This window comes from Bacillus sp. Y3, assembly GCF_008123875.1.
In the GTDB taxonomy this organism is placed as follows: Bacteria; Bacillota; Bacilli; order Bacillales; family Bacillaceae; genus Bacillus; species Bacillus altitudinis.
In genome coordinates this window covers 57,672-114,328 of the sequence record NZ_VSSC01000004.1, presented here as the reverse complement: position 1 = coordinate 114,328, position 56,657 = coordinate 57,672, and the positions used below count along the sequence as shown (strand labels likewise).

Sequence of the window (56,657 nt, the reverse complement as noted above, 5' to 3'; positions counted from 1 at the left end):
GGCTCTTCTGCGGCATTCTTAGCTTATATGATTGAAGGGGGCGAAGCGTTTAACAGCGGAAAAGGGAAGAAAGAAGATGTAAAAGTCAAGGCTGTTAATGATCAAACGCTAGAGGTCAAGCTAGCATACCCGCAGAAATCTTTCTTAAATATGACGGCAAACCCTGCCTTTTTCCCAGTGAATGAGAAGGTAGCGGAAAAGGACCCGAACTGGGCCAAGGATGCGAAAACCTTTGTCGGCAATGGACCGTTTAAGCTGACAGAGTGGAAGCATGATGAAAGCTTTACAATGGAAAAAAGTGACACGTATTGGGACAAGCAAACGGTCAAGCTAGATCAAGTGAAATGGCTCATGATCAGTGACCGAAACACAGATTACCAAATGTATCAATCAGGAGATTTAGATACGGCCTTCGTTCCGGCAGAACAAAGTGAAGACCTGTTAAAAAGCAAAGATGTGCAAATTGAAGATCAAGCAGGGCTGTTTTTTTATCGTCTAAATGTCAACATGGAGCCTTTTCAAAATAAGAACATTCGCAAAGCCTTTCAAATGGCGATCAATCCTCAAGATATTGTAGAGTATGTGACGAAAAATGAAGAGAAGCCAGCACGTGCCTTCGTTTCACCAGGAATTTTAGATTCAAAGGGTGAAGATTTCAGAGAAGCTGGCGGCGACCTTGTCAAACATGATACGAGTGAAGCCGTAAAACTATTAGAAAAAGGGTTGAAAGAAGAGAACTATTCAAAGCTGCCGCCCGTCACATTAACATATAGTACAAAGCCTGAAAATAAGAAAAAAGCAGAAGCCATTCAGCAGCAATTAAAAGAAGCGCTAGGGATAGACGTGAAGCTTGCCAACATGGAAGCAAATGTGTTTGCAGAAGATCAAAAGGCACTCAAATTCCAATTCTCACAAAGTTCATTTCTAGCTGACTATGCAGACCCAATCAATTTCTTAGAGAGCTTCCAAACAGGAAATGCGATGAACCGGACAGGTTGGTCAAATGATACGTATGATCAGCTGATCAAAAAGGCGAGTCAAGAAGCAGATGAACAAAAGAGAAATCGTATGCTGCATGATGCCGAGGCACTTCTGATGGAAGAAGCACCGATCATTCCCATTCATTTTTATAACCAAGTCTATTTACAAAAAGAAGGCGTAAAGGGCATTGTCCGTCATCCTGTTGGTTACATTGATTTGAAATGGGCACAGGTAGATGGAGAGTAAATGAAAAAATGAGAGAACGGGACGCTTTGAAAAAAGCGTCTGTTCCTTTATTCGTTCATGTTATGAAGAAGATGCCCATAGATTGAAAGAAACGAAGAGAAAGAGGGGATTGGCATGAACCATCTGCCAGTGGCACTTCAAACAGGAGATACAGTGGGAATCATTGCACCAGCAAGCCCGCCTGATGAGCTGAAATTAGCAAGAGGTATTTCTTTTTTAGAAAGCTTAGGGCTAAAGGTGAAAAAGGGGAAGTATATCGACTCCCGGTATGGTTATTTAGCAGGTCATGATCATGAACGAGTGGAAGATATTCATCACATGTTTCAAGATCCTGACGTGAAGGCAGTGATTTGTGCTTGCGGAGGATACGGAACAGGAAGAATTGCAGAAGCCATTGATTATGATCTCATTCGCCGGAACCCAAAAATCTTTTGGGGATACAGTGATATTACGTTTTTACATACAGCGATTCAGCAGCAGACGGGTCTTGTGACCTTTCATGGTCCAATGCTCTCCTCTGATGTGGGACTTGAGGAGGTTCATCCGTATACAAAAGATACCTTTTTACAGCTATTCACTCCGAAAGCCTTTTCGTATACGAACCACCTGTCACCTCTTCACACTTTTTATCATGGCACGGCTTCAGGCGAAATCACCGGAGGAAATCTTGCCCTTATCGTCACGACACTTGGTACACCTTTTGAAATTGATACAAAGGGGAAGCTTTTATTGATAGAAGATATTGACGAAGAACCATATAAAATCGATCGAATGATGCAGCACTTAGCATCTGCAGGAAAATTACATGATGCGGCGGGATTTATCATTGGTGATTTTCATCAATGTGAGCCGAAAAAGAAAGAGCAGTCCTTAACGCTCGATCAGTTATGGGAGAAGTATATTGTCCCGCAACAGAAACCTGCACTTGGCGGCTTTCGGATCGGTCATTCATCTCCAAATTTCGCCATTCCAATCGGCGTGCAGGCTACATTAGATGCTACAGGGAAAAAACTGCATATTTCCCCAGGTGTTGCAGCGAAAGAGGCGATCAAATGAAAATCGTAGATGTTCGCACATGCAGAACGAGTGTACCGCTAAAGAAGCCTTTCAAAACAGCATTAAGAACGGTGTATGATGCCGCATCTCTTATTGTGATCATCACCTATGATCAAGGTGATGTCAGCTATGGAGAGGCAGTGCCGACATCGGTCATTACAGGTGAAACACTGGAAAGCATCGACTATGCTATTTGCGCTGTGATGAGGCCGATCTTGATTGGGGCCTCATTGTCACAATATGAACAAATCTTTTCAGCGATCGACCGTGTACTTGTAGGAAACACAAGTGCAAAGGCTGCAATAGATATGGCGATTTACGATGGTTTAGCGAAGCAGGCTGGCCTGCCGCTTTATCAATATCTTGGTGGTTATCGTGATCAGCTGGAAACGGATTACACGGTTAGTGTCAACCGTCCGCTAGAAATGGCAGAGGATGCGAAGCAATATGCAGCTGAAGGTTTTCGTACCTTAAAGATCAAAGTGGGAAAAGATGATATAGATACGGATATTCAGCGGATCAAGCGGATTCGAGAAAAAGTCGGGCCGGATATTCAAATCAGGCTTGACGCCAACCAAGGCTGGACGTGGAAGGAAGCGATTGTGGCCATTCGAAAAATGGAGGCACTCGATATTGAACTAGTCGAGCAGCCAGTGCCTAAAGAAGACATCGAGGCTCTGCGCCGGGTGACGGAAGCAACAGACACATTGATTATGGCAGATGAAAGTATTTTTAGCCTCCATGATGCCATCAAGGTGTTAGAAACGAGAAGCTGTGATCTCATCAACTTAAAATTAATGAAAACAGGCGGTATCAAAAAAGCGCTGAAAATCAATAGTTTAGCAGAAGCATACGGCGTCAAGTGCATGGTTGGCAGTATGATCGAGTCAAAACTAGGGATTACCGCAGCCGCTCATCTTGCTGCAAGCCAGCCGAATATTACCCGTTATGATTTTGATGCGCCGCTTATGCTCAAAGAGGACTTAATAGACGGAGGAATTGTCTATCAAGGAAAAGATATTCTCTTTCCGCCGCATCATGGATTAGGCATTCAAGGAGTGAAAGGGGTCTTATGATGTTATATGAATCAAAGGTTCCAGTCGCAAATATATGGACAGCACCGCAGTCGCCGAGAGATATGGATCGACACGTTCTTCAAAGTTCCGTCCAGATCAAAGAATGGATTGATCAGCAAACATATGAACAGAAATTGGCCTTATGTGAAGAAAACCTTACTCAAACCCAAGTACTGCTTGGCGAACGAGTCATTGGGCTGGAGGAAACAGATGGCTGGATGAAAGTTGTCATCCCGCAGCAGGCAAGCCGTAAACACCCGCAAGGCTACCCAGGTTATATCCCTGTAGAGCAATTAAATGAAGTATCAGAGAGTGAACCACCTGCTAGTCCCTTGATTGTTTGTCAGAAAAAAGCGGTTTTATATCAAAACGGAACACCGGATATGGAGGTTAGTTTTTTAACAGAACTAGCACCTGTTGAAGAAATGAGCGATTCCTTTGATGTTCTGACTCCAGTAGGAAGAAGAGAAATCAAAAAAGAAGATGTGCGCCGCGCTTCATCACCTTCTTCTATGAGCGGTAAGGATGCCTTAGCCATAGGAAAACAATTTATTGGACTGTCGTATTTGTGGGGCGGCATGAGCAGCTATGGCTACGACTGTTCGGGTTTTGTTTACAGCATGTACAAAGCGTGTGGATGTTTATTACCGAGAGACGCAAGTGACCAAGCAGTTCAAGGAACTCCAGTCGCATCAAATCATTTGGCGCCAGGTGATCTCATGTTTTTTGCCAATGACAATGGGAAGGGAGCAGTTCGCCATGTAGGGATGTATGCTGGAGATGGCATGATGCTTCACTCGCCTAAAACGGGCAGACAGATTGAACTTCTTTCTCTTTCTGGTACTTCATATGAACAGGAATGGGCAGGAACAAGGCGGTATTTGAAAGCTGAGAGGGGGAGATGTGATGGGAAGTGAACCACTTCTGCAAGTCAACAACTTAAAAAAGCATTTTCATCTATCGAAAGGAAGAACGTTAAAAGCATTAGATGGTGTCACCTTTCAGCTGAAACAAGGCGAAACCTTTGGTCTTGTTGGTGAGTCAGGCTGCGGTAAATCTACACTTGGAAAAGTGCTCATGCGGCTTTATGACCCGACAGAAGGTGAAGCTTTGTATGAAGGGAAAAGTCTCCATCACTTATCGAACCGAGAATCATTTGATTTCAATAGACAAATTCAAATGGTGTTTCAAGATCCGTATTCTTCTTTAAATCCTAGGCTCTCTGTAAAAGATATTATGCTGGAACCGATGGAGATCCACCAATTGTATGGCAGTCAAAAGAAAAGGCTCGCACGTGTGAAGGAACTGCTTGAAGCGGTGGGGCTAAGTCATGATTTTGCTACACGCTATCCTCACGAATTCAGCGGAGGACAGAGGCAAAGAATAGGGATTGCTAGAGCACTAGCCTTATCGCCAAAGTTTATTGTGGCAGACGAGCCGATTTCTGCACTAGATGTATCCGTTCAAGCTCAGGTCGTGAATTTGCTGAAAAAACTGCAAAAGGAAGAAGGATTGACGTTTTTATTTATTGCCCATGATTTATCGATGGTCAAATATATTAGCGATCGAATCGGTGTCATGTACTTAGGACATCTCGTGGAAATGACTAGCAGTGATGCTTTATATAAAACACCGCTTCATCCATATACACAAGCATTGCTGTCTGCTATCCCGATTCCAGATCCTGATGTGGAAGATAAACGCAAGCGCTTTATTTTAAAGGGAGAAATTCCAAGTCCAGTGAATCCGCCAAGCGGCTGCGTATTTCGGACAAGATGTCCTGCTGCAATGGATGTATGTGCGGACAAAAAGCCAGTATTACAAGCAGTCGAAGAAGGACATGAAGTGGCCTGTCATTTATATGATAGGAAATAGATAGAGGGAAGAAGACAAGCGTTTAAAAAGCCAGCGAGTAAACAAGCTGGCTTTTTGGCTTTTATGAACGCCTAATAGGTAATGTACAGCATCTAAAAGAGCCGCCGGATTTAATGATTTCTGAAAAATCCACTTCAATGACGGTGTAGCCGCGTGCTGTTAATGCAGCATTTGTTTCTTGGTTGATTGGTAAGCTGATGACTTTTTTCTGACCAATGGACAAAACATTTGGTCCAAGTGTGAACTGCTCTTGCTCACTTATTTCAATGAGATCATAATGCTTTTTGAGCATATGAAGATCCTTTTCCGTAAAAGCTTCAGGGTAAATCAAGATCTCATGAGAAGAAAGAATATTCATCACACAATCAAGATGCAAAATGTGAGAAGGAAGATGAATAGGAATGATGTCGTGATTCGGCAGTTCTTTTTTGAGCTGCTGGATGGCGGCTAGATTTGTTCTTTTACTGATCCCCACAAATACACGGGTTTGGTCTATAAGCACATCGCCGCCTTCAATCGTTCCATCATCCAGCGTGATGGTTGTCCATCCTTTTGTCTGTGCCCATTCTTTTAAGGAATGTTCTTCTCCTTGTCTGACAGGGGCTGCCATGTTTGAAACAAATAAAGTCTGTCCAATTGTAAATCCAATATCCCGAGTGAAGACTTGTTCAGGGAAACGTTCATTTGCAGGAAGAAGGACAGGCCGGACATGATGGTTTTTCAGCGTTTGGATGAATTGCTTATGCTGCGTGAGGGCTTTGATTTGAGAAATATTTTCTCTTGCAAAATACTTTTGGGTTTCATTGATGATCTGTTTAATTTCCATATAAATTGGACTGCATAAGAGGACTTCTTGTAAATCATCGTATTCACTCATACATTGCGGCGTTTTGTACACTTTCTCTGATTTCATAGAATCCATCAAAGGGCCTCCTTGTTTATCGATAGTTATATTATTCCTCCTTCTAGTAAATGTTGAAACATTTCCGAAAGAAAATCTCTCATGAGAGACTAAAGCAAAAAGTTTAGACAAACCTAATAGAATAGTGTTTAATAAAAGTCGTTCCGCATCAACGAAAACAGCAAGAAGGAGCTATGACGATGAGTGAAGAAAATTTCAAATACTGCAAGGAATCAAAAGTTGTGAAAACCAGCAGGGTATTCCCCCTCGATACGAATAACCACCAAACGTTATTTGGCGGGAAATTAATGAGTTATATAGATGACATTGCTTCCATCTCGGCAGCAAGACACAGCCGTAGTGAAACAGTCACCGCATCAATGGATTCAGTTGATTTTTTAGAGCCGATTGGACAGAAAGAGTCCGTCTGCTTAGAATCTTATGTGACATGGGTCGGCACATCTTCTATGGAAGTATTCGTCAAAGTCATTAAGGAAAACTTGATGTCTGGAGAGCGTAGACTCGCAGCAACTTCATTTCTTACCTTTGTCTCGCTTGATGAAAACGGGAAGCCAAAACGAGTTCCACAAGTCATGCCGGAAACAGAGGAAGAAATCATGCTTCACCAAACAGCGAAGCAGCGGGCAGAGGAAAGAAAAAGCCGCCGAAAGCATAGTAAAGCTTTGGCTGACGCACTTGGGACGGATAAGCCTTGGGCGTAAAAATCACCCTTTATGTGGTGATTTTTTTCTAGGTCAGTATCTTGCATAGCAAGATAGTGTGTGGTAAGATCATACTATCTTGTCATGCAAGATACTGAAAGCGGAGGATCGATGATGACACAATCAACACAAATGCTAAAAGGAATTTTAGAGGGATGCCTACTGTCGATTATTTCTGAAGGTGAAATTTATGGATATGAAATGACAAAGAAGCTTGCGCACTATGGGTTTGATCAAATTAGTGAAGGTAGTATTTATCCGATCTTGCTGCGCATGCAAAAAGAACAACTAGTTCATACGTCCACAAAAGCATCGGCGAGCGGGCCGAAAAGGAAATACTATACGCTCACACAAAGAGGCGAAGAAGCGCTGACGGATTTTACCATGCGATGGAATGAGCTGTCAGGGAATGTAGAGCGATTATTACATAAAGGGAAGTGAGAAGATGGTAACAAAAGAAACGAGACACATCTTATTAGAACTGCAACTCTATCTCATATCAAAAGGGAAAAATCAGGACGAGATCGACGAGGTGATGGATGAATTAACGACACACGCTGTCGAAGCTGAGAAAGATGGGAAAACAGGGGAAGATGTATTTGGCGGAGATCCACGGGGCTTTGCTGACGAGCTAGCGAAAGAGCTCTCTAGAAATCATAAAGACTGGGTTCCATTTGTCAGTGCTTTTTTAATTGGATCTCTTTTTTACATGATGTTAGCAGATGCCATCAGTCAAAGTTTATCGTATTCTTGGTATGCACTCATTGGTTATCCGCTCATCATAGTGGCCAATGTGATCATGACCATTGTGATGTTTAGAGCTTCTGCCTTTCAAACAAGCAGGAGGGCATTCTTTTACTTTTGGATATTAGGTGTTTTTCAGATGACAGCCTTGATCACAGTGAAATTATTGGACCAAAAACTTGGTACTCCTTTACTTGTGCTGACCTCGAGCCAAAGATGGGGCGTCATTCTTCTGTTGCTGCTGTGTATTGTCTTATTAAATGCCATATTAAAGGCGAATATGGTGTCGCTCATTCCGGTGATCTTCTTTGGACCGCAACTCCTATTCGAATGGCTTGGGTGGACATCGCCTCTCATGCTTCTTTTCACAAGTCTGGTATCCATTGTGATTTTAGTCTTGCTCACAATCGCTTTTTTACGGAAAACAAACAAGAAAAATGAACATTTAATGTAAATAGAGCACATCTCTTGCGATGTGCTTCAGCGTGTAGACAAACCCTCGCATTCGCCCGCAGTCCTGCGTGCTGGTGCTCACGAATGTAAAATTCGCTCCGCGCCAGTACTCGTCCTTCCTAGGGCTGCAAAGGTTTTCTATCACGCTGAAAAGAAGACAAAGGGCTAAAATAAAGTTCATTTTAGCCCTTTGTCAACAATCTGTAGCACATCTCTTGCGATGTGCTTTTCTTTTTCTAAAAAAATGTAGATATGGGATCACATTTTTCTTTACAATGAGAAGAGGACAAAAATGAAAAGGGGTTCTGTGATTGGATATTGTATGGGGGTATGTACTCGTTTTTATATTGGCTGCTTTACCTTTCTTTGAAGTGGTTGGTGTCGTTCCGCTGGGGATTTTAAGTGGTCTGCATCCTGTGACAACGGCAGTTATTGGATTCGTCGGCAACTTTCTTACCGTCTTGCTACTCATCGTCTTCGTGGACCGATTTAAAGCGTGGTGGCTGAAGAGAAAAGAGGAGAAACATGATGAAAAAGGAGAGAAAAAACAGCTGAAAGCCAGAAAGGTTTGGGAACGGTATGGTCTCCCTGGTTTGGCACTTATCGGTCCTTTTATCATTGGCAGTCATTTAGCGGCTTTTATGTGTATGAGCTTCGGTACGAAAAGAAAACAAGTCACTGTGTGGATGACGGTCAGTTTAATCATGTGGACCGCATTAGCTGCTAGTTTAACGGGTGCGGGATTCCATTACTTTGCCCCAGATTCAAATGGGTTGTTCGGAGATATTTTTAGCAAGTAAGCAAGGAGGATAAAAAATGGCATATCAAACACGGATCGTGCTCGAAACAGAGCGTCTCAGACTGAGAACAATGGATGAAGACGATGCGCCTTTTTTATATGAAAAGCTGTTCCAAGATGAAGAGGTCATGAAGTACTATCCTTCACTAAAGGATGAAAAGCAGACAAAAGAGTGGATTGCTTGGAATCAAAAGAATGACCGCACGTACCATACATCCCTGTGGATCATTGAAGAAAAAGAAACGAAAGAACCACTTGGACAAAGCGGAATTGTTCTCCAAAATGTCGAAGGACAAACAGAGCTTGAAATTGGTTATATGCTAAAGAGATCGGCATGGGGAAAAGGATATGCTGTTGAGGCTGCAAAAGGCTGTCTTGCGTATGGTTTTGACGATATGAAGGTGAGGCGAATGGTCAGCTTAATTCGCCCTGACAATGAAGCGTCAGTCAAGGTCGCAATGAAAATGGGGATGAAAAAAGAAAAAACCATTTCAAAATGGGATCAAATGATTGATGTTTACAGTGTTACTCGTGACGGAAAAAGCGGCTCGCTTGAATCATAAGGAGAGCCGCTTTTTCTTTTGTTCTAACTGAAGTAAATATTTCTTTCGTTCGATTCCCCCGCCATATCCGCCAAGTTCACCGCTTGTTTGAATGACTCGGTGACAAGGAATGATGATGGCCAACTGATTGGCACCATTTGCATTTCCAACTGCCCGAACCAAATGGGGATCGCCAAGCATGATGGCAAGATCTCGATACGATCTCGTTTCGCCTGGTGGAATCTGTAAGAGAAGATCCCATACCTTTTTCTGAAAAGGGGTGCCATGTATAGCAAGTGGTACAGTAAACTGCGTGAGTTTCTTTTCAAAATATAAGGCCAATTCCTTAGCTAATTGCTGATGGACATTTGTTTCTCCAACTAAAATACGGGCATGATGTTTTTTTCTGATGTTCTCAATTTCTCTTTCTAATCCTCGCCTGTCCATAAATTCAAGCAAATACACATGGGTTGCATCTGAAATGCTCATCATCCGCCCAATCGGAGTGGAAATAAAATTCGCATGCAAAATATTGACTTGCGCCTTTTTGGGTGGATTTCCCATAATTTTCGTAAAGGCATCATTGAAGGCACTGGAAGACTCGTAACCGAAGGTGACTTGCTGATCTATGACTTTTTTTCCGTTTAGAATCTCTTTAAACGCTAACCCCATTCGGCGTGATCTAGCATATTGAACAAAGGTCATTCCATAGATTTCTTTAAATTTTCTCCGAGCTGTTGCAGAGTGAATCCCTAATTGGCGAAAATCTTCTTCTTTCCACCGTTTCTCAGGACTCTCTTCAACTGCTGATACAAGTGTTTTGACTTCTTCTGGAATGCTGTTAGGATATGTTAAAGGCGTGCATCGCTTACACGGCCGATACCCTGCAAGCAGTGCCTCCTCTGCTGTAAAGAAAAACTCGCAGTTCTCATATTTTGGTTTTCTAGCAGTGCACGTGGCATGGCAGAAGATGCCGGTTGTTTTAATACCAGCAAAAAACGTGCCGTCATATTGTGGATTCTTATCAACAAGTGCTTGATAAAATTCGTGTTTTTGTTCGTCGGTCATCATCATTTGATCCACCTCTTGTTTTATTATATCAGTGATGTGGTCGTTCCTCTTTCTAACATTTAGTATACTTCGCTTTCATCCACTTTCTTTCGAAAAATGAACAAGTATATTTGAAGGGGAAAAGCAAAGTGTTAGACCGGCATGTCAGGGTGTGATACACTTTTTCATACAGAATCGGCTGTATGCTAGATCTGATTATCATGAATTGGTTTTCTAGGGTTCCGTGCGGCAGCGCAGTCTGGACCGAGAGAAAACACATAGGGTCCTCTAAGAATGGGCCGTATGGACACGGAGGGATAAAAGCCCGGGAGATTTGATCAAACGATCGATTTCCGGGCTTTTTTTATTGCTTGGAATCGGTAAGAAAGGAAGAGATTGAATGAAATGGGGAAACGTTTTGATTGCAGCCGTATTTGAAGTCGGCTGGGTAATGGGGTTGAAATATGCTGACTCTATATTGGAATGGAGCGCAACCATCGTTTGTATTGTCGTCAGCTTTTATCTACTCCTGAAAGCCACGACGGTACTTCCAGTTGGCACACTTTACGCCGTTTTCACCGGACTTGGAACAGCAGGTACGGTCATAGTAGGGATGGTCATGGGTGAGCCGGTACAGCTAGTAAAATTACTTTTGATCATGGTCCTTTTAAGCGGTGTATTAGGACTCAAATTGACCACAGGTGAAAAGAAAGGGGAGGCTGAATCGTGAGCTGGCTTTTACTCATTGGGGCAGGCATCTTAGAAATGCTTTGTGTCACCATGATGAATCAATTCCAGAAAGATCGCCATGTCAAATGGATTTTCTTCATAGCAGCTGGATTTTCGCTATCCTTTCTGATGCTGTCTCTTGCGATGAATACAATTCCGATGGGAACGGCGTATGCGATTTGGACAGGAATCGGAGCAGCTGGAGGAGCGATTGTTGGGATGCTGTTTTATGGTGAGTCGAAAGACGCAAAACGTATTTTATTTATCGCACTCATTTTATCAGCAGCGGTCGGGTTAAAAATCATTGAATAAGAAAAGGCTGGCAAACATGTGCCAGCCTTTTTGCTACATCGAAGGATGATTGGAATCGTTTTCATTTTTGCGGTAAAGCTGACTCACAAGCAGAAAACATACACCAAATGTAAGTAAAGGAATGAGTCTTTCTCCGGTCATAAATAGATAAATGCCCGTGATGAGACATACGATGCCGAGCCAAAAGCTCACTTTACCAAACAAAGTCATGTTTTTCATCTCCATCACTCCTTTTGTGATAAAAGGTCTATTCATATTATATCACGCTAGGTGCAGAATTGAATGAATATTCAATAAAAAATACGACGCTTAATTGCTTTTTCTCTTTCCAGTCCAGTATAATATTTCATTAGAATGAAAAACGTAAATGAGGTCATAAGACATGAGAACATTGATTACAGAGAAACTTGAATTACACAGACAAAAGCATGAGCAAAAAGGAAGGCTTTTAGTCAGTTGCCCGGATCAGCCTGGTATTGTGTCAGCTGTTTCTACTTTTTTATTTGAACATGGAGCAAACATCATTGAATCTAGTCAATATACAACAGATCATGAGAGCGGCCGGTTCTTTTTAAGAATTGAATTTGATTGGAAAGACATTTCTGCCAACTTAGATCAACTGAAAAGCAGCTTTGAGCCAATTGCGCAATCATTTCACATGACGTGGAGCATGTCGCGTGCAAGTGATCTGAAAAAACTAGCGATCTTTGTGTCCAAAGAGCTTCATTGTTTACATGAACTTTTATGGGAATGGCAAAGCGGTAATTTAATGGCTGAAATAGCGGTTGTCATCAGCAATCATGAAACGGCAAAAGATACAGTCGAAGCACTCGGCATTCCATTCCACTTCGTGAAGGCAAATAAAGACATTCGTCAAGATGCAGAAAAACAACAGCTTGCATTATTAGAAGAGTATGATATTGATGCGGTTGTGCTTGCTAGATACATGCAAATTTTGACGCCAGCCTTTATTGAACAGCACCCGAACAAAATCATTAATATTCATCATTCCTTCCTGCCGGCTTTTATAGGGGCTAACCCTTACAAGCGTGCATATGAGCGAGGGGTTAAACTGATTGGCGCGACTTCCCATTATGTCACCAATGATTTAGACGAAGGGCCAATCATTGAACAGGATATTGAGCGGGTAGATCATAGAGATGATGCAGAGGCATTAAAAAATATTGGCCGCACGATTGAGCGCAGTGTGCTTGCCCGTGCTGTCAAATGGCATCTAGAAGATCGAATCATTGTCCATGAGAATAAAACGATTGTGTTTAATTGACCGCTTGACTTTTCTGAAGCAATTGGTGATAATATAAAAAAATTAACGAGCGTTGAGAAGGAATAGTAAGCAGGACCTGCTGTGTAAAGAGAGCAAATGACACGCTGAAACATTTGCCGCAGACAGCTGCTGAACCTACCCTTTGAGCCTTAGAGGAAAAATCTAAGCGCATGCCTGGCGTTACAGGAGTTGAGTGGAATAAGCAGACGTATGCTTATTCAATGAAGGTGGTACCACGGAAAATCCCTTTTTCGTCCTTTACATAAGGAGAAAAAGGGATTTTTTATGTGGTGAAAGGTATAGCGGAGGGAATCAATGATGAAAAAGCAAAGGATCGTCATAAAAATTGGTAGCAGTTCATTAACAGAGCAAAAGGGAGCCATTGATGAACAAAAAATGCAGGATCATGTCAAAGCCATCGCAAAGCTAAAAGAGGCAGGACATGAAATCATTCTCATTTCGTCAGGTGCCGTTGCGGCGGGATTTGGCAGTTTAGGATATCCGTCAAGACCTGTGACCTTAAAAGGGAAGCAGGCTGCTGCTGCTGTTGGTCAAGGCTTGTTAATGCAGAAATATACAGAACTATTTTCACAGTTTCAGATGACGCCTGCACAAATGCTTTTAACACGTAATGACTTTTCAGATCGTACAAGATATCGAAATGCTTACGCAACGATGATGGAGCTGCTCGAAAGAAAAATTTTACCGATCATTAATGAAAATGATTCTGTGTCCATCGAGGAGCTTACCTTTGGTGATAATGACATGTTATCAGCACTGGTCAGTGGCTTAATTCATGCAGACCAATTGATCATTTTAACAGATATCAACGGAATTTATGATGCCAATCCAAGTGAGAATCCTGATGCGAAGCGGTTTGATGTGCTGACTCACATTTCAGATGAATTGTTCTCATATGCGAAGAGTACGGGTTCAAAGGTTGGAACAGGCGGGATGAAATCTAAGCTTTCAGCTGCACAAACAGCTCTCTCCCTTGGCGTTAAAGTCTTCATTGGCACAGGTACAGGGGAAGACAAGCTTCTTCACATTCTCGCTGGTCAAGGGGACGGCACATATATTGGTGAACAAGACTTATCATCAGTCAATAACCGTCGCCAATGGATTCAATTCCACTCACCAGTCTCTGGGAAGATCATGATTGATGCGGGTGCAGAGGCGGCGATTTTGCATAATGGAAGAAGTCTTCTTCCAGCTGGTGTCATTGATGTGGCTGGTGAATTTTCTAAAGGAGAGGTCGTCGAAGTTGTTGGTCCAAACGGGTTAGTCGGTAAAGGACAAACATTGTATGATTCAGATGAGCTTCTTGGCATTAAAGGGATGCGAAGTCATGAGCTTTCTCATGAAAAACCTGAAGTCATTCACCGAGATCACTGGGTTCAGCACGTACAAAACTGAGGAGGGAAAACGATGAATGAAGTTCTAGAAAAAGCAAAAAAGGCAAGCGCAGCCAAAGATCAGCTGCTATTAAAAACAACTGAACAAAAGAATGCTGCATTAGACGCTATTGCAAAAGCATTAAAAGCATCTTCAGCTTATTTAATTGCCGAAAACCAAAAAGATGTTCAGGCGGCTATAGACAAAGAGTTCACGCCATCTGTGATCGACAGAATTACATTAACAGAAGAGAGAATTGAAGCGATTGCAGACGCTACGCATCAACTCATTCAGCTCAAAGACCCAATTGGTGAAACATTAGAGACCATTCAAAAAGAAAACGGGCTTCTCATTGAAAAAGTACGTGTGCCTCTTGGAACGGTTGGGATGATTTACGAAGCAAGACCAAACGTGACAGTCGATGCGGCCACTCTTTGCTTGAAAACTGGAAATGCTGTGATTCTTCGAGGAAGTTCATCGGCCATTCATAGTAATAAAGCGATTGTGAAAGTCATTCACGAAGCGCTGCAACCAACGGATATTCCAGTAGACAGTGTACAATTGATTGAAGATACAGGCCGTGAGACGGCTAAAACCCTGTTCACTTTAAATGACTATCTAGATGTCCTGATTCCACGTGGAGGGAAACATTTAATTGATCTTGTTGTGAGAGAGTCTACTGTTCCAGTACTTGAGACGGGTGCAGGGAATTGTCATATTTACATTGATGAAACAGCTCAAAAAGAAATGGCTGAACAAATTGTTCTGAATGCGAAAACACAAAGACCATCTGTTTGTAATGCCATTGAGAGCATTGTCATTCATGAAACATGGGCACAAGAACATGGCGCTTCGCTCTTTGAAGCACTTCAGACACATGGTGTAGAGATACGGGGCGATGAAGCAGTATGTGCACTTGCACCGAGTGCCACTTTAGCGACGACCACTGATTTTGAAACGGAATTTTTAGCGCCGATTGTCAGTATTAAAACCGTAAAGACCATGGAAGAGGCGATACAGCATATTCAAATGTATAGCTCTAAGCATTCTGAAGCGATCATTACGGAAAACGAGCAGCATGCGGCACTTTTCTTAACAGCCGTTGATGCTGCCGCTGTGTATCATAATGCATCCACCCGGTTTACAGATGGCTTTGAATTTGGCTACGGAGCGGAAATCGGCATTAGCACACAAAAGTTGCATGCTAGAGGACCAATGGGTCTGCCAGCCCTAACCTCTGAAAAATTTGTCATTCGTGGGCAAGGACAAATAAGAGAATAACCAATCCAAAAGAGAGTCTTATCGCACAAGGCTCTCTTTTTCCTTTCATTTTTGTATTTCTTCGGTCAAGTATGATAAAATATGGTAATGTTTTATATTTTGAGAAGATTGGAGAAGGCAACGTATGGCGAAAATCATTCCCTCTTCGGATATTGGAGTGAAAATCAACAAGTGGTATGAATTAATCCGCAGATTTGATTCAGAACAAGCAGAACAGTTAAAGCAGGAAATTCGCACCTCTCTTGATTCAATGGAAGAAGATCAGAATTTGCTTCTCTATTTTTCTTTAATGGAATTCAGGCATGAGGTCATGCTCGATTATTTAAAGCCATTAAAGGAAGGAAAGCTTCGCGCCAACTTTTCCGAGCTTTCGAAAGAAATAGATGAGCATCAAACGCATGTCACAGGCATGCTTGAATATTACTATCATTTCTTCAGAGGCATGTATGAGTTCGGCCGGAGAGAGTACATTGCTGCCATATCGTCCTATCAAAAGGCAGAGCACAAGCTTTCTTTTGTATCCGACGATATTGAACGTGCAGAATTTCATTTTAAAATGTCAGAAATATATTATCACATGAAACAAACACACATTTCGATGCACCATGCCAAACTAGCGCTGGATGTCTATATTCAGCACGAACTATATGCGCTTCGTACCATTCAGTGTGAATTTATTGTAGCCGGTAATTATGATGATATGAGAAGGCATGAAAAGGCATTGCCACATCTCGAAAGAGCACTTGCAAGGTCAAGAGACTTTCAGAATGTGCGTTTTATTGCTTCTTCTTTGTTTAATATGGGCAACAGCTATTACAGAATGGGAGACTTGAACCGCGCACTCGACTTAATGAAAGAATCCATCTCATTATTTGATCAAAACCAATCTGATCATCTTCGTCGATCGATAGACCCTCTTTATACAGCCGCTCAGATCTTATACAAACAAGGTAAAAACAATGAAGCATTATATTACAGAGAAGAATGTATGAAACGAGCAGAAGCTCTGCAGGATGACATTCATATTCAGAAGACCATTTTTTTAGAAGCGTTGTACTTACGACAAGATGCAGAGCATATTAAACGAATTTTCCATTTTTTAGAATCTTCCTATGCATATCCAGATATAGAAGAGCTGGCTTTAGACACCGCAAAGTATTATAATGAAATGGAGGATTATGAAAAATCTTCCATGTTCTATGGGGAAGCGGAACATGCTCGTATCTATATTCAGAGAGGGGATTGTTTATATGAATTTTAAAAAATGGGCAGTCGTCTGTACAAGCATCACGATCTTGGCATTATGGATCACATCACCTAATGCCGACCCCGATAACAGAAACCATACGCTAGAAAAACCGAATCCGCAGCATATCACGATCTAAAAAGCCCTTTTTAAAGGGCTTTTTTTATTGACCGCTTCAATCATCGTAGGTTGCACATTCATAAAAATAAAAAATGGAGGAAAGATGAAAGTGAGTGTTTTTCATTGACTCTTGAATTTAGATTGTGTACAATTCAATTGTAGAAAACATTAATAGAGCGAAAGAGGGTTATATTCATGTCAGAAGTTTTATTTACTGCAACGGTATCAGCTGTAGGAGGAAGAGAAGGTAAGGTTGTGTCAACAGATGGTGTACTAGAGCATGATGTAGCAATGCCAGGAACGCCAAGAGCGAAAAAGCTTGAGAAAGCAACGAATCCAGAGCAATTATTCGCAGCGGGCTATTCTGCATGTTTTGATTCAGCCCTTCAAATGGTCGCAAGACAAGAGCGTATCCGTTTTGAAAGTGAAGTAACGGCACATGTAAGCTTAGTCAAAGACAGTTCAGACGGCGGTTTCAAATTAGGTGTCAAATTAGAAGTAAAAGGAACTGGCATTGAGCAATCTGCACTTGATGAACTTGTTCATAAAGCACACGGCGTTTGCCCATACTCAAAAGCAACGCAAGGAAACATTGAAGTAGAATTAGTAGCTGTCGCTCAATAATAGACATCAAAAGGCTGAGGGAATATTCCCTCAGCCTTTTGATTGTGTTAATTTTTGCAAAAGCTCATGTAAAGAAGCGCGAAGTGTTTTCAGCTCTTCTTCTGATCTGCCTGTTCCAGACAGCATTTGAAATGGAATCGAAGTGGCCTTCTCTTGTAAAGCTTCTCCGTATTCTGTTAAACGAATTTGGACCGAACGCTCATCCTCTTTCGAACGTTCGCGGATGATGAGTCCATTTTGTTCCATTCGTTTTAGCATAGGTGTGAGTGTACCGGAGTCTAAATATAAAAGCTCTCCCATTGTTTTCACATTTAATGTCCCATGCTCCCATAACAAAAGTAGTGCCAAATATTGCGGGTATGTGATATTTAACTCTTCTAATAATGGTTTATACTGCTTCGTCATTTCTCTTGAACTTGCATATAACAAGAAACAAAGCTGATTTTCCAGCTTCATATGTTCAAATTCATTTGTCATATCTGTCACCAACTATTTTTTGTCATACTTATCATTGTATAAGATTTTCTTCCTTTTTAAAATAAATACAGACTAAAAATGAAAAATTCTTCAATGTGCCATAAATGTTTGAGCAACGAATAGAACGTGAAAGGTATAAGTAGAAGAAGGAGGAGATCAAGATGAAACCATTATTTACTGCAAAAGTAAAAGCAAAGCACGGAAGAGCAGGACATGTTCGTTCTGATGATGGTGTGCTTGACCACAACATTGTGATGCCAAACGCAAAGAAAGATGGAGAAACTGGTACGAATCCTGAACAATTATTTGCAGCGGGTTATGCGGCCTGCTTCGGAGGGGCGCTTGAACAAGTCGCCAAGAAGCAAGGTGTCGAAATTGAATCAGAAGTAGAAGGACATGTCAGTCTATTAAAAGATGAAAGTGATGGCGGTTTTAAACTTGGTGTGAAGCTGATTGTTTCCGCTAAAGGGCTTGACCATGACAAAGCGAAAGAGCTTGTTGAGGCTGCACATGAATTCTGTCCATATTCAAAAGCAACAAGAGGAAACATCGAAGTAGAGCTTGAAGTGGCGGAATCATGAAAAGAAAAAAGGGCTAAAATTTAGCCCTTTCTCAACAATCTACTGACACCTGCTGTGGAGCAGGTGTCTTTTTTAATATTCTTTCTTTTTGTCGTATGTGTCCCATGCTTCAAATGGAGCAAGGGTTTTTTGAAGGGTCAGCTGGTAAAATGGAATGTTTCTTGATTCGTATTCTTTATTGATTTCTTCATAAATAAAGGAGTCATCAAAACCAGAAGTCGCTGCATCCTTGTGTCCAGCGGCAAAATATACGGCCTTTGGTCTAGCCCAATAGATAGCACCAAGACACATTGGACAAGGCTCACAACTTGTATACAAAATACAGTCTTCTAATTGATATGTATGTAGTGTTTGGCAAGCCTTTCGAATGGCAGTCACTTCTGCATGTGCAGTTGGATCATTACTCGTTGTGACATTGTTGCTTCCCTCTGCAATAATCTGACCGTCTTTGACAATGACCGCTCCAAAAGGGCCGCCTGTGCCACTATTTACTCCTTCTACTGCAAGATCAATTGCGCGTTGTAAAAAAGCTTCGTGATTCATTGTCTTCCTCCCTTTGTTCGACTGACTTCTCTAGTATAAACGAATCATGATAGAAAAGGAATCATTGTAGGAGGAGATCGAACAGGACAATTTACGGATAAAAAACCCCTGCCAAATGTTCAGCAGGGGAAGAGTGAGTCCATTATGCGTGCTGCGCTAGCTTTTTACGAGCGACTTCAGCAGCTGTCACCATGTTTTTCAAAGCAGCAATGGTTTCAGGTTCTTGTCTTGTTTTCAGTCCACAGTCAGGGTTGACCCAGAAGCGATCTGTCGGACATACGTTCAGTGCATCATCAATGATTTTACTCATTTCTTCAACAGATGGAACGCGCGGGCTGTGGATGTCATATACCCCAAGTCCAAGACCTTTCAAATACGGGTGTTTTTCTAAATAATCGAGGAACCCGCCATGACTGCGTGAATGCTCAATCGTAATCACGTCTGCATCAAGGTCTTCAATCGTATCAACAATATCCTCGAAGTTGCTGTAGCACATATGTGTATGAATTTGCGTTTCATTTTGAACAGACGATGTCGATAGACGGAATGACTCTGCTGCCCAGTTTAAGTATGTTGCCCAATCACTCTCTTTTAAAGGAAGACCTTCTCTTAGCGCAGGTTCATCCACTTGAATCACTTGAATACCCGCTGCTTCTAACGCTTCTACCTCTTTGCGTAAAGCAAAAGCGATTTGGAAGGCAATGTCTTTACGAGAGATATCTGTTCTTGGGAAAGACCAGTTTAAGATCGTGACAGGCCCTGTCAGCATTCCTTTGACTTTTTTCTCCGTTAAGCTTTGAGCGTAAACCGTTTCTTTCACTGTCATTGGCTCTGTAAATTCTACATCTCCATAAATGATCGGCGGCTTCACGCAGCGTGATCCATAAGATTGAACCCAAGCGAATTTTGTAAAGGCAAATCCAGCAAGTTTTTCACCGAAGTATTCAACCATGTCTGTACGTTCAAATTCTCCATGAACGAGTACATCTAGGCCAATCTCTTCTTGAATATCAATCCATCTTTTTGTTTCTTTTTTAATAAATTCATCATACTCTGCATCTGTCCACTCACTTTTGCGCCATTTTTGACGAGCACTGCGCACCTCAGCTGACTGAGGGAAGCTTCCGATTGTTGTGGTTGGAAGAAGCGGCAGTTCAAGAGATTCATTTTGAATGCGTAGTCGTTCTTCAAAAGCAACTGGACGTTTAAAATCTTTTGATGAAAGGCTGTTGCGCTCTGCTGTCAGGTCCGCATTCGTTCCTTTCGCGAATTCTTTTAACGTCTGAAGTGCTTCATTTGCTGCATGGATGTCTGCATCAATGGCAGCTGCTCCTTTTGATAAGCCTTCTTTTAATAGCGTTAATTCAGCCAGCTTTTCAGTGGCATAAGAAAGTCCGTTTAATAGTTTTTCTTCAAGCTGTTCGCTCGGATGTTTTGCAACTGGGACATGTAGCAGGCTACTTGAAGGCTGTAGCCATACTTCTTTTGGCTGCACGTCAGCAATCACTTCAGAAATAAACGATAATCTTTCTCCTAGATCTGATCTCCAAATATTTCTGCCGTCGATGATACCGGCTGCTAAAATTTTATCTTTTGGGAAGCCGTGTTTTTTCACTTGTTCAAGGTTTCGTCCTTGATCATGGACAAAATCAAGACCGATGGCTTCAACAGGATACGTGACAAGCTCTTCATAGGCATCTACTGAGTCAAAGTATGTTTGAAGGAGAACGTTTAAGGCAGGTACAGCTTCTTTAATCGTTTGATAGATGGCTTTTACTGCTTTCACGTCTTCACTTGAAGCTGTGACTAAAGCAGGCTCATCAATTTGAACCCATTTTACACCGGCTTCTTCAAGCTCTTTTAACAACTGAGTATAAAGCGGCACTAGGCGCTGCTGAATCTCTTTCACTTCATTGGCTTCATAGCCTTTAGAAAGAGAAACAAATGTATAAAGACCAAGGACGACAGGTTTTGTTTCAACACCAAACGCTTTTTTCACCTTTTCGTATGCTTCAAGCGGTTTGTTATGTGTGAGTTTGAATTCTGTGCTTTTTTCATATTCTGGAACGATGTAGTGATAGTTTGTATTAAACCATTTTGTCATTTCACTTGAGACAGCATCTTTTGTTCCTCTTGCTATCGCAAAGTATGTATCTAGCGGGTCTTTCAAGCTGCGGAAGCGCTCTGGAATCCAATTGAACATAACGGCAGTATCCAGCACGTGATCATAGAAGGTAAAGTCTCCAGAAGGAACAACGTCAATTTGTTGATCAATTTGAGTTTTAATAGCGGCTAAAAATTGTTCATCGAGTGTGCTTAAGAGGGTTTCTCGGTCAGTTTGACCTTTCCAATAAGACTCAAGTGCTTTTTTCCATTCTCTGTTTAAACCAATTCGCGGGAAACCTAGATTACTTGTTTTAACAATTGTCAATTCCAATTCCTCCTCTAAATATAAAAAGACACTCACACTCATGATCAAGATTGATGAGGGCAAATGTCTGGTTTAAAAAGACAAAATGTGTGTGCGAAAGAAGGCGTAAGTATCAATGACGAACGCTTTTCCGACATCTCCTATCAACCGTAGGGGGTTTGATGTGATAGAGCGGCTGGTATCCTGGCTCGCGAATCTGCAAGCTTTTCATCCTTCCCATCCTCATGACAGTGGATTATTAACGAAAAGCTCTCCTCACTTACAGTGGCGGGACCGCGCCGGATTTTCACCGGTCTTCCCAATTAAAATTCGACGTGTGATCGAATTACCGACTCTCAAACTATGAATTTATTGTGTTCGATTATATAACGTTCACTTCATTTCGTCAAAGTAAATTTTGAATAATTTTAATTAAAAAAATCCTGAGAAAATTCTATCTTTTCTCAGGACCTAACATGTACCTATAGAGACAAAAGTTCTGCTTCCAATGTTTTCTCAAGAAGCACACCTGGTGCAGTTAAATATAAAAACCCGTTTCCTACAAGGGTTTTCGATTGTTTTAGCGGAAGGGTTCTCCGTACGAGCTGAGCATATACCTCAGGTTCTGTCAGCTTACGCTGGAACGCTTCTTCTTCGGCATTTTTAATAATGGCGAGTGCCCCGCTCACATGAGGGGCAGCCATGGAAGTACCTGTTAGTCTTCCGTATTTATGGTTAGGGAGAGTGGATAAAATGTCTTCACCTGGAGCGACGAGGTCGATTTCTTTATTCGCATTGGAGAATTCAGAGGATTCTCTTGCAAGAGAGACAGAGCCGACGGCAATGACCTCGTTGTATGCAGCTGGGTAGGAGAACTCTTCAGTACGCTCGTCTCCGTCACCTTCATTTCCTGCTGCGCAGACAACAAGCACACCGCTGCTTACCGCATGTTGGATGGCCTTTTGCAGTTCTGGTTCATTGCTTGGCCCACCGAGAGACATGGAAATGATATCAACCTTCTGTTCAACCGCATAATTAATGCCGTTGATAATCCATTCGTATTTCCCGCTGCCATTTTTCCCTCCAAGAACTTTTACGATCAACAGCTTGGCTTCAGGTGCAACACCTAAAATGCCGCCATTTTGATCCGTTGCCGCAATCGTTCCTGATACATGGGTACCATGTCCGTTGTAGTCTTTTACATTCTCAGCATCTCCATTGTCATCATCGGTAAAGTTTTTTCCTCCGATAATCTGATCTTTTAAATCGGGATGCTCCGTGTCGCAACCTGTATCAAGGACAGCAATGGTTATGCCTTTTCCTTTGAAGCCACTTGACCAAAGTTCGGGTGCTTTAATCTCCTGAATACTTTCCGGCGTCTCTTTCGCTTCCATCACATTGGCTTTTACTTCATACGGAATTAAGCGAATTTCACCTTTCATAAGAAAGCCCTCCTTATTTTGTTTTCAAAGTAGATTCAGGTTGCGTAATGTTATTGTATAAAACAAATGTTTGATCGGAAAGGGTCAATTGTAATAATTTTTCAAATAATCAAATAATTATTCATTGTGCAGTTCTCCTCATATCTTGCCGAAAGAAGTCACCTTTTGAGGAAAACTCTTAGTATCATATGAAAAAGAAGGAAATGCTGCATAGTGAGCTTGCACCTGTATAGATGAAAATGGGTGAAAAGAACTAAAAAAGGCAGAGCGAAAAAGCAATCATATAAAAAGATAGATGATGACAGAAAAGAAAAAGGTACATGCCATGTGCGGATGATTGTTTTTTCATTATAATGATCGAAAGAATATAGAATGTAAAAAGTATTTGACATTTTTTAAGTGGATGATATGATTGAAATGTAAAAAGTATTTGACATTTTGATTGGGAGGGGACTAACCGTTGGATGTTGTAAAAGTTGTGTATTCAGTCATCTTATTAGTGGTCGGACTGTTCATCTTTATCGCGCCTATGATTCAAAAGGGTGATGAAAGAAAGAGATTTATCTACTCAAAAGCTCAATCGTATGCATTTATGGTGGTCATCGGTATGCTTTTATTAGAAGTCGCAAAGTCTATATTTTTAACGACTCAAGGGAACAATTCTGATAAGGGGGTTGGGATTTCTCCCATCATGTTCCTAACTGTAATTTCGGTCATATATTTAGTTACATTACTCATATACAGAAAAAAATATGGTGATTAAATTGCAAAATCATATAAGAGAACTAAGGAAATCCATTAAATTATCCCAAGAAGAACTTGCTAAACGGTGTAAGGTCTCGAGACAAACCATCAATGCCATTGAAAACGATAAGTACGACCCTACTTTACAATTAGCCTTTGACATCGCCTCTGTTTTGAATACGACTGTAGATGAGCTTTTTGTCAGTCAACCTAAAAAGAAGTAGGGGACCAGCCTCAGAAAAGAGGCTTTTTTTGTTGATTTGTGTAATGTGAAAGGATCAGCTGAAAATAAAAATCAACCATATTACATAACAATTCCTCATTCATGAAAAATAAGATATGAAGATTGTGACTGTTCCAATGGAGAAAGGCAACATATAATAATGGAAAGACAAGCTTGCCTTTCAGATAGGAGAGATAGAGATGAACAAAGGGAAGATACTCGTGGTCGAAGATGAAAAGAAAATTGCAAGAGTGCTGTCATTAGAACTTGAATATGAAGGATATGAGGTCTCAGTCCAAGATACAGGGATGAAAGGGCTCCAGGCGCTCGAGGAGGAGAGTTTTGATTTAGTGCTTCTAGATGTCATGCTTCCAGAATTAAGCGGACTTGAAGTGCTTAGAAGGGTTCGAAAGACAAATACGGCAACACCGATCATTTTGATTACCGCAAGAGGAAGTGTTCCCGATAAGGTCAGCGGTCTTGATCTTGGGGCAAACGATTATATTACAAAACCCTTTGACATAGAAGAATTATTAGCGCGAATTCGTGCACAGCTGAGGTTCAATCACAATGCGCAAGAGGAAAAGGAAATTGAGCTAAGTATTGCAGATTTAACGGTGAATGAGAAAACAAGAGAAATTCAAAGAGGCGATCAGACGCTTGAGCTGACACCGAGAGAATATGACTTGCTTGTTCATTTATTGAAACATCAGCAGCAAGTGCTCACAAGAGATCAGCTTTTAACAGCTGTTTGGGGTTTTGATTATTTTGGTGACACGAACGTGGTTGATGTCTATATTCGCTATTTAAGGAAAAAAATCGATTACCCGTTTGAAAAACAATTGATTCACACAGTGAGAGGTGTGGGTTATGTGATGAAAGGATAAAGCATGAGATTAAAAAATAAGATCCAGCTTTATACATCGTTGTCCTTGTTTTTAATGGTGCTACTGTTTCATACAGCGATTTATTTTATTTTTTCAATGACCTTGACGCAAAAAGATATGTCCAGACTGTCGGAAGTAGCTGAAAATATTGCGATTGCACTAAAGAAGTCAGAAGAAGAGGGCCTTCCATCTTCAGAGCTTCTGAAAGCGTATCTGCCTCAAAATGGTATGATCCGTGTCGTCACAGAGAAAGGTGAATCAAAGCTGACCGTCACGAAGGAATCTACGTTCAGCTCACTTCCTTTTACATACGAATCTGGTCAGACAGCAGAAATTCAAGAATACAATAAGCAGATGATTGCGTTCGCGGCTATCCCTGTCATTTGGACAAATGGGGACATTGTGTCGCTGCAAGTATATGAAGAAATTGAAAATACAGAAGAGAACTTGGCGTTATTAAAAATGATTTTAATCACTACTGGCGTTTTGTTTATTGTGCTTTCTTATTTTGCAGGCCACATTTTAACGAAACAAATTGTCCGCCCAATTAGTAGAATGACCAATACGATGAAAGCAAGTATGAGAGAAAAGGCATTTAAACGAATTGAATTAACAGGCGATTCAAAGGATGAACTGTATCAAATGGGTCAAACCTTTAATGAAATGGCCGAAATTCTCGAGAAACATTATGAGAAAGAGCAGCAATTTTTACACGATGCTTCTCATGAATTGAAAACACCCATTACCGTCATCATGAGCTACAGCAATTTACTAAAACGCTGGGGGCAAAGCCGGCCAGAGGTCGTAGAAGAATCCTCTCAAGCCATTCATGATGAGGCAAAAAAAATGAAAAGGCTGACAGATCAACTACTCACACTGGCGAAAAATGGGCAGCCGCTTTACTTGGACATGAAGCCAGTTGATCTTGGTCAATTGTGTAGCCAAGTCGGCCATACACTTGAAGTGGCAACCAATCGAACCATCCTTACTCATATACAAACAGATCAGCCTGTGATTGCTGAAGGAGACGAAGAGAAGATCAAACAGCTTTTGACCATCTTGATTGATAATGCGGTTAAATATAGTGCAGAGCCAGTTGATGTGAACTGCGGACGAGCAGGAGAGAAACCGTTTATTTCGGTTGTTGACAAAGGAATTGGCATAAAAGAAGAGGATCTGCCGAAAATCTTTGACCGCTTTTTCCGTGTGGATGAAGCGAGAAACAGTGAGACGGGTGGGACTGGGCTTGGCCTGTCAATTGCGAAGCAAATTGCTGAAGAGCATGGGGCTGAGCTAAAGGTAGACAGCCGTATTGGCGAAGGAACCGTGATGACCATTCTTTTTCAGAAATAAGTAGGTCTTTTCTCATCAATTTCTCATTTCCTCCTTATAAAATAGGAAATAGGAAGGAGGCGCTGCATGTCTAGAAAACTGAAAATGCTGCTTACGCTCGCAGGATGTCTTTTCATTCTTGCGGCCTTTGCAATGCTCATGATTCAAACCATTGACAAAAAAATATTAAGCGAAGCAGACATTAAAAAAATCATAGCAAAAGACTACAATGGAAACATCACAAATATTGATTTGATCAATCATAAACAGGACTATACATTGACGCTTGAAAATTCAAATGGCATCTATCAAATCATTGCATCTTCCTCAAGCGGTCAAATGAAAGAGATGAAACAGTTAAAGAGCTATCAAAAACCAAATGAGAAAAATGCCGAACTTCAAGCAGAAGAAGTGGCAGTGAAAAAAGTGAAGGGTACTGTGATTCAAAAGAAAGAAAAATCGGATCGCTTTATCTTTACGATTCAATCAAAAAAAGAACTGTATCAAGTGGATGTTGAGAAAGACACGTTCAAGGTGATTGAAGCAGAAAAGAAAAAGCCAACCTCTAAAGAAAAGAAGCTGACAAAAATAACGGTAGAAGAAGCCATTCAGATTGCCGTAAAAGAAGTGGGCGGCACAGTGGATGATGCAGATCTTGAAACTTTTAGCGGAATGCTCGTGTTTGAGGTAGAGCTCGATTTGCCGGATGGAAGAGAGGCAGAGGTGTTAGTGAATGCCTATACAGGAGATATTGAAGGTATTACGTACGAAAACTAATCATTTTCTCATGATTTTCTCATGTTCCTTTCCTTCCTTTATCATCTTGTTTTTTTAAGATAAAGGAGAAATCAAACAGAGGAGGAATGAAATATGATAAAAAAAGTACTAGTCGCTACAGCATTCACAGGAGCCCTTGTCGCAGGTGGTTTCACCCTTCAAGCGCAAAATACAAATCAAACGGCAAATGCCGAACAAGTGGTGCAAAAGAAATCTTCATTTGTCTCAAAGAAACAGGCTGAAAAAGCAGCATTAAAAGTTGTGAAAGGCTATGTAGATGATGTAGATCTTGAGCGTAAAAAAGGAAAATGGGTATATGAGGTCGAGATTAAAAAAGGCGGCTTTGAATATAAAGTATATGTCGATGCCAAAACAGGCAAAGCGCTCAATGATCCAGTCAAAGAAAAGAAACAAAATGTAAAAATCACCAAAAAACAGGCTGAACAAATTGCCCTTGCAAAAGTAAAAGGAACAGTCACAGATTCAGAATTAGATAAAGAAAATGGTGTGTACTTGTATGAAATTGAAATTACGACACCAAGCGGCGAAGAAGTTGATTTTGAGATTTCCGCTAAAACAGGCAAAATCCTCAAGCAAGAATGGGACGATTAAGGTATAAATGAACCTTACACTTTTATGTGTAAGGTTTTTTCATTGGGACAAACTACTGGAAAGGAGGCGAGAGAATATGATGAAGAAAAAAGAAGAAGAACAGACGATGGATCGTGCGGAATATGTTCCCCATCCTGATGGAGAAGGATATGCTTTGTTTTTGCATGATTCCTTTCATCTCCTCTCCCAAGAGGATATGAATCAGCCGGAAGAAGAATAAAAGACATGAAAGGGCGATGGTCAACTTGTCGATCGCTCTTTTTTTGAAAAGAAAGCGAATACATCAGGAAACTTGGCATCTTGCTTATTGACATCATTGCGCTTTTTCTGTAATCTCAGTGTGTCAACAATATGAGACTTCGTTAGGTGAGGCTCCTGTATGGAGATACGCTGCTGCCCAAAAATGTCCAAAGACGCCAATGGGTCAACAGGAATCATCGACATAAGGTGATTTTTAATGCAGCTGGATGAATCCTATGCCATACAGTGCTAAAGCTCTACGATTGAAGGAGCAAGTGTTTATTTGTCATGCTTACAAAGCGCCTTCATTCGGTTGAAGGTGCTTTTTTATGAGAAAAGGAGGTGTGGGGATGGATCATCCCGATTCGAGACACATAGAGAGTATGTCAAAAGATCAGATTGACACATCAGATAGAGGAGATCCTGACCCCCGCACAATCTAAGGGATTCGGGTATCTCCTGATTTTGGGGAGGTAACAGCGATGATACAGAACATTACGTACGATGAACTCATTTTACGCATCATTATTTTACTAAGAGATGGAAAACGTAAAGAATTTAAAAACATTATGGAAGAACTTCAGCCTTATGATATGGCCTACTTATTCAAGGAGCTTCCAGAAAAACACCGCGGCCGCTTTCTCAGCTTTTTAACAGTCGATGACGTGACGGAAATGATGGGTGAACTGGAGCGGGAATATCAAGAGATTGTTCTTGAAAAAGTAGGGAAAGACAAAGCCACCTTCGTCACAAACAAAATGGATAACGATGATCTAGCCAACTTGTTTGATGAGATGGAGGATGAGCTGAAGGATCAGCTTTTATCTAACATGGAAGCAGAGGAATCCAAGGCCGTCCAGCTTCTCATGAATTACCCTGCTGAGACAGCAGGCCGGATCATGACCAATCGGTACGTTTGGATTCCGCAGCATTATACGGTTCAAGATGCCGTGGTGAAGCTGAAAAGCTTTGCTGAAATTGCCGAATCGATCAACTACTTATATGTCATAAATGATCAAAAACAGCTTGTAGGGGTACTCTCATACAGGGATCTTATTTTAGGTGAACCAGATGAAAAAGTGCAGGATCTTATGTTTACAAGAGTCATTGCCGTTGGTGCCTTTCAAGACCAGGAAGAAATCGCAAAGCTCATTGAACGATATGATTTCCTTGCCATCCCTGTTGTAGAAGAGAACAATGTCTTAGTCGGAATTGTGACAGTCGATGATATCATTGATGTTGTGATTCAAGAGGCAGGAGAAGACTATGAAAAGTTTGCTGCCTCTGGTAAAGATATCACGTTCGACACACCGGCATTTGTGGCGGCATACCGCCGTCTTCCATGGCTCATTTTGCTCTTATTCATTGGGCTGATTTCAGGTAGTATCTTAAATTATTTTGAAGATACCCTGCAGCAAGTCGTTGCTTTAGCATTCTTCATGCCGATGATTGCAGGTATGACAGGGAATACAGGGACACAGTCTCTAGCGGTTGTCATTAGAGGATTGTCAAAAGAAGAATTAACGAAAAAAACCATTATGCGCTTGATTTTCAGAGAGCTGAGAACAAGTATTTATATTGGGATTGTTTGTTCAATCATTATTACGGTCGTTGCCATGGTATGGCAGGGCAATATGATTTTAGGTTTTGTTGTTGGTTCCTCGCTTCTTGCAACACTGATTATTGGGACAATGGCAGGTACGGTCGTGCCGATTATTTTACACAGATTAAACGTCGACCCAGCCATTGCATCTGGACCGCTGATCACAACATTGAATGATATTTTATCCTTACTCATCTATTTTGGAATTGCAACAGCATTTCTTCATACACTGATGTAGTCAAAAGACTGTAAAATGTAACGTTTTACAGTCTTTATTGAATAAAGATTGCATATAGCGCTTCCATCCTTTACATTTTAAGGAGAAGGTGGGAGAGAAAAATGAAGAAGCTTTTATTCATTTTCATGTGCATTGCTTTGCTAAGTGCATGTTCAAGAGAAGACGAGGGGAAAGACAGAAGACTGGTGGCATCAGAGCATATGCTTGAAGCGATAACTGAAGGAAATAAACGAAAAATGGACAATGTCTATGTCGAAGGCGCAATCCCAAGCCCAAATGACATTCTTAAATCGAAAAAGGAATGGGGAATTGAGACGCTTTCTTATGAAGATTTTCAATTGGAAGAAGCCAGCATCCACGTCTTTCATGCAAATTATAAAGATGCAAACACTGGAGAAAAAAAGGCGCTTGCCTTTCGGGTGAAAGAAGATCCTGAAAAAGGCGGCGTACGGATTGACTTTGTAGGGGTTGTTGAAGGAACAGACGCTTCATCTAAATAAAAAGAATCGTTCATATGCTTGGCATAAGTTGAGATAATGTAAAAGGATAGAAGAGCTGAAAGAATGTCGCTCTATCTATCCTCTTTTTTATCACACATGTTCTTATTAATGAAAACAATGATCTGTCTCAGATCACTTATTCGTGATGCCCATTAACTCCATAAATTGTGACAGGGCACTGGTCATGTACGAATCACGTCGCCTGATCAACACAGTGGGAACGATTCGATGTGGTTCTGGTAATGGATGACAGGTAAATTTGCCTTCTCCCCGAGATTCAACCATAGATTTTGGTAATACGGTCACTCCCAGCCCGCTTTCAACACATTTAAGGACGCCCTCTAACGTACCATATTCCATGACCTTCATAGGAGGATAGCCATTGTTCTCTAGCCACTTTTGCCATCGTCCTAAATAAATACAATGGGCGAATGACGAGAGCAACGGCTCATGTAAAATAGATTCTACCTGGAATTGCTCCGTGGAGTAGCTTGTAATGAGAACGAGGGATTCTTCCAATACAGGATACTCGATGATTTCTGGATGAAGAATTGGCCCATCTACCAAGGCGCCGTCTACTTTGTAGTTGAGGATAGCGCTAACTTGATCGACTGTAGGTGCCATATACAAGCTCAATTCTACTTGTGGAAATTTTTTGTGATATTCTGTGAAAATGCTGGGCAATCTTGTAGATGCGGTGGACTCTATAGATCCAATGTGTAAAGATCCCCGCGGAGTAGAGGAAAGCTTTACTGCTTCTATCGCTTCTTCGTAATCGTATAGTAATTTATTTACATAGGGCAGCAGTTCACGTCCTGCAGGCGTTAAAGATATTTTTTTATGATATCGATAGAGAAGAGGTACACCTAACTCTTGTTCAAGACGTTGGATTCTTGCGGTGACATTGGACTGCACATAATTTAATTTTTGAGCAGCTTTTGTGATGCTTTGTTCAATGGCAACGGCTTTAAATACTTCCAAAGATTTAATATCCAAACTAACTCTCCTTTTTTGCATCACAAATTGTGATGATCTATATGCTATTTTTTGATTTTACGTGATCCAATGAAGTATGTAAACTGAATGATAGAAGAGGTTGATGCTCATTGCGTCCCTTTTATCTGATCGAGAGGAGAAAATGAGAATTTTTTAGCTGTGGCAATTAAAACAGACGTTTCCATTTAATAAGGAGGGGAATCGATTGATTTCAAAGGTAAATATCGAAGAAAAATTTTCGCAAATAAATGATTATTGGAATCCTAGAATAAGTGGAGAGTTGAACGACTCATACATGAAAATGGTGAAAATGAAGGGTGAATTCATTTGGCATCACCATGATGATGAGGATGAAATGTTTTTTGTGTGGAAAGGCAATCTAGTCATCCGTTTTAGGGATAGGGAAATAACGCTTAATGAAGGAGAATTTCTTGTGATTCCAAAAGGAGTTGAACATCAGCCAATTGCTGAAGAAGAAGTTCACTTGCTCTTAATTGAACCCAAAACGACGCTAAACACGGGGAATGTGCTCAATGAACGAACTGTTTCGATTCCTGAACAAATTTGAAAAACTAAATCGTTAAAGATCAAGTATCTTAGGTGATAAATAGTTGAATGGTTGTTTTAGCTAATAACGAGGCTGCAATTGCTGCCTCGTTTTGTTGCTTCAATGATTCAGATGAGCTGTAACGCATTTGCTTTCACTACCTGAAATAAACTCTTCAGCAAGAATCGGTTTGTGCTTTCATCGTTTCATATTCAGGTCGATCAGATGCTAAGTCTATTTTGCCAAGTAAGCGATTTTTATTTAGTTCATCGATTTTTGTACCGGAAGTGTGCATTAATTTGACCTTCCAGCATTTTTTTCTTATATTGTCCGCTTTTTAATGCCTGTTCTTTTTTCTTCATGTCTTTTAAAATTTCCGCTGTCTGCACACCATCTTCCCGTTTATTGGCGATATCCATTAAACGTTCTACATCAGAAAAAGAGTATTTCCGTGTGCCTCTTGTTGAGCGCTGGGGGTAGATGAGTTTCCGTTCCTCATAATATCGGATTTGCCTGACGGAAAGCCCTGTTAATTCACTGACAATCCCGATTGAAATGACTTTTTTATCTTTATAAGATACATCTTCCTGCGTCATATCCTCACCCCTGCAAGTCTTTTCTTCGTATTATATCGAAAAGTCAGTAAAAAAACCTAACGTTTGTTAGATAATATAACACAAAAATGAAAAAAGTGAAAAACAATGGAAGGAAAATTAACATATAACGTGCAAATCATATCACGTGAACATATGATAATAAAAAGAAAAAATGAGGAGGAGGCGCACTTGATGGAGAAAACACAGATCATCCGTATGGCAAAAGAAATCATCGCATTAGATGTGAAGAGGGATGAACTGCTGGAGCAGTTTATGCAGGCTGCGGGTCAGAATGCACATGCTCTTCTTAGAGCCGTACAAAATGATTTGTATAAAAAGTCCTCATAAGCACCCGATCCATATCCATTGATAGGAGGGGAGATGTCGTGCGGCTAAAAGAAGCTTTAGCGAAAGAAAGACATTATTATACGAAGCAGCTTTGCTCACTTGGGGTGTATAGCCCTGATATGACCAAGAACATGACAATTAGTGACTTAAAAAAAGAGTATCATTTCTTTTTCAACAAAACCGATCGCTATCTTTAACATCCCTTATCATGTGCCCTGTCACATGAAGGGTTCTTTTTTTGCGTGTTTAATATTATAGCAATATTGAATTTTGTAGAAATTTGACGAATCAAATGTAAGAAAATATAGAGCCTTTACAGATTATGTTAAAATTTGTCGTAACATGATGGTTTGCTGGAAAAGCTTTTTTTCGAGATGATTGTGAAAAATAAGAAGGATTTTAAAAGTTTATATCGAAATCTTATACATAACACGAATGGAGTCACTTATGTGGTTGAAAGGGTTTTCAAAAACGTACTTCTATTTTTTACGAAAGGCTCCAACTGCACCGCAAGAAAGCCTTGAAGTTAAAAAAATATTATAAGAGGTAGATATGTGATGAGACTATCGTTTAATGAAGAAGAAGTAGAACGTTCAATGACGCTTTACAAAGTTTTTGCAAGAGCATTTAAAAGCGTTTCCGAACACAGTATTAGAGACAGCAAGGAGCATGGATTCAATCCAACTGAATTTGCCGTTCTCGAATTACTGTATACGAGAGGTGCTCAAAAACTTCAGCAAATCGGCTCAAGACTCCTGCTTGTCAGCGGGAATGTGACGTACGTAATTGACAAGTTAGAACGAAATGGTTTCATTGAAAGAGAACAGGACCCAAAGGATAAACGGTCAGTTTATGCCCATTTAACGGATAAAGGGCGCAGTTATCTGGATAAAATTTATCCAATCCATTCTCTTCGAATTGCGCGGGCGTTTTCTGGTCTTTCGCGTGAAGAACAGGAGCAATTGATTAGTCTGCTGAAAAAAGCAGGTATTCACAGTCAGCATTTGTTATTTAGATAAAACGAAAAGGTGCCATGGTTGGCACCTTTTTTTATGTATCCAGCTGATGAGCAGGATAGGCGATAAATTTTTCAATATCACTAGCTGGAAGTGGCTTGGCATAATAAAAGCCTTGTAGATCGTCACAGCCCTGCGTAGATAAAAGTTGTGCTTGTGCAAAAGTTTCAACACCTTCAGCAATGACTTCTAGAGATAGCTGGTGCCCCATTGCAATAATAGCCCCTGTGATTTGCTCAGACTTTGAATCACTCAAAATATCCTCGATAAATGATTTATCAATTTTCAGACGGTGAATCGGCAAATCCTTCAAATAGCTTAAAGAGCTATGGCCTGTACCAAAATCATCAATACTAATACGGACGCCAAGTTGTTTTAGAGATGTCAGTACTTGTTTTGACTGCTTGATGTTATCCATTGTCATGCTTTCTGTCACTTCAAGCTCAAGAAGTGATGGTTGAAGGTCGTATTTTTTTAGCGTTAGTTTGATCAAATCAATTAAGTCTTCAGAGTTAAACTGCTTAGCAGATAAATTGACCGCTACAGGGATTTTCAATTGCTTGTCATACCACAATTTTGCCTGCTGACATGCCGTGTCAATGACCCACCTTCCAATATCGATAATCAGGCCCGATTCTTCAGCAAGTTCAATGAAAGCCTCTGGTGATTTTAGAGAACCGTCTGGTGCTTTCATTCTTAAAAGGGCTTCAACACCTGTCATTTGCCTTGTTTTGGCGCTGATTTGCGGCTGATAATGAAGCACAAACTGCTTTCTTTGAATGGCATCTCGTAGCTCCAGTTCGCGATTAAGTCTGTCCTCACTCAATCTCTCCATAGATTCAGTAAAGAATTCATAGCGGCTTTGTTTATGTTTCTTTGATAAGTACATGGCCATATCTGCTTTTCTCATCAATTCCATGCCATTCTTTCCGTTTTGCGGAGAGATGGCGATTCCAATACTAATGGATGTAATGAGCTGATGGTTTTGAATGAAAAAAGGTCGTTCAAATTGGCGAATGATGTTTTTCGAAAGCTGTTCAATTTTATGTGTACCATGCTCCAGGTGAGGAAAGATCATTAAAAATTCATCCCCGCCAATTCTTGCAATAAAGCCATTGTCAGGCAAACATTTGGTTAATCTGTTTGCGGCGGCTTTCAACAGCAGATCGCCTATGTTATGACCAAGGGCATCATTAATAATTTTAAACCGATTTAAATCAAGAAAAAGAACTGCCGTTGACGTTTTTGTCTCTTCTTGAGCGGATAAAACATCATTTAAATGATTAATTCCATGACGACGGTTGGGCAGTTCAGTTAGTGCATCATAATGTGCCATCACATGAATTTCTTTTTCAGCAATCTTCTGCTGGGTTAAATCCTTTAAAACGAGATAAATGCTGTCAAGTGTATGGTTGACGTGTACGGGTATGTATGTAACATGATAATAATAAAAACGATCTGCTGCTTTCAGTTCTGCTTCACGCGTAATTGCTTTTTTTGATTGATCAATAAAGTCTTCCCACATCTCAGTCGGCATGACGTATTGACTCACATCATCACCAATCCAAGAATTGCACATTTTCAAAATGTGTTTGCCTGGGTCATTCGCAGATATCACTTTTCGATCAACAGATAACACGATAATCCCATCTATATTATGTTTGATCAGTGATTGGAACCGCTGTTCATTTTCTTTTAGCTGATCGGATTGTGACATAATCCGGTGATCAATATAGGCGCCGAAAATCATAAGTGATTGGACGATAAGCGTCATCAGGCCGATGAAAATGGACAGGCTAAATGGTGACATTTCAAGAGAACCACCCGCAGCGGCATGACCATCTGAATGAAAAAACATCGTCGAAGACGCCATGCCTGTGTAATGCATGCCCGCAACAGCACCGCCCATCATCAGTGCACCCGCTATTTTTAACAGCTGATCTCCCCGCCTTTTCTCAGAGCGATGGAGCCGGAAAAAAAGGTGTAATGAAAAGAATGAAGCGAGCCCACCAATAAAAAACGAAAGAAAAAAGAGAACAGGGTCATAGCTGATGGTGACATTCGCCATTGATTCCAATCCGAGGTAGTGCATGCTGCAAATAGCTGAGCCCATCGTGATCGAACTAATCAAAAGTCGTCTTGTAGAAAGTTGTTGCTGAATACATATTGAAAATGCAATGAAAGAACCGATAAAAGAGGCCAAAATCGATAAAATGAGTAAGGGTGTTTCATATGTGATACCAGAGCGTAGGTGAAACGCCATCATGCCAATAAAATGCATTGACCATATTCCCATCCCCATGATCATCGCACCAACGATCAACCATACTCTTTTCTTTGCGCCGCTCGACTGGATCACCCGGCTGGCTAATTGAAGAGCTGAGTAGGAGGCGACAGCGGCGACAGCGACTGACAGAAAGACAAGCCATCCGTTGTAGCTTCCTGTTAAATGTGTCATGTAAGAAAACCTCCTGTATCTAAAAACAGACATATACTTAATATATCGGATCAAGTGGCGCCTGTGTTCACTTTTCCTTTACTTAAAAAGGGTATTTAGCATTTTTTTTGAACATTTTTTATAGTAAAATCAAATTTAATGTAAAAAAACGAAGAAAAGTGAATCATTTTTGTTTTTTTATTCGTTTAATAGGTGGCACGGTACGATTTGTAAGCATAGCCTGTCAAACTGATTATGTGTGAAAGGGATTGATAAACATCGAAGATTTTATTATTTCATTAGCTGATGCCTTTAAGAATTTGTCGTACTTCGGCATCTTTCTTGCATTATGCATTGAATTTGTTCCTGCTGAAGTGGTGTTGCCTCTTGCAGGTTACTGGGTTTCAAAAGGGGACATGGCCTTCATCGGTGTTGTGGCTGCCGGTTCTATTGGCGGTGTTGCAGGCCCCTTGACCTTGTACTGGTTAGGGCGTTATGGAGGGAGACCCTTTTTAAATAAATATGGGAAATATTTCTTTGTGAAACCTGAGTCACTTGATAAATCGGATGCCTTTTTTGAAAAACATGGCGGATTTGTTGCGTTTAGTGGCCGGTTTATTCCAGGGGTCAGAACCCTTATTTCCATTCCGTGTGGGATTGCGAAGATGAATGTGTGGGTTTTTTGCCTGTATACGTTTTTGGCGATTACGCCAATTACATTTGTATATGTGTATCTAGGATTTGTCCTTGGGGAGAACTGGCAAGAGGTTGGAACCATTTTAGAACCATATGTATTGCCGATTGGAATTGGTATGCTCTTATTGTTTGTTCTCTACGTGTGGCTGAAACGAAGAAAAAGAAAAACAGAAACACCAACGGCTTAATCAATGGGTGGAGATAAAAAGTCACCTGTTGACAATCAGGGGTCTGTTGATTATGATATAAGTAATCTAAATATTCTTAATCCCACCAAAGGGGAGTAGCGTCCGGTTTTTACCGGAAACAAAGTCGTCATTACATGGAACCTCATTCCATCGGCTTTGTTGGCATGATTATTTACATATCACATGTCTAGCAAGACCTTTGCCATTACAGGCAAAGGTCTTTTTTGCATTCATAAGCCTTTGTCTGTTGTGGGACAATAGATAAAAAATAAGGAGGAATGATGATGGATGCAGCAATTATTTTAGAGTACGGGTGGGTTCTTCTCGTATTGATTGGATTAGAAGGGATTTTAGCAGCTGATAATGCGCTGGTTATGGCTGTGATGGTCAAACACCTTCCTGAAAAACAAAGAAAAAAGGCATTATTTTACGGACTTGCGGGAGCATTTGTCATGCGATTTGGTTCTCTTTTTCTTATTTCGTTTTTAGTAGATGTGTGGCAAGTTCAAGCCATTGGCGCAATTTATCTTCTATATATTTCGATTCACCATATTTTAAAATCGCACGTATTTAAGAAAAAGGAAGCAGACACAAACATGAAACAAAGCGGCTTTTGGGCAACCGTCGTGAAAGTTGAGCTTGCTGACATTGCATTTGCAGTAGATTCTATTTTAGCAGCTGTTGCATTAGCTGTGACTCTGCCAGCAACAAACCTTCCACAAATTGGCGGGCTTGATGGCGGTCAATTTATTGTCATTCTATTGGGCGGTATCATTGGTCTAGTGATCATGAGGTTTGCGGCGACTGTATTTGTGAAACTGCTTAAAACGAGACCAAGCCTAGAAACAGCAGCTTTTGTCATTGTCGGATGGGTTGGCGTGAAGCTGACGCTCTATACACTTTCTCATCCAGCTATTGGGGTCGTGTCCTCTCATTTCATTCATTCAACATTATGGAAAATCATTTTCTGGACGGTCCTTCTCGCGATTGCAGCATTTGGCTGGTTTTTATCAAGTCCATCAAGAAAAGGCAGCCAGCAAAACGAGGAAAAACAAGAGATGCGGCTGGAAGAGTAGGTTTTTTGAAAGAAATATCATTTCATTTTCATAACACGTATATTACAAAAAAGGGGGGGATACCCCCTTATTTCTTTGCTTTTAAACGAAACGTTGTAAAGTAGATAAAGAAATACATGTCACAATTGAGTAACAGGAAATGAATTCCTCATTTCTTCCTTTGCGCTTCCCTCATAAATTAGCTATCATAAATGAGTAATATAGGGAGAACTGAGGTGAAACCATTGCTTAGCCTTTTGTTTAAAAAGGGAAAGAAAAAGCAAACATTAGAGCAGTCGGCAATCAACATCCAACAGGGTGATACCGAGCTGCAAAATGCATTAATAGAGCAATACAAACCATTTGTCGCTAAGACGGTTTCATCCGTTTGTAAACGATATATAGATGAAAAAGATGATGAATTTAGCGTAGGCTTAATTGCCTTTAATGAAGCGATAGAAAAATACTCTGCCGAAAAAGGCAACTCACTCCTTGCATTTGCGGAGTTAATTATTAAAAGAAAAGTAATCGACTATATTCGAAAAGAAGCAAGAAACGCGCCAACGGTTCAAATGGACCTTCAAGAAAGTGAGAATGGCGAGTACTCGCAAAGCATGATTGAAGCAGAGCTTTCTGCAAATGAATATAGGCGTTTAATTGAACAAGAACATAGAAGAGAAGAGATTGAACATTTTAAAGAACGATTGAAAGTATATGGTCTTACGTTTCAAGAACTGCTTGAGCATTCACCAAAGCATGCGGATGCGAGACAAAATGCCATTAAAGTGGCCCATACACTCGTGAAGCATGATGAACTGAGAACCATTTTATTTCAGAAAAAACAATTGCCAGTCAAACAGCTGGAAAAGCTAGTGGAAGTCAGCCGCAAAACGATTGAGAGAAATAGAAAATATATTATTGCGATGGCGATCATTATGACAGGTGATTATGTGTATTTGAAAGATTACCTTAAAGGGGTGCTTAATTCATGAGAAGAGGCATTATAGTAGAGAAAAACAAAAAATATGTCACACTGCTGACCCCTGATGGACAATTTCTGCGGACAAAGTATGAACAGCAAGACTATGAAATCGGTCAAGAAGTGACGTTTCCGAATGAATCACGTCTCGAAAGAAAAAGAGCCGGTTTTTTTGACCTGCTTCGTTTACGTCCGTTAAATGCAGGAATTCTATCAATTGCAGCAATTATTGTCGTGATTTTCACTATGATGCCATCTTTCTCAAGTCAAAAAGCATATGCATATATGACGATTGACATTAACCCAAGCTTTGAGCTGAAACTCGATCACAATTATCAAGTGATCGGTGTCACTCCGCTGAATAAAGATGCGAAGCAAGTACTGGCCAGTATGAAAGATTTAGAAAAAAACGACATGACCAAAGTCGTGCAGGAAATCATCGATGATTGTGATAAAAAGGGATACGTGAACGACTCTAAAAGCATTTATATTTCAACTGTTTATGAAAACAAGCAGGATCATACATACAAAACAAACGTAAAAAGTAAAATCAGCACCATCTCGGGGGAATATCAAAAGCGCAATTATAAGCTAGAAACTGTGGAAGGTGACCTGGAAACAAGAGAAAAGGCACAAAAAGCAGGCATCTCAACAGGAACTTATATTAGAAATCAAGAAATGCAAGACAACGAACAAGAGGACGTTAAAAAAGAAGATGAAGATCCAGCAGATGATGAGGCTGTCAAAGAAGAAGAGCCGAAAAATGCTGATGAAGATCAAAAAGACGAAGACAAAAAAGAAGACATCAAGACAGACGGTAGCGATGAGATGCAGCCTGATAAAGAGGCTCCTGAAGGCGAAGACAAAGAGCAGAAGGAAGTTGAGAGGGAAGAGCAAGGAGCTGTTCAAAAGCCTCACCAAACAAGCCCTAATTTTGACAACAAAGAGAAAAAGGGAAAAGAAGAAAAGGATCGCCCTTTTGAAAAAGACAAAGAGCAAAAAAAAAATCACTCGACTGATCCAAATGAAAAAAAACATCCAAACGGCACATCACGTGGTGATACTGAAAAGCATGTAAAAAAAAACGACAGTGGTCAGAATCGTCCGTACGGCGAACGTAACAGAAATGGCGTCAAACAAAAAGGAAAAAACACACCGCCCTCATACCGTGAAAACCGGGATGAGCCTACATATGAACAGTAAAAAAACGCCAGAATAGATCCGGCGTATTTCACCATGTCTTTATTTAGTTGAATGGCCCATTTGAGATTGCGCCTGCTGTACGAGTCTTTTTGTCATCTCGCCGCCAACAGAACCGTTTGAACGTGCGACTGTATCTGAACCGAGATTCACGCCAAATTCTTGAGCGATCTCGTATTTAAATTGATCTAAAGCTTGTTCTACTCCAGGAACAAGAAGTTGATTTCGATTTGCCATCACATATTCCTCCTTTCACCTCATGTTTGTTGCGCCTTCTTATTTTGAAAAAAACAGCCTGCAATTATGCTGGCAATTGCTGCACAAAAAAGCCGAGGTGATGAAGGTTCACCTCGGGCTCAGTTTTAAGCCTTTTTCAGCTGAAGCGTATTCAACATCATTTCTTGCGCTGTGCTTTGCAAGTGAGAAGTGAAAACGGAGAAAACGGTAGAACTGATAATGCCTTTAATCAAATGCCATTGCGGCTTCGTCAATTCTGTAAACTCTTCGTGGAGTTTGTCCGTCTGCTCTTCTGTCATTTCTCGTAAATTCGTTTCCTTTAATGGAAAATGTGTATGGTGATAAATAAAATCAAGGACGTGCGCATATGCTTCATAAAAACGGATGGGGCTGATAATATCATCCGTTCGATCTGTGATCGTATTAAATAAGGCAGATAAGATCGTACGAATAGAATCAAAATCAAATACTGATTTTAAATCCCGGACAATTAATAAAATAACGACTTGATCAATGGAGTACTTCTTGCCAAGCTCTGGATGGCCGATCATATCTTTAATATCGCGCTTGATCCAGTTTTGAATGGCTGTCGATTTAAGAGAAGTCAGTTCACACAAGTTGCCAAGCTCAACGATTTCGTTCGTTGAAAGCCCGTGCTCTGATTTTTGCTTCCGCCGTTCGAGTTTTTCAAAAAACGAAGGGATTCTTAATTCATCATATTCATGTTCCTTATCGCTTTTTACAGATAAATTCAAAAGCTGAAGCGGAGTCAGATCTCCCTCGCCTTTTAGAGAATACAGAAGTCTCGTCATGTCAATTCTCGTTAATTTAAAAGTCACCATGTTCCACCTCATTTTGTACGTCAAAAACGTGATTATTGATCTAATTCAACATCATAATCTCTTTTTAATGAAAATGCAAAATAAACTAAAATAGGACCGGTGCGTCACAATTTGTTCACTTGTTTGCGGATGCAAGTAGCGTAATCATTGAAATGACGAGGTTTTAGCCAGTATGATAAACATAGAAAACGATTCCTTTTTCCTTGCAATTTGAGACGTTTATTTTTATAATTTTATTAATAAGTTCAAATGAACTTAATATGACAGCGGAGGTTATGTATGGGTAAAAGAATATTTCTGTTTATATTAACGAACATTCTTGTTATCACTACGATTGGTATTGTCCTATCGGTTATTAGTGCAGCAACTGGTGTTGGTTCTTATATAGGAGCAGACGGAAGACTTAATATCCTTTATCTTCTTGTATTCAGTGCAGTTGTTGGTTTTGTAGGCTCGTTTATGTCACTAGCGATGTCTCGCTGGATGGCAAAAATGATGATGGGTGTGCGTGTGTTAAATCCAGAAAAGGATTCATTAACATATGATGAGCAGCAGCTTGTTGACCGCGTTCACAGACTATCAAGAGCAGCAGGCCTTTCTAAAATGCCTGAGGTCGGTATTTACCAATCATCTGAAGTAAATGCATTTGCGACAGGTCCTTCTAAAAGAAGATCGCTTGTTGCCGTATCAACTGGATTGCTTCATGAAATGGATGATGCAGCAGTTGAAGGGGTTATCGCTCACGAAGTCGCTCACGTAGCGAACGGTGACATGGTTACAATGACGTTACTTCAAGGAATCGTCAACACGTTTGTTGTCTTCCTTTCAAGAATTGCGGCATGGATCGCAAGCCGTTTCGTTCCACGTGAAGAGCTTGTGCCGATTGTTCACTTTATCGCTGTGATCGTCTTCCAAATTATTTTCTCTATCTTAGGAAGCCTTGTCGTATTTGCTTACTCTAGACATCGCGAATTCCATGCAGACCGCGGCGGTGCGGACCTTGCAGGAAAAGATAAAATGATTCATGCGCTCCGTTCACTAGAGGCGTATACATCAAGAATTAAAGATGATGATCAAACAGCTGTTGCTACACTGAAAATCAGTGGTAAAAGAAAAGCTTCTCTTTTCTCAACACACCCTGATTTAAACGAAAGAATTAGAAGACTCGAAGCAAAATAAGAAAGATCAAAAGACATTCTGCCTAAGGATGTCTTTTTCTTTTTGATGAAAAAGTAAATAAAGCACAAAATACCTTTAAAATCTTCTTTCTTTTCATTAAAATGATATAGTATTCGAAAAGAAAGATAAAAGAAGGAATAACCATGAATCCAATGAAAAAACTAATCGACCGGCTGTCGGCTTTTCAGCTGATTGCCCTTTATTATTTTCTTGCTGTGACCGTGTCGTTCATTCTACTCAGTCTGCCAGTGGCTCACCAAGAAGGAGTCAAATGGACATTTATTGATGCGCTATTTACAGCTGTGAGTGCTGTCAGTGTCACGGGTCTGACTGTTGTCGATACGTCACAAACATTTAGTGTGACCGGGATGTGGATCCTTGCATTTGTTTTGCAAATTGGGGGTATCGGCATTATGACCCTTGGTACATTCGTCTGGCTGGTTATGCGAAAAAGGATCGGCATTAAAGAAAGAAAATTAATTATGGCAGACCAAAACCAGAGCAACTTATCAGGAATTGTAAAACTCATGAAGCAGGTCTTATATTTAATCTTACTGATTGAGTTTGTAGGCGGTCTGATTTTAAGTATGTATTTTCTAAAGTATTACGATGTGCAAGGCGCTTTTTTACACGGATTTTTCTCTAGTATCAGTGCCACAACCAATGGAGGATTTGATATTACTGGGAATTCGTTAATTCCTTATAAAGATGACTATTTCGTCCAATTTATCACGATGCTGCTCATCATTTTTGGCGCTATTGGCTTTCCGGTACTTGTCGAAGTAAAGGATTATTTATTCAATCAAGACCGAAAACATGCATCGTTTTCATTGTTTACGAAAATTACAACGATCACGTTTGGCCTCCTTGTTGTCGTTGGGGCAATTGGGATTTATGCACTTGAAGCTCGGTTTACTTTTCTAGGGAAGAGCTGGCATGAAATCTTGTTTTATTCTTTGTTTCAATCAACAGCTACCAGAAGTGGCGGGCTTTCGACATTAGATATTACGCAATTGACAGAGCCGACACTGTTATTTTTATGTTTGTTGATGTTTATCGGGGCATCTCCAAGCTCGGTAGGGGGCGGAATTCGGACAACCACGTTTGCCCTTAATTTACTTGCTTTGTTTCATTTTGCGAGAGGAAATAAGTCCATTAAAATCTTTAAAAGAGAGCTTCATCAAGCGGACATTAATAAATCCCTCATGGTGACGATGATGGCCTTTATTTTAGTGTTTGGTGCTACGTTTCTGTTAACTTTATCAGACCATCATACACTTCTTGAAACTTTATTTGAAGTTTGTTCTGCCTTCGGAACAACAGGACTGTCGCTCGGAATTACGTCTGACTTGTCCGTATTTGGTAAGTGTATTATTATGGTCGTCATGTTTATAGGACGGATTGGAATTCCAAGCTTCTTGTATTTAATTGGCCGCCGGGAAAGTGAAGCGAATTATCATTATCCGAAAGAGCGTGTGATCATCGGCTAACCAGCATTCCTACTGAATACTGGTTTCAGCGTGTAGACCAAACCCTCGCATTCGTTGTCAAATCTGTGCTCCGGTGCTCACGAATGTCAAATTCGCTCCGCTCCGGTGCTCGACTTTCCTAGACTGCAAAGGTTTTCTATCACGCTGAAAAGAAGAAGAGCTAAAATAAAGATCATTTTAACTCTTTATCAACAATCAGACCAGCATTCCTACTGAATGCTGGTTTTTTATTTCCATTATATAACTGGCTAAATCACAAAGGATGTTCGCAATCTATAGGTAAGAGGTGAAAGAGACGTGCTGGATGTGTTATGGAAAGCAATTGTAATGCTGCTCGTTGGTACTTTGCTGCTGAGAATAGCAGGGCCTAAATCCATTAGTCAATTAACGGTTCAACAGACAGTCATCATGATTTCGATTGGATCGATTATTATCCAACCCTTTATTGAGCATAATTTACTTGAAACCATTTATGCGGCCGCCATTTTTATTGTGGCGCTTGTGATTATGGAAAAGCTGTCGATTCAATTTGATTTTTTTGAAAAATTGGTTTCAGGGAAGTCTGTGGTGATTTTAGAGGATGGAGAAATGCTTGATCACAAGCTGAAAAAAACGCGGCTGACAAGGGACCAATTCAAAATGCGCTTAAAGCAGCAGGGCATCACAGACATCAGCAGTCTCAAAAAAGCAACGCTAGAAGCGAATGGGCAAATTGGATATGAGTTAAAGCCTGAGGAAAAACCAGTGACAGTCAAACAAATGAAAGAGCTATTTGATCAATTGAGCGAAGAACTAAACATGTTAAAAAGGAATGATGACAAATGAAAAGAAAAACAGCAAAAAATGAAGCACTCACGAATAATATGACGCCTACAGAAAGCATGGCACACGATCAAGGACAAACACAATTTGACGAGCAATCAGAAGACCGCCAGGCGAACCGAAATTCTCATCAAGGGAAACAGGGGGGAGCATCTCGTGACTAAAAAACATGTGAAAAGTAAAGATATGAAAGACCATAAAAAACCGATGAACCCCGATATCTTGGAAGAGGAATTTGGCAGCGAGCTGGGAGATATAAACAGCAGTAAATGGATTGATACCTTAATGAAGCCTAAAAAAAACGATGAATGTCACACTGAACAGAAAAACAAAAAATAAATAGAAAAAAACGATCCAGAGAGATCGTTTTTTCTATTTAATATAACTGTTTTGTCTGCCAGTAATGGTTCGCATTAGACTGGTCATTTTGAGCTCGATGACTGGTTGTGCAACAGTTTTAACAAATGTACTAGATAGGGTAAAGGTTAAGAGGACCGTAAGTAGCAATAGAATCAATACACTTGCCGTATTTAGAGCCCAATCATCAAACCAAGTCGTTCTTAAAAGCTTAATCACAAAGCCATGAAGTAAATAGACATATAACGTTCTTGTGCCCCATTTGGTAAAGAAAAACCGGCGTGTAGGGACTAATGCAAAGAAACTAAAGGTAGCAGCAAATGCAAGTAAATACCATGCCATTCGTTTCATCGCTGCAATGAGTCCTTCATCTCCAAGAGAAGCGTACGATTGTGACCCAAATAAAAAGGAATAATCGAATTCATAGAAATAGCAAAACATGAACACGGCCATCAGTACAAGAAGTGCAGTCAGTTTCCCTTTGCTTGTTCGGATAAATTCAAAGTGCTGCTTTTTTAAATAAAAGCCAGCTAAAAACATCGGCAAAAAGACAAACGTACGAGATAGGCTGAGCGTATCACTAATGCTGTCCACGTAACCGACAAGTAACGCCATCGATAAACTAACGATCATTGCCCAGTGGAATGGCAGTTTTGAAAAAGGAATGAGTAGTAAGTTCCAAAAGAATAAACTGATTAAAAACCATAAAGACCACTGCGGATCAATCGGATTTAAGTTAGAGATGCTTTGATCCTGTAAGAAATAATAATACACAGAATAAATGACCTGAAAAATTAAATATGGGATGATCAGCTTAACTGCGACTTTTTTCATAAAACCTGGTTTTCTAAAACCTTTGGCAAAGAAGCCAGACACCAATATAAAAGCGGGCATATGGAATGTATAAATAAATTTATATAAGTAGAGTATCCAGTCATTATCATGTATGAATGACCGTAACAAATGACCAAAAACAACTAGAAAAATCAGAAGAAATTTTGCATTATCGAAATAACTGTCTCTCGTTGACGTCATAACATCACCTTTCCTGCTTCATTTCGAACATAAACGTTCTAAGTGCACTGTTCCCTCATTTGCCCCATTTTAAAATACAAATTGGCTCATTTCGCTATTTGATGTGAAATTGTAGAACGGTTGTAAAAGAAGCGTAAGAAAAGAGAATCGTTATACAATCGTGTCATCCAAATGAAACAAATGAAGCAAGCCTCATGTAAAAAGTTCTCTTTTTTTATGAGTCGAATGAAGGAACAATGAAAATCTTGTAGAAATATTGTAGAGGAATGAGGCTGGAAAAGGAGTGTAAGAGAATGACTGAAACGCTCGATGGTGCGAAAAATATCAGAAAATTAGAAAAAGAAAACGAATATTTGCGAAATGAATTGATACAGCACAAAATGCTGTTAAATAAGACGTTAGATGCCATTTTTATATTTGATCAGCACCTCAACATTATTCAAGCCAATGAAGCGACATGTAGGCTTGTGCAAACACCGAAAGAAGACCTCCTCAATAAATCCGTTCTAGATTTCCTATACGGCATCCCGAAAAACAAAATTGACTGCTCACTTGAGATTTTTTTTCGAAAAGGAACGTTAAAAAGAGAGATCTCCATTCAACTTGAAAATGGAGAGACAAAATATATTGAATTTGCAGCAGAGCACGACGTGGTGAATCAACAATATATTGTCGTCATGCGTGATATTTCTTCAAAGAAAATATTAGAGCGAGAACGTTCGATGAATGAGCAGCTGTTTAAAGATTTATTTGATCGAGCGATTGACGGTATGGTCATTTTTGATCAGGATGGTTGTATGATTGACGCCAATCACTCTTTTTGCCAGAGCTTTGAACTTCAAAAAACAGATTTAACAGACCGCTACTTAAATGAATTTGTTGAAGAAGAAAACCTTCCAGCGCTCCAGCAGCTCTTAACTTCATTGAAAGAAACAGGGAAAGCAAAGGGAGAACTTCCTGTTACCCTTCAATCTGGGCAGCACAAATTATTCGAACTGACCATCACATCCAATGTGATGAGTGGTTTTTACATGTCCATCATGCGTGATATTACAGAAAAAAGATTAATGGAAGAAAAGCTGCTAAAAAGTGAAGAACGTTTTAGAGAAATATTCGAAAATGCGATGGATGCCATCATCATTTGGGCGGATGATGGAGAAATTGTCAGGGCAAATGAATCAGCCTGCCGAATTTTTGAATTACCGATGCACCAGCTGATTGGCAAGAAACTCATGGATTTTCTAGTCAAATCTGATCGCAGATACCGGCCGACAAGAAGACGGTATATCAGGAATCTTGAAATCAGAGAAGAACTCCTCTTTAGAATGGCGAATGGCCAATTCAAAGAGCTTGAGTTCACCTCTAAGCATGCGGTATTAGAAGGGCAGCACTTAACCATTTTACGGAATGTCAGTGACAGAAAGCGAATGGAAGAGGAGTTGCGAGAAAGTGAGCTCAAATTTCGTAAAGTATTTAATGGCTCTATGGATGGCATTGTTCTTTTCGATAATCAATACCGGATTATAGATGTGAATCCTTCCGCAAGTGAACTGCTTGGCCTCAAAGATGATCACTTAACGGAAATGAACCTTTTTCATATCCTTGCGCCTTATCAAATTGAAAATTTGGCGCAGCCAGCTCAGGCGATGTCATTAGACGAGATGGACAATGAAGTTCCATTTGTGCTGAACCATCCAGATCAACGTATTTTGGAGTTTTCTTTTAAACGAAATATTATTCATAACATGAATTTGGCCATCTTTAGAGATGTGACTGAACGCAAGGAATTAGAGGAGCGGGTAAGAAAATCGGATACGCTTCATGTTGTCGGAGAGCTTGCCGCAGGAATTGCTCATGAAATTAGAAATCCAATGACGGCTTTAAAAGGCTTCATTCAGCTGCTCAAAGGAAACATTGAAGGGGAGTATTCGCTCTATTTTAATGTCATCACATCAGAGCTAAAAAGAATCGAATCCATCATTACAGAATTTTTGATTTTAGCGAAACCGCAGGCCATCATCTATGAAGAAAAAAATGTCGTGCAAATTGTCAAAGACACGATGGACCTTCTTCACGCACAGGCCAATCTTGGCAATGTACAAATGCATTTAGATGTGCTGGATGATATTCCGCTCATCTACTGTGAACAAAATCAATTGAAGCAAGTCTTTATTAACATTTTAAAAAATGCGATTGAAGTAATGCCTCAGAAAGGAAATGTATACGTGAGCATTCAAAGGAAGGGGGAGGAGCACATTGTGATTTCTCTTCGTGATGAAGGCTGCGGCATGACAGAGGATAAACTAAAGCGTCTCGGAGAACCATTTTATACAACAAAAGAAAGAGGCACTGGACTTGGGTTAATGGTTAGTTATAAAATTATTGAAGAGCATCAAGGAACCATTGAAGTAGAGAGTGAAGAAGGGGTCGGAACAGTGTTCCATCTCACGCTTCCACTCCGGCAGCAGAAACAAGAAGGGGAGCTTTAATGTGTATTATACAGTCTATACCGCACCAATCGGGGCATTATATATACTAGAGAAAGATGGTGCCATCATTGAAGTGAAGTTTGATGATGAATCGTTTTTGGTCAAAGAACAGAGAGACCATTTTAAACAAGAAGACACGCCTGTATTAAAAGAAGCGAAAAAACAGCTGGATGAATATTTTAAGGGCGATCGGAAAGTGTTCGATCTCCCGCTCAAGCAAGCAGGCTCTCCGTTTCAAGAGCAAGTGTGGGAGGCACTTTCTACTATTCCGTATGGTGAATCAAAAAGCTATGCTGATATTGCAGAAGCGATCGGTAATCCAAAGGCTGTCAGAGCCATTGGACAAGCTAATAGACGCAATGCATTGCCAATTTTTATCCCGTGTCACCGGGTCATTGGAAAAGACAGGACTCTGACTGGCTATGCAGGGACGAAGACAGGGATGAAAGCGATCCTGTTAGAATTAGAAGGCATCCCATTTGTTCAAAAATAAATGAATTGACCTGTTCCAAATGTTTAGTGAGCGACATATCCTTTTATTAAGCTAAAAAAGTTGGTCTAGGGAAAAAGGAGGCTGCTAACATGTTATGGGGCAAAAAAGATAAAATGTACGCCGTCACATCACTATGTGTCAAAATGAACGTGTTGACAGAAGAACAGAAAAAAGAAATATTAGCAAAAACGAACGAAACAAAAAAGCGCGGTGCTCTTAAATGATAAGAACCCCGCGCTTTTGTTTGATTAAAGTGACACGCTTTCAGTAAATAGTGCATCAATCTCTTCTGTATAGTTGGAAGTGATAATGCCTTTTTCTGTAATGATCCCGGAAATGAGATGGTGAGGAGTGACATCAAAGGCAGGGTTAAATACCTGCACGTCAGGAGGCGCTATTTGGATGCCGTTTAATTCCTTTACTTCCTGCGGGTCGCGTTCTTCAATCGGAATATCTGACCCATCCTGAGTTGACACATCAAAGGTCGAAAGAGGCGCTGCCACAAAAAATGGAATTTGAAAGTGTTTAGCCAAAATAGCCAGACTTAACGTTCCAATTTTATTTGCTGTATCACCGTTTCTAGCGATTCGATCTGCACCAACAATAACGGCAGAAATTTGTTTTTCTTTCATCGTATGGGCTGCCATATTATCCGTGATAAGCGTCACATCTACACCGCCCTGCATCAATTCCCATGTCGTCAGACGAGCGCCTTGAAGGACAGGACGTGTTTCACATGCGTAAATGTGAAGATCGAGGTTTTTCTTTTTCGCTAAATAAAAGGGTGCAAGCGCTGTTCCGTACCGGCTTGTGGCAATCGAGCCTGCGTTACAAATGGTCATAATTCGATCACCAGATTTAAAGAGCTGAAGAGCATTTTGACCGATTTGCCGACATGTTTCTTCATCTTCGATTTGAATTTGAATGGCTTCATGGACAAGATCAGTTTTGGCTGCATTCACCGAAGCAGCACGCTCAATGCGCTGATAAAGCCGGTCTAATGCCCAGGCAAGATTCACAGCGGTTGGACGAGCACTGTTTAAATATTCTTTCAGGCGAGCGACTTCTCGCTTAAAGAGATCAATGTCTTCTGTATCAATCTCTTGTGCACTGAGTGCGAGCCCAAAAGCCGCTGTAATGCCAATAGCAGGTGCTCCGCGCACTTTTAGCGTCACAATGGCATCATACACATCTTCTTTTGTATATAAATGCTCAAACACGGTTTCAGCAGGTAATTTTTGCTGATTCAAAATGTTGATACGGTTTTCTTCCCATTCGACGGAACGGGGAACTTCAAATTCTTTAGACAAAACTCGTCACTCCTTTACAGTTTGCTGGAATAATGCGACGAGGTCAGACGCTGTTTCCACTGCTTGATATTGTTTGATCAATGTTTTTCCTAGTGTAAGTGCTGCTTTTTTCTGCTGAAGCCTTCTAGAATGTGATGGAATCGCATCAAGATCAGCCGCATGCGCAAGACCGATGGTTCGGCGAACAAGCTCACAGCCAGCAAAGCCGGTGGCTTCTTTTAAAATACGGTCAAACGTTGTTTCTAAAAAGCTGTCCGATACACTAAACGCTTCAATACTGTCTTCTTTCCATGCTTTTGTGAACACTTCTTTGAATGTTGCCCACACATTGACGACATGATCAAAAAGGTGCTGCTGATCCTGCTCATTCTCATGAGATAAAGCATTGATGAACAGATTGGCAATAAAGTGACCGATATCGAATCCGAAAGGACCGTAAAAAGCGAACTCTGGATCAATGATTTTCGTTTCCGTTTCGTTTGCAAAAATACTGCCTGTATGAAGATCTCCATGTACCAGTGTTTCAGCAGAGGTTAAGAAGATCCGTTTCAATTCGGCTGCTTTTGCTTGCAGTTCAAGATCAGCCCATAGTGCTTGTGCCTCTTCTCTTAATTGCTCTTCGAAGTCATTCGTTTCGCTGTCAAAGAAAGGATCTGTGAAGACGAGTTTTTCTGTAATGTCACAAAGATCAGGATTCGTAAACTGTTTCACGAATTGTTTTTTGATTTTAGGATTTGTGGCAAAGTCAGACGTGTAAAATAGTGTTTTGCCTAAAAATTCTCCGACATGATCTGATAAATACGGGTATTGTTTTCCGGCAATTAGCCCTTTTCTGACGATTTCAAGGTGTGATAGATCCTCCATTGCCGTCACTGCAAGAGCTGTATCCGAATAATAGACGGCTGGTACGAGATGTGGTGCATACTCTGATTGCTTGATGAGTGCTGCACTTTCAATTCTTGCGCGGTCTAATGTCAGCGGCCAGCTTTCTCCAACGACTTTTGCGTAAGGAAGGGCCTGCTTGATAATCAGTCCTTTTGCTTGTTTGTGATCATAAATATGAAAGACGTAATTTAAATTTCCGTCGCCAATTTCAGTACATGTCAAATGACTGCTCTCTCGAATCAAGCCAAGTCTAATGGCAAGTGCAACTGCCGAACTTTCTGTTAATTCTTCATATGATGCCGTAAGTGTAACCAATTGCTTCCCCTCCAAATCATATAAAAAAGCCTCTTTCTCCTGAGAGAAAGAGGCTTGATGGCGTGTATGCTCGAAGCCTCTCTTATCTCTCAGCACATACGTCTGATGGAATTAGCACCGTGCCCTATAAGACAATGAATTGTCTTGGCGCTGTTCTTGCTGCGCCCCACTTCACAGTGGTATTAACGGTCGGTTGCTGTTGGGGTCAAAAGGCCAAATCCCTCGCCCAACTCTCGATAAGAGAAATCAATATGTAATTGTTTCATGTCTGCTTGCATTTCTTAATTCTAGATATTATCAGAGCTGCAGTTCACATGTCAATCTTTTTTCAAAATTGCTTTACAATTCATAAAACAATCCATTACAGTGATTGTATTGTCACGTAACTTGAATAGAAGGTGAAAAAATGGAATTCCAGCAATCAGATGTATTGAAACATTTACCGAAACAATTTTTTGCGTCGCTTGTTCAAAAAGTGCAGAAGAAAATGCAGGAAGGGGCAGATGTGATTAATTTAGGTCAAGGAAATCCTGATCAGCCCACTCCTCCACATATTGTGAAAGCGATGCAGGAAGCGGTAGCAAAACCTGAAAATCATCAATACTCCTCATTCCGCGGGACAGCGAAACTAAAGAAGGCTGCAGCTGCTTTTTATGAAAGAGAATATGGCGTCACGCTTGACCCAAAAACAGAGATTGCCATCTTATTTGGAGGGAAAGCGGGACTAGTCGAATTGCCTCAATGTTTACTGAATCCAGGTGATACGCTGCTTGTTCCAGATCCAGGATATCCAGATTACTGGTCAGGCGCTGTGCTTGCCGGAGCTCGCATGGTCACAATGCCTCTTCTTGAACAAAATGATTTTTTACCTGACTACCACCAACTGTCTAAGGAAGATAAGAATCAAGCAAAATTGATGTACTTAAATTACCCAAATAATCCGACTGGTGCGACTGCAACCCGGACATTTTTTGAAGATACTGTTGCGTTTGCGAGTGAAAATAAGATGTGTGTAGTCCATGATTTTGCATATGGTGGCATAGGATTTGACGGCGAAAAGCCCCTCAGTTTCCTGCAAATAGACGGAGCAAAAGAGACAGGTATTGAAATCTATACATTGTCCAAAACGTATAATATGGCTGGCTGGAGAGTCGGTTTTGCAGCAGGGAATGCCTCTGTTATCGAAGCCATTGAGCTTTATCAGGATCACCTGTTTGTGTCACTGTTTAAAGCAACTCAAGATGCAGCAGCAGAAGCACTTTTAAGCGATCAAACGTGCGTCCAAGTACAAAATGATCGGTACGAAAAAAGACGAAACACTTGGATTGCTGCATGCAAAGAGATTGGCTGGGACGTCAGTGCGCCAAAGGGCTCGTTTTTTGCTTGGTTAAAGGTGCCTGAAGGGTATACATCTGAAACTTTTTCTGATGTATTATTAGAAAAAGCACATGTTGTTGTTGCACCGGGGAATGGCTTTGGTGCTCACGGTGAAGGCTACGTCAGAGTCGGTCTTTTAACAAGCGAGGAGCGGCTAAAGGAAGCCGCTGATCGTATCGCTGCCTTGCAGTTATTTGAAAAAAAGCCATTGACAACGTAAAAAAATGGTGCGATAATTCAGGCAATATTTAAGAAAATTGAATATTCTTATCAAGAGTAGGCAGAGGGACTAGCCCAATGAAGCCCGGCAACCGACTTCCATGAAGCACGGTGCTAATTCTTGCAGCAAGCGCTGAGAGATAAGATTCGGATGAATGAGACGAAACCTCTTTAACGCGCTGATCAAGCACTTAAAGAGGTTTTTTTTATTGACCATATACAGGACGCAATCGAAAGGGGATTCCTAGTGAGTGAACTACTGGCAACATACGTACTAACACATCGAGAGGATGAACAAATAGACCGAAAAGCAGAGCAGATCGCACTTGGGTTAACGGTCGGGTCATGGACGGACTTGCCGCAGCTCAAAAAGGAGCAGCTGAAAAAACATAAAGGCCGTGTGGTGAGCGTAAAAGAACAGTCCCCCGCAATTGGTGGTCTGTATCAATCAGAGGTGACCATTGCTTATCCTGAGGCGAACTTTTCAGCTGATATACCAGCGGTGTTGACGACGATTTTTGGAAAGCTTTCACTGGATGGGAAAGTAAAGCTCGTCGATATCGAATTTTCGGAAAGGTTTAAACGCTGTCTTCCAGGACCGGTATTTGGCATTGAGGGGATACGAAAGAAAGTAGGCGTGTTTGATCGGCCGCTATTGATGAGTATATTTAAAGGCGTGATCGGCCGTGATATGGAGGATTTAAAAGAACAGCTCCGCTTACAGGCTTTAGGTGGAGTAGACTTCATCAAAGATGATGAGATTTTATTTGAAAGCCCATTAGCCCCTTTTGAAGATCGAATCAAGGAAGGAAAAAAGATATTAAAAGAAACATATGAAGAGACAGGACATCGCACGCTTTATGCTGTTAATTTAACTGGTAGAACTTTTGATTTGAAAGATCGAGCAAGAAAGGCAGCCGAACTCGGGGCTGATGCGCTATTATTCAACGTTTTTGCCTATGGACTTGATGTCATGCAAAGCTTGGCTGAAGATCCAGAGATCCCATTGCCGATCATGGCACATCCGGCAGTGAGCGGTGCAATGACATCCTCTCCAGACTATGGATTCTCGCATTCTCTTCTTTTAGGCAAATTAAATCGATATGCTGGCGCTGATTTAAGTCTTTTTCCCTCTCCTTATGGATCAGTCGCCCTTCCGAAAAAAGATGCCATTGGCATTTTCGAAGCATGTGTGAAAGAGGATACAGTTCAACAAACATTTCCTGTCCCTTCAGCAGGCATTCACCCGGGAATGGTGCCGATCTTAATCAAAGATTTTGGACTTGATCATGTCATTAATGCAGGCGGGGGAATTCACGGACATCCGCGGGGAGCAATCGGAGGAGGGAAAGCCTTTCGTTCGATCATTGATGCGGTGGTCAAAAAAGAGTCTATCGAAGAAAAAGCATCAACTTGTCAAGACTTACAAGCAGCACTTGATCTTTGGGGAAGGGTAGCAGAATAAATGAAAAAACCAATTGTATGTTGTGATTTTGATGGCACGATTACGAAAAATGATAATATCATTCGCATCATGAAGCAGTTTGCTCCAAAAGAATGGACGAAATGGAAGGATGGTGTTCTAGCAAAAGAGATCACGATCCAAGAAGGCGTCGGGCAAATGTTTCAGTTACTGACGAGTGATCAGAAAGAAGCCATTCGGTCATTTATTTTAGAGGATACAGAGATTCGTGAAGGATTTGAACAGTTTGTCGATGATGTCAAAAAAGCAGACATTCCTTTCTATGTACTCAGCGGCGGTATGGACTTTTTTGTCTACCCTATCCTTGAAGGGATTGTCGAACAAGAGAATATTTATTGTAACCATGCATCATTTAAAGAAGACCATATTCAAATTGAATGGCCGCATGCTTGTGATTCAGAATGCCAAAATGGCTGTGGCTGCTGCAAGCCTTCCATTATTCGAGAGCTGACGCAGGAAGATGATTTTATTATCATGATTGGTGATTCAGTGACTGATATTGAGGCAGCGAAACATGCGGATCTCACGTTTGCGCGTGATTATTTACTGAACGAATGTAAAGAGCTAGGGCTCGTACATAAAGAGTATGAAACATTTGTTGATCTAAAAGCGCAATTTGATCAAATAAAGGAAGTGAAGGAATGGCAGACGAGAAGAGTAAACGCTGGAAGGAACTAGCAGACGTCAAACGTGAATTGGCACAAAGAGACTGGTTTTACGGAACGAGCGGCAATTTATCGATAAAAGTGTCGGATGATCCCATCACGTTTTTGGTGACGGCAAGTGGCAAAGATAAACGAAAAGAAACCGATGAAGATTTTGTTCTTGTTGATGCAGCAGGTCAGCCGGTTCATCCGAATGAGCCGCTCAGGCCATCAGCTGAAACACTGCTTCACACATACGTTTATGAGCGGACGAAAGCAGGATGTTGTCTTCACGTCCACACGATCGATAACAATGTCATTTCTGAGCTGTATGGCGATAAAGGAGAAGTTCGTTTTAAAGGCAACGAAATTATTAAAGCGCTTGGTTATTGGGAAGAGGATGCAGAAGTCACTGTTCCTATTATTGAAAACCCAGCTCATATTCCGCACCTTGCAAAACAATTTGCAGTGCACCTGACGGACGATGCTGGTGCTGTACTCATTCGTAATCATGGCATCACCGTTTGGGGGAAAACCGCATTTGAAGCCAAACGAGTCTTAGAGGCTTATGAATTTTTATTTACCTATCATTTGAAAGTAGCGCTTTATCAAAAGCAGCTTGTTAAATAAAAAGGAGGAAACACACATGGCGACCATTTACATTCATAATGAAGAGAACACGTTACTTGAGAACGAACAAGAGGTCCGGGCGTATTTAGAACAGCAAGGGGTCATTTATGAACATTGGGATATTGAAAAACTACCAAAACAGTTATCAGAAAAGTACGATTTAACAGATGATGAAAAGGAAGAAATTTTAACTGTGTTTCAAGAGGAAATAAAGAGTATTTCCGAGCGAAGAGGATACAAAGCGCAGGATGTGATTTCATTATCAGATGCGACCCCTAACCTTGATGAACTGCTTCAAAACTTTAAACGTGAGCATCATCATACGGATGATGAAGTCAGATTTATCGTGAGCGGTCATGGAATCTTTGCCATTCAAGGCAAAGACGGCGTCTTTTTTGATGTGAGACTGAATCCAGGTGATTTAATTTCTGTGCCTCCGAATATTCGTCACTACTTTACACTTCAAGAAGATCGTCAAGTCGTCGCCGTTCGCATATTTGTCACAACTGAGGGCTGGGTTCCAATTTACGAAGAAGAAACGGTTTAATAGTGGGAGCTGATCATTTCGCATGAGGCGGAAGATCAGCTTTTTTTTAGGAAAATAGACATAAAATGAGAGAGAAAATAGTTGATTTTGGTCTTCTGCATAGGATAAAATTCTGTTTAATCAATGTGTCAGTCCTGTCCAATTTTGAAGTTTACCCCCAGAATTCATTGGGTAAAAGGTCTTTAGGCTGTAAAAAATT

64 protein-coding genes, 5 riboswitches and 1 other annotated feature (1 of these 70 only partly in view) are annotated in these 56,657 nt (G+C 40.7%); of the genes, 49 read left to right on the top strand and 15 right to left on the bottom strand.

The window, feature by feature from the left end; all coding sequences use genetic code 11:
- The 5 genes from FXF70_RS10240 to FXF70_RS10220 all read left to right on the top strand — a co-directional run.
- Nucleotides 1-1,227, top strand: the 3' portion of a protein-coding gene (locus FXF70_RS10240) for a peptide ABC transporter substrate-binding protein (protein ID WP_148780200.1). Its footprint begins 393 nt before the window's first position; 1,227 of the gene's 1,620 nt are visible here — the last part of the coding sequence; its start codon lies beyond the left edge, outside the window; its stop codon occupies nt 1,225-1,227.
- Nucleotides 1,228-1,341: 114 nt separating this feature from the next.
- A complete protein-coding gene (locus FXF70_RS10235; protein ID WP_148780199.1) occupies nt 1,342-2,283 on the top strand; it encodes a S66 peptidase family protein in 942 nt (313 codons plus the stop codon).
- Nucleotides 2,280-3,359, top strand: a complete 1,080-nt coding sequence (locus FXF70_RS10230) for a dipeptide epimerase (RefSeq protein ID WP_025207218.1) — start codon at nt 2,280-2,282, stop codon at nt 3,357-3,359. Before FXF70_RS10235 ends, FXF70_RS10230 begins: the two co-directional genes overlap by 4 nt.
- On the top strand, nt 3,359-4,276 hold the full coding sequence (locus FXF70_RS10225; protein ID WP_148780198.1) for a C40 family peptidase: 918 nt from the start codon (nt 3,359-3,361) through the stop codon (nt 4,274-4,276). Before FXF70_RS10230 ends, FXF70_RS10225 begins: the two co-directional genes overlap by 1 nt.
- On the top strand, nt 4,266-5,234 hold the full coding sequence (locus FXF70_RS10220) for an ABC transporter ATP-binding protein (protein ID WP_017367088.1): 969 nt from the start codon (nt 4,266-4,268) through the stop codon (nt 5,232-5,234). Before FXF70_RS10225 ends, FXF70_RS10220 begins: the two co-directional genes overlap by 11 nt.
- A gap of 61 nt (nt 5,235-5,295) precedes the next feature.
- Here FXF70_RS10220 and FXF70_RS10215 read toward each other — a convergent pair whose 3' ends face one another.
- Nucleotides 5,296-6,156 (bottom strand): dimethylarginine dimethylaminohydrolase family protein, encoded by an 861-nt coding sequence (locus FXF70_RS10215; protein WP_148780197.1) that lies wholly within the window; start codon nt 6,154-6,156, stop codon nt 5,296-5,298.
- Between the two features lie 179 nt (nt 6,157-6,335).
- Between FXF70_RS10215 and FXF70_RS10210 the strand changes: the two genes are divergently transcribed.
- The 5 genes from FXF70_RS10210 (at nt 6,336) to FXF70_RS10185 (ending at nt 9,416) form a co-directional block, all read left to right on the top strand.
- A complete protein-coding gene (locus FXF70_RS10210) occupies nt 6,336-6,857 on the top strand; it encodes an acyl-CoA thioesterase (protein WP_008346212.1) in 522 nt (173 codons plus the stop codon).
- Nucleotides 6,858-6,971: 114 nt separating this feature from the next.
- Complete coding sequence (locus FXF70_RS10205) at nt 6,972-7,298, top strand: PadR family transcriptional regulator (RefSeq protein WP_017367090.1); 327 nt, start codon at nt 6,972-6,974, stop codon at nt 7,296-7,298.
- Nucleotides 7,299-7,302: 4 nt separating this feature from the next.
- A complete protein-coding gene (locus tag FXF70_RS10200) occupies nt 7,303-8,055 on the top strand; it encodes an HAAS domain-containing protein (protein ID WP_017359130.1) in 753 nt (250 codons plus the stop codon).
- Between the two features lie 310 nt (nt 8,056-8,365).
- On the top strand, nt 8,366-8,854 hold the full coding sequence (locus tag FXF70_RS10190) for a small multi-drug export protein (protein WP_007498817.1): 489 nt from the start codon (nt 8,366-8,368) through the stop codon (nt 8,852-8,854).
- Nucleotides 8,855-8,870: 16 nt separating this feature from the next.
- The gene (locus tag FXF70_RS10185) at nt 8,871-9,416 is read left to right on the top strand and encodes a GNAT family N-acetyltransferase (protein ID WP_148780196.1); all 546 of its coding nucleotides are present in this window, start codon (nt 8,871-8,873) and stop codon (nt 9,414-9,416) included.
- On the opposite strand, the gene FXF70_RS10180 is transcribed toward FXF70_RS10185, so the two are convergent.
- Entirely contained in the window at nt 9,411-10,469 is a 1,059-nt protein-coding gene (locus FXF70_RS10180) for a bifunctional transcriptional activator/DNA repair enzyme AdaA (protein WP_065460239.1), read from the bottom strand. The two genes, FXF70_RS10185 and FXF70_RS10180, sit on opposite strands and share 6 nt — an antisense overlap.
- A 199-nt stretch (nt 10,470-10,668) precedes the next feature.
- Nucleotides 10,669-10,779: riboswitch (guanidine-I (ykkC/yxkD leader) on the top strand.
- 66 nt (nt 10,780-10,845) lie between these two features.
- On the opposite strand from FXF70_RS10180, the gene FXF70_RS10175 reads away from it, so the two are divergent.
- Nucleotides 10,846-11,175, top strand: a complete 330-nt coding sequence (locus FXF70_RS10175) for a DMT family transporter (protein WP_017367095.1) — start codon at nt 10,846-10,848, stop codon at nt 11,173-11,175.
- Nucleotides 11,172-11,486, top strand: coding sequence for a DMT family transporter (locus FXF70_RS10170; protein ID WP_017359126.1), 315 nt, complete (start codon nt 11,172-11,174; stop codon nt 11,484-11,486). The genes FXF70_RS10175 and FXF70_RS10170 overlap by 4 nt, the downstream gene beginning before the upstream one ends.
- Nucleotides 11,487-11,519: 33 nt before the next feature.
- Here FXF70_RS10170 and FXF70_RS10165 read toward each other — a convergent pair whose 3' ends face one another.
- Nucleotides 11,520-11,705, bottom strand: a complete 186-nt coding sequence (locus FXF70_RS10165; RefSeq protein WP_008346199.1) for a hypothetical protein — start codon at nt 11,703-11,705, stop codon at nt 11,520-11,522.
- 163 nt (nt 11,706-11,868) lie between these two features.
- On the opposite strand from FXF70_RS10165, the gene purU reads away from it, so the two are divergent.
- From purU to FXF70_RS10135, 6 genes are all read left to right on the top strand, one after another.
- Nucleotides 11,869-12,771, top strand: coding sequence for a formyltetrahydrofolate deformylase (gene purU, locus FXF70_RS10160; protein ID WP_007498809.1), 903 nt, complete (start codon nt 11,869-11,871; stop codon nt 12,769-12,771).
- A gap of 43 nt (nt 12,772-12,814) precedes the next feature.
- Nucleotides 12,815-13,033 (top strand) — a binding site (T-box leader).
- 56 nt (nt 13,034-13,089) lie between these two features.
- Nucleotides 13,090-14,187 carry a glutamate 5-kinase gene (gene proB / locus FXF70_RS10155; protein ID WP_035392650.1) on the top strand — a complete coding sequence of 366 codons (1,098 nt, stop codon included), beginning with the start codon at nt 13,090-13,092 and terminating at the stop codon, nt 14,185-14,187.
- Nucleotides 14,188-14,199: 12 nt separating this feature from the next.
- Nucleotides 14,200-15,447: a glutamate-5-semialdehyde dehydrogenase gene (locus FXF70_RS10150; protein ID WP_148780195.1), complete on the top strand. Its 1,248-nt coding sequence runs from the start codon at nt 14,200-14,202 to the stop codon at nt 15,445-15,447.
- A gap of 124 nt (nt 15,448-15,571) precedes the next feature.
- Nucleotides 15,572-16,708 (top strand): response regulator aspartate phosphatase, encoded by a 1,137-nt coding sequence (locus FXF70_RS10145; protein ID WP_008346192.1) that lies wholly within the window; start codon nt 15,572-15,574, stop codon nt 16,706-16,708.
- The gene (locus FXF70_RS10140) at nt 16,698-16,832 is read left to right on the top strand and encodes a hypothetical protein (RefSeq protein ID WP_008346190.1); all 135 of its coding nucleotides are present in this window, start codon (nt 16,698-16,700) and stop codon (nt 16,830-16,832) included. The genes FXF70_RS10145 and FXF70_RS10140 overlap by 11 nt, the downstream gene beginning before the upstream one ends.
- 176 nt (nt 16,833-17,008) lie before the next feature.
- Entirely contained in the window at nt 17,009-17,437 is a 429-nt protein-coding gene (locus FXF70_RS10135; RefSeq protein ID WP_017367099.1) for an organic hydroperoxide resistance protein, read from the top strand.
- 30 nt (nt 17,438-17,467) lie between these two features.
- Here the strand turns inward: FXF70_RS10135 and FXF70_RS10130 are convergent, their stop codons facing one another.
- On the bottom strand, nt 17,468-17,914 hold the full coding sequence (locus FXF70_RS10130; RefSeq protein ID WP_008346188.1) for a MarR family winged helix-turn-helix transcriptional regulator: 447 nt from the start codon (nt 17,912-17,914) through the stop codon (nt 17,468-17,470).
- A gap of 161 nt (nt 17,915-18,075) precedes the next feature.
- Between FXF70_RS10130 and ohrB the strand changes: the two genes are divergently transcribed.
- A complete protein-coding gene (gene ohrB, locus FXF70_RS10125; RefSeq protein WP_007498799.1) occupies nt 18,076-18,495 on the top strand; it encodes an organic hydroperoxide resistance protein OhrB in 420 nt (139 codons plus the stop codon).
- Between the two features lie 72 nt (nt 18,496-18,567).
- Here the strand turns inward: ohrB and guaD are convergent, their stop codons facing one another.
- From guaD to FXF70_RS10110, 3 genes are all read right to left on the bottom strand, one after another.
- A complete protein-coding gene (guaD, locus tag FXF70_RS10120) occupies nt 18,568-19,038 on the bottom strand; it encodes a guanine deaminase (protein ID WP_008346184.1) in 471 nt (156 codons plus the stop codon).
- 142 nt (nt 19,039-19,180) lie between these two features.
- Nucleotides 19,181-21,469, bottom strand: a complete 2,289-nt coding sequence (metE, locus tag FXF70_RS10115) for a 5-methyltetrahydropteroyltriglutamate--homocysteine S-methyltransferase (RefSeq protein WP_148780194.1) — start codon at nt 21,467-21,469, stop codon at nt 19,181-19,183.
- Nucleotides 21,470-21,625: 156 nt separating this feature from the next.
- Nucleotides 21,626-21,818: riboswitch (cobalamin riboswitch) on the bottom strand.
- A gap of 112 nt (nt 21,819-21,930) precedes the next feature.
- Nucleotides 21,931-22,890 (bottom strand): S8 family peptidase, encoded by a 960-nt coding sequence (locus FXF70_RS10110; protein ID WP_148780193.1) that lies wholly within the window; start codon nt 22,888-22,890, stop codon nt 21,931-21,933.
- Nucleotides 22,891-23,350: 460 nt separating this feature from the next.
- On the opposite strand from FXF70_RS10110, the gene FXF70_RS10105 reads away from it, so the two are divergent.
- From FXF70_RS10105 to FXF70_RS10065, 9 genes are all read left to right on the top strand, one after another.
- Complete coding sequence (locus FXF70_RS10105) at nt 23,351-23,653, top strand: hypothetical protein (RefSeq protein ID WP_148780192.1); 303 nt, start codon at nt 23,351-23,353, stop codon at nt 23,651-23,653.
- A gap of 1 nt (nt 23,654) precedes the next feature.
- Nucleotides 23,655-23,858 (top strand): helix-turn-helix transcriptional regulator, encoded by a 204-nt coding sequence (locus tag FXF70_RS10100; RefSeq protein WP_008346178.1) that lies wholly within the window; start codon nt 23,655-23,657, stop codon nt 23,856-23,858.
- 199 nt (nt 23,859-24,057) lie between these two features.
- Nucleotides 24,058-24,744 carry a response regulator transcription factor gene (locus FXF70_RS10095; RefSeq protein WP_148780191.1) on the top strand — a complete coding sequence of 229 codons (687 nt, stop codon included), beginning with the start codon at nt 24,058-24,060 and terminating at the stop codon, nt 24,742-24,744.
- Nucleotides 24,745-24,747: 3 nt separating this feature from the next.
- Complete coding sequence (locus FXF70_RS10090) at nt 24,748-26,097, top strand: sensor histidine kinase (protein ID WP_065460249.1); 1,350 nt, start codon at nt 24,748-24,750, stop codon at nt 26,095-26,097.
- Nucleotides 26,098-26,163: 66 nt separating this feature from the next.
- On the top strand, nt 26,164-26,853 hold the full coding sequence (locus tag FXF70_RS10085; RefSeq protein ID WP_060780998.1) for a PepSY domain-containing protein: 690 nt from the start codon (nt 26,164-26,166) through the stop codon (nt 26,851-26,853).
- 93 nt (nt 26,854-26,946) lie between these two features.
- Nucleotides 26,947-27,465, top strand: coding sequence for a PepSY domain-containing protein (locus FXF70_RS10080; RefSeq protein ID WP_008346169.1), 519 nt, complete (start codon nt 26,947-26,949; stop codon nt 27,463-27,465).
- A gap of 76 nt (nt 27,466-27,541) precedes the next feature.
- On the top strand, nt 27,542-27,685 hold the full coding sequence (locus tag FXF70_RS19075; RefSeq protein ID WP_008346168.1) for a hypothetical protein: 144 nt from the start codon (nt 27,542-27,544) through the stop codon (nt 27,683-27,685).
- Between the two features lie 131 nt (nt 27,686-27,816).
- A riboswitch (M-box (ykoK) riboswitch) is annotated at nt 27,817-27,980 on the top strand.
- Between the two features lie 207 nt (nt 27,981-28,187).
- Nucleotides 28,188-29,546, top strand: a complete 1,359-nt coding sequence (gene mgtE, locus FXF70_RS10070) for a magnesium transporter (RefSeq protein WP_007498785.1) — start codon at nt 28,188-28,190, stop codon at nt 29,544-29,546.
- Between the two features lie 101 nt (nt 29,547-29,647).
- Complete coding sequence (locus tag FXF70_RS10065; RefSeq protein ID WP_148780190.1) at nt 29,648-30,046, top strand: hypothetical protein; 399 nt, start codon at nt 29,648-29,650, stop codon at nt 30,044-30,046.
- A gap of 132 nt (nt 30,047-30,178) precedes the next feature.
- On the opposite strand, the gene FXF70_RS10060 is transcribed toward FXF70_RS10065, so the two are convergent.
- Nucleotides 30,179-31,042, bottom strand: a complete 864-nt coding sequence (locus FXF70_RS10060; protein WP_025207232.1) for a LysR family transcriptional regulator — start codon at nt 31,040-31,042, stop codon at nt 30,179-30,181.
- A gap of 205 nt (nt 31,043-31,247) precedes the next feature.
- On the opposite strand from FXF70_RS10060, the gene FXF70_RS10055 reads away from it, so the two are divergent.
- Complete coding sequence (locus tag FXF70_RS10055) at nt 31,248-31,610, top strand: cupin domain-containing protein (protein ID WP_108611584.1); 363 nt, start codon at nt 31,248-31,250, stop codon at nt 31,608-31,610.
- A gap of 245 nt (nt 31,611-31,855) precedes the next feature.
- On the opposite strand, the gene FXF70_RS10050 is transcribed toward FXF70_RS10055, so the two are convergent.
- Entirely contained in the window at nt 31,856-32,185 is a 330-nt protein-coding gene (locus FXF70_RS10050; protein ID WP_007498778.1) for a MerR family transcriptional regulator, read from the bottom strand.
- A gap of 192 nt (nt 32,186-32,377) precedes the next feature.
- Here FXF70_RS10050 and FXF70_RS19070 point away from each other — a divergent pair, with 192 nt between their 5' ends.
- From FXF70_RS19070 to FXF70_RS10040, 3 genes are all read left to right on the top strand, one after another.
- Complete coding sequence (locus tag FXF70_RS19070; protein ID WP_008346151.1) at nt 32,378-32,533, top strand: hypothetical protein; 156 nt, start codon at nt 32,378-32,380, stop codon at nt 32,531-32,533.
- Nucleotides 32,534-32,571: 38 nt separating this feature from the next.
- Nucleotides 32,572-32,730 (top strand): hypothetical protein, encoded by a 159-nt coding sequence (locus FXF70_RS10045; protein WP_035700511.1) that lies wholly within the window; start codon nt 32,572-32,574, stop codon nt 32,728-32,730.
- A 357-nt stretch (nt 32,731-33,087) separates the two neighbouring features.
- Nucleotides 33,088-33,552, top strand: a complete 465-nt coding sequence (locus FXF70_RS10040; protein ID WP_088004396.1) for a MarR family winged helix-turn-helix transcriptional regulator — start codon at nt 33,088-33,090, stop codon at nt 33,550-33,552.
- 31 nt (nt 33,553-33,583) lie between these two features.
- Here FXF70_RS10040 and FXF70_RS10035 read toward each other — a convergent pair whose 3' ends face one another.
- Nucleotides 33,584-36,007 (bottom strand): bifunctional diguanylate cyclase/phosphodiesterase, encoded by a 2,424-nt coding sequence (locus FXF70_RS10035; protein WP_148780189.1) that lies wholly within the window; start codon nt 36,005-36,007, stop codon nt 33,584-33,586.
- A 248-nt stretch (nt 36,008-36,255) separates the two neighbouring features.
- Here FXF70_RS10035 and FXF70_RS10030 point away from each other — a divergent pair, with 248 nt between their 5' ends.
- The 4 genes from FXF70_RS10030 (at nt 36,256) to FXF70_RS10015 (ending at nt 40,107) form a co-directional block, all read left to right on the top strand.
- Nucleotides 36,256-36,870 carry a DedA family protein gene (locus FXF70_RS10030; protein WP_007498772.1) on the top strand — a complete coding sequence of 205 codons (615 nt, stop codon included), beginning with the start codon at nt 36,256-36,258 and terminating at the stop codon, nt 36,868-36,870.
- Between the two features lie 78 nt (nt 36,871-36,948).
- Nucleotides 36,949-37,059: riboswitch (yybP-ykoY riboswitch) on the top strand.
- A 95-nt stretch (nt 37,060-37,154) separates the two neighbouring features.
- Entirely contained in the window at nt 37,155-37,946 is a 792-nt protein-coding gene (locus FXF70_RS10025; RefSeq protein ID WP_057079630.1) for a TerC family protein, read from the top strand.
- A gap of 215 nt (nt 37,947-38,161) precedes the next feature.
- Nucleotides 38,162-38,917 carry an RNA polymerase sigma factor SigI gene (sigI, locus tag FXF70_RS10020; protein ID WP_008346139.1) on the top strand — a complete coding sequence of 252 codons (756 nt, stop codon included), beginning with the start codon at nt 38,162-38,164 and terminating at the stop codon, nt 38,915-38,917.
- Complete coding sequence (locus FXF70_RS10015) at nt 38,914-40,107, top strand: anti-sigma-I factor RsgI family protein (RefSeq protein ID WP_148780188.1); 1,194 nt, start codon at nt 38,914-38,916, stop codon at nt 40,105-40,107. Before sigI ends, FXF70_RS10015 begins: the two co-directional genes overlap by 4 nt.
- A 39-nt stretch (nt 40,108-40,146) precedes the next feature.
- Here FXF70_RS10015 and FXF70_RS10010 read toward each other — a convergent pair whose 3' ends face one another.
- Together FXF70_RS10010 and FXF70_RS10005 are read right to left on the bottom strand one after the other, a co-directional pair.
- Entirely contained in the window at nt 40,147-40,341 is a 195-nt protein-coding gene (locus FXF70_RS10010) for an alpha/beta-type small acid-soluble spore protein (protein ID WP_008346135.1), read from the bottom strand.
- A 125-nt stretch (nt 40,342-40,466) separates the two neighbouring features.
- Entirely contained in the window at nt 40,467-41,183 is a 717-nt protein-coding gene (locus FXF70_RS10005; RefSeq protein WP_046343373.1) for a DUF1836 domain-containing protein, read from the bottom strand.
- A 279-nt stretch (nt 41,184-41,462) separates the two neighbouring features.
- On the opposite strand from FXF70_RS10005, the gene htpX reads away from it, so the two are divergent.
- From htpX to FXF70_RS09985, 5 genes are all read left to right on the top strand, one after another.
- Complete coding sequence (gene htpX, locus FXF70_RS10000) at nt 41,463-42,362, top strand: protease HtpX (RefSeq protein ID WP_007498762.1); 900 nt, start codon at nt 41,463-41,465, stop codon at nt 42,360-42,362.
- Nucleotides 42,363-42,505: 143 nt separating this feature from the next.
- Nucleotides 42,506-43,852, top strand: coding sequence for a TrkH family potassium uptake protein (locus FXF70_RS09995; RefSeq protein WP_007498761.1), 1,347 nt, complete (start codon nt 42,506-42,508; stop codon nt 43,850-43,852).
- A 297-nt stretch (nt 43,853-44,149) separates the two neighbouring features.
- A complete protein-coding gene (locus tag FXF70_RS09990; RefSeq protein ID WP_017359458.1) occupies nt 44,150-44,677 on the top strand; it encodes a DUF421 domain-containing protein in 528 nt (175 codons plus the stop codon).
- Nucleotides 44,674-44,838, top strand: coding sequence for a hypothetical protein (locus tag FXF70_RS19065; protein ID WP_008346124.1), 165 nt, complete (start codon nt 44,674-44,676; stop codon nt 44,836-44,838). The genes FXF70_RS09990 and FXF70_RS19065 overlap by 4 nt, the downstream gene beginning before the upstream one ends.
- On the top strand, nt 44,831-45,013 hold the full coding sequence (locus FXF70_RS09985; protein WP_008346122.1) for a hypothetical protein: 183 nt from the start codon (nt 44,831-44,833) through the stop codon (nt 45,011-45,013). Before FXF70_RS19065 ends, FXF70_RS09985 begins: the two co-directional genes overlap by 8 nt.
- A gap of 33 nt (nt 45,014-45,046) precedes the next feature.
- On the opposite strand, the gene FXF70_RS09980 is transcribed toward FXF70_RS09985, so the two are convergent.
- Nucleotides 45,047-46,066, bottom strand: a complete 1,020-nt coding sequence (locus FXF70_RS09980) for an acyltransferase family protein (protein WP_007498757.1) — start codon at nt 46,064-46,066, stop codon at nt 45,047-45,049.
- A gap of 293 nt (nt 46,067-46,359) precedes the next feature.
- Here FXF70_RS09980 and FXF70_RS09975 point away from each other — a divergent pair, with 293 nt between their 5' ends.
- The 3 genes from FXF70_RS09975 to FXF70_RS19230 all read left to right on the top strand — a co-directional run bounded on the left by FXF70_RS09975 (nt 46,360) and on the right by FXF70_RS19230 (nt 49,272).
- Nucleotides 46,360-48,555, top strand: coding sequence for a PAS domain-containing sensor histidine kinase (locus FXF70_RS09975; protein WP_008346118.1), 2,196 nt, complete (start codon nt 46,360-46,362; stop codon nt 48,553-48,555).
- Nucleotide 48,556: 1 nt separating this feature from the next.
- Nucleotides 48,557-49,048, top strand: a complete 492-nt coding sequence (locus FXF70_RS09970; protein WP_017359455.1) for a methylated-DNA--[protein]-cysteine S-methyltransferase — start codon at nt 48,557-48,559, stop codon at nt 49,046-49,048.
- Between the two features lie 89 nt (nt 49,049-49,137).
- Nucleotides 49,138-49,272, top strand: coding sequence for a hypothetical protein (locus FXF70_RS19230; protein WP_017359454.1), 135 nt, complete (start codon nt 49,138-49,140; stop codon nt 49,270-49,272).
- 24 nt (nt 49,273-49,296) lie between these two features.
- On the opposite strand, the gene mtnA is transcribed toward FXF70_RS19230, so the two are convergent.
- Together mtnA and mtnK are read right to left on the bottom strand one after the other, a co-directional pair.
- The gene (gene mtnA / locus FXF70_RS09965; RefSeq protein WP_017367119.1) at nt 49,297-50,358 is read right to left on the bottom strand and encodes an S-methyl-5-thioribose-1-phosphate isomerase; all 1,062 of its coding nucleotides are present in this window, start codon (nt 50,356-50,358) and stop codon (nt 49,297-49,299) included.
- 6 nt (nt 50,359-50,364) lie between these two features.
- On the bottom strand, nt 50,365-51,558 hold the full coding sequence (mtnK, locus tag FXF70_RS09960) for an S-methyl-5-thioribose kinase (RefSeq protein ID WP_148780187.1): 1,194 nt from the start codon (nt 51,556-51,558) through the stop codon (nt 50,365-50,367).
- 406 nt (nt 51,559-51,964) lie between these two features.
- Here mtnK and FXF70_RS09955 point away from each other — a divergent pair, with 406 nt between their 5' ends.
- The 5 genes from FXF70_RS09955 to FXF70_RS09935 all read left to right on the top strand — a co-directional run bounded on the left by FXF70_RS09955 (nt 51,965) and on the right by FXF70_RS09935 (nt 56,458).
- Nucleotides 51,965-53,155 carry a pyridoxal phosphate-dependent aminotransferase gene (locus FXF70_RS09955; RefSeq protein ID WP_135226810.1) on the top strand — a complete coding sequence of 397 codons (1,191 nt, stop codon included), beginning with the start codon at nt 51,965-51,967 and terminating at the stop codon, nt 53,153-53,155.
- Between the two features lie 44 nt (nt 53,156-53,199).
- Nucleotides 53,200-53,301: riboswitch (SAM riboswitch) on the top strand.
- A gap of 100 nt (nt 53,302-53,401) precedes the next feature.
- Nucleotides 53,402-54,619, top strand: a complete 1,218-nt coding sequence (gene mtnW, locus FXF70_RS09950) for a 2,3-diketo-5-methylthiopentyl-1-phosphate enolase (RefSeq protein ID WP_148780186.1) — start codon at nt 53,402-53,404, stop codon at nt 54,617-54,619.
- Nucleotides 54,620-55,315 (top strand): 2-hydroxy-3-keto-5-methylthiopentenyl-1-phosphate phosphatase, encoded by a 696-nt coding sequence (locus FXF70_RS09945; protein WP_017367123.1) that lies wholly within the window; start codon nt 54,620-54,622, stop codon nt 55,313-55,315. It begins immediately after the preceding gene.
- The gene (locus FXF70_RS09940; protein WP_050827214.1) at nt 55,279-55,911 is read left to right on the top strand and encodes a methylthioribulose 1-phosphate dehydratase; all 633 of its coding nucleotides are present in this window, start codon (nt 55,279-55,281) and stop codon (nt 55,909-55,911) included. Before FXF70_RS09945 ends, FXF70_RS09940 begins: the two co-directional genes overlap by 37 nt.
- Nucleotides 55,912-55,927: 16 nt before the next feature.
- Nucleotides 55,928-56,458 carry a 1,2-dihydroxy-3-keto-5-methylthiopentene dioxygenase gene (locus tag FXF70_RS09935; RefSeq protein ID WP_008346104.1) on the top strand — a complete coding sequence of 177 codons (531 nt, stop codon included), beginning with the start codon at nt 55,928-55,930 and terminating at the stop codon, nt 56,456-56,458.
- Nucleotides 56,459-56,657: the final 199 nt, after the last annotated feature.

Bases quoted from the DNA above. Each gene is read 5' to 3' on its own strand.
- FXF70_RS19070 (WP_008346151.1), top strand. From the start codon at position 32,378: ATGGAGAAAACACAGATCATCCGTATGGCAAAAGAAATCATCGCATTA.
- FXF70_RS10035 (WP_148780189.1), bottom strand. From the start codon at position 36,007: ATGACACATTTAACAGGAAGCTACAACGGATGGCTTGTCTTTCTGTCA.
- FXF70_RS10065 (WP_148780190.1), top strand. From the start codon at position 29,648: ATGAAGAAGCTTTTATTCATTTTCATGTGCATTGCTTTGCTAAGTGCA.
- FXF70_RS10185 (WP_148780196.1), top strand. From the start codon at position 8,871: ATGGCATATCAAACACGGATCGTGCTCGAAACAGAGCGTCTCAGACTG.
- FXF70_RS10095 (WP_148780191.1), top strand. From the start codon at position 24,058: ATGAACAAAGGGAAGATACTCGTGGTCGAAGATGAAAAGAAAATTGCA.
- guaD (WP_008346184.1), bottom strand. From the start codon at position 19,038: ATGAATCACGAAGCTTTTTTACAACGCGCAATTGATCTTGCAGTAGAA.
- FXF70_RS10235 (WP_148780199.1), top strand. From the start codon at position 1,342: ATGAACCATCTGCCAGTGGCACTTCAAACAGGAGATACAGTGGGAATC.
- FXF70_RS09980 (WP_007498757.1), bottom strand. From the start codon at position 46,066: ATGACGTCAACGAGAGACAGTTATTTCGATAATGCAAAATTTCTTCTG.
- FXF70_RS10110 (WP_148780193.1), bottom strand. From the start codon at position 22,890: ATGAAAGGTGAAATTCGCTTAATTCCGTATGAAGTAAAAGCCAATGTG.
- FXF70_RS10180 (WP_065460239.1), bottom strand. From the start codon at position 10,469: ATGATGATGACCGACGAACAAAAACACGAATTTTATCAAGCACTTGTT.
- FXF70_RS19065 (WP_008346124.1), top strand. From the start codon at position 44,674: ATGAAAAGAAAAACAGCAAAAAATGAAGCACTCACGAATAATATGACG.
- FXF70_RS10090 (WP_065460249.1), top strand. From the start codon at position 24,748: ATGAGATTAAAAAATAAGATCCAGCTTTATACATCGTTGTCCTTGTTT.
- FXF70_RS10200 (WP_017359130.1), top strand. From the start codon at position 7,303: ATGGTAACAAAAGAAACGAGACACATCTTATTAGAACTGCAACTCTAT.
- FXF70_RS10210 (WP_008346212.1), top strand. From the start codon at position 6,336: ATGAGTGAAGAAAATTTCAAATACTGCAAGGAATCAAAAGTTGTGAAA.
- purU (WP_007498809.1), top strand. From the start codon at position 11,869: ATGAGAACATTGATTACAGAGAAACTTGAATTACACAGACAAAAGCAT.
- FXF70_RS10050 (WP_007498778.1), bottom strand. From the start codon at position 32,185: ATGACGCAGGAAGATGTATCTTATAAAGATAAAAAAGTCATTTCAATC.
- FXF70_RS10175 (WP_017367095.1), top strand. From the start codon at position 10,846: ATGAAATGGGGAAACGTTTTGATTGCAGCCGTATTTGAAGTCGGCTGG.
- FXF70_RS09945 (WP_017367123.1), top strand. From the start codon at position 54,620: ATGAAAAAACCAATTGTATGTTGTGATTTTGATGGCACGATTACGAAA.
- FXF70_RS10080 (WP_008346169.1), top strand. From the start codon at position 26,947: ATGATAAAAAAAGTACTAGTCGCTACAGCATTCACAGGAGCCCTTGTC.
- FXF70_RS19230 (WP_017359454.1), top strand. From the start codon at position 49,138: ATGTTATGGGGCAAAAAAGATAAAATGTACGCCGTCACATCACTATGT.
- FXF70_RS10015 (WP_148780188.1), top strand. From the start codon at position 38,914: ATGAGAAGAGGCATTATAGTAGAGAAAAACAAAAAATATGTCACACTG.
- FXF70_RS10215 (WP_148780197.1), bottom strand. From the start codon at position 6,156: ATGGATTCTATGAAATCAGAGAAAGTGTACAAAACGCCGCAATGTATG.
- FXF70_RS10140 (WP_008346190.1), top strand. From the start codon at position 16,698: ATGAATTTTAAAAAATGGGCAGTCGTCTGTACAAGCATCACGATCTTG.
- FXF70_RS10220 (WP_017367088.1), top strand. From the start codon at position 4,266: ATGGGAAGTGAACCACTTCTGCAAGTCAACAACTTAAAAAAGCATTTT.
- FXF70_RS10135 (WP_017367099.1), top strand. From the start codon at position 17,009: ATGTCAGAAGTTTTATTTACTGCAACGGTATCAGCTGTAGGAGGAAGA.
- FXF70_RS10205 (WP_017367090.1), top strand. From the start codon at position 6,972: ATGACACAATCAACACAAATGCTAAAAGGAATTTTAGAGGGATGCCTA.
- FXF70_RS10010 (WP_008346135.1), bottom strand. From the start codon at position 40,341: ATGGCAAATCGAAATCAACTTCTTGTTCCTGGAGTAGAACAAGCTTTA.
- ohrB (WP_007498799.1), top strand. From the start codon at position 18,076: ATGAAACCATTATTTACTGCAAAAGTAAAAGCAAAGCACGGAAGAGCA.
- FXF70_RS09975 (WP_008346118.1), top strand. From the start codon at position 46,360: ATGACTGAAACGCTCGATGGTGCGAAAAATATCAGAAAATTAGAAAAA.
- FXF70_RS19075 (WP_008346168.1), top strand. From the start codon at position 27,542: ATGATGAAGAAAAAAGAAGAAGAACAGACGATGGATCGTGCGGAATAT.
- proB (WP_035392650.1), top strand. From the start codon at position 13,090: ATGAAAAAGCAAAGGATCGTCATAAAAATTGGTAGCAGTTCATTAACA.
- FXF70_RS10085 (WP_060780998.1), top strand. From the start codon at position 26,164: ATGTCTAGAAAACTGAAAATGCTGCTTACGCTCGCAGGATGTCTTTTC.
- FXF70_RS10165 (WP_008346199.1), bottom strand. From the start codon at position 11,705: ATGAAAAACATGACTTTGTTTGGTAAAGTGAGCTTTTGGCTCGGCATC.
- FXF70_RS10150 (WP_148780195.1), top strand. From the start codon at position 14,200: ATGAATGAAGTTCTAGAAAAAGCAAAAAAGGCAAGCGCAGCCAAAGAT.
- FXF70_RS10025 (WP_057079630.1), top strand. From the start codon at position 37,155: ATGGATGCAGCAATTATTTTAGAGTACGGGTGGGTTCTTCTCGTATTG.
- FXF70_RS10145 (WP_008346192.1), top strand. From the start codon at position 15,572: ATGGCGAAAATCATTCCCTCTTCGGATATTGGAGTGAAAATCAACAAG.
- htpX (WP_007498762.1), top strand. From the start codon at position 41,463: ATGGGTAAAAGAATATTTCTGTTTATATTAACGAACATTCTTGTTATC.
- FXF70_RS10230 (WP_025207218.1), top strand. From the start codon at position 2,280: ATGAAAATCGTAGATGTTCGCACATGCAGAACGAGTGTACCGCTAAAG.
- mgtE (WP_007498785.1), top strand. From the start codon at position 28,188: ATGATACAGAACATTACGTACGATGAACTCATTTTACGCATCATTATT.
- FXF70_RS09935 (WP_008346104.1), top strand. From the start codon at position 55,928: ATGGCGACCATTTACATTCATAATGAAGAGAACACGTTACTTGAGAAC.
- FXF70_RS10225 (WP_148780198.1), top strand. From the start codon at position 3,359: ATGTTATATGAATCAAAGGTTCCAGTCGCAAATATATGGACAGCACCG.
- FXF70_RS09995 (WP_007498761.1), top strand. From the start codon at position 42,506: ATGAATCCAATGAAAAAACTAATCGACCGGCTGTCGGCTTTTCAGCTG.
- FXF70_RS10005 (WP_046343373.1), bottom strand. From the start codon at position 41,183: ATGGTGACTTTTAAATTAACGAGAATTGACATGACGAGACTTCTGTAT.
- FXF70_RS10130 (WP_008346188.1), bottom strand. From the start codon at position 17,914: ATGACAAATGAATTTGAACATATGAAGCTGGAAAATCAGCTTTGTTTC.
- FXF70_RS09940 (WP_050827214.1), top strand. From the start codon at position 55,279: ATGGCAGACGAGAAGAGTAAACGCTGGAAGGAACTAGCAGACGTCAAA.
- FXF70_RS09955 (WP_135226810.1), top strand. From the start codon at position 51,965: ATGGAATTCCAGCAATCAGATGTATTGAAACATTTACCGAAACAATTT.